This is a genomic window from Polyangium sp. 6x1, assembly GCF_029946515.1.
In the GTDB taxonomy this organism is placed as follows: domain Bacteria; phylum Myxococcota_A; class Polyangia; order Polyangiales; family Polyangiaceae; genus Polyangium.
The window spans coordinates 1-41,141 of the sequence record NZ_JARZHH010000088.1 but is presented as its reverse complement, the minus strand read 5'-3'; the positions used below and the strand labels follow the sequence as shown (position 1 = coordinate 41,141).

31 protein-coding genes and 1 pseudogene are annotated in these 41,141 nt (G+C 68.7%); 18 read left to right on the top strand and 14 right to left on the bottom strand.

Annotated elements, in window-relative coordinates; genetic code table 11:
• Nucleotides 1-213: pseudogene (locus QHF85_RS44090) on the bottom strand (RNA polymerase subunit sigma-24); the annotation flags it as partial.
• Between QHF85_RS44090 and QHF85_RS44085 the strand changes: the two are divergent.
• From QHF85_RS44085 to QHF85_RS44060, 6 genes are all read left to right on the top strand, one after another.
• Nucleotides 206-1,255 carry a hypothetical protein gene (locus tag QHF85_RS44085; protein WP_281333499.1) on the top strand — a complete coding sequence of 350 codons (1,050 nt, stop codon included), beginning with the start codon at nucleotides 206-208 and terminating at the stop codon, nucleotides 1,253-1,255. The pseudogene QHF85_RS44090 and the gene QHF85_RS44085 overlap by 8 nt on opposite strands.
• Nucleotides 1,256-1,354: 99 nt before the next feature.
• Entirely contained in the window at nucleotides 1,355-2,770 is a 1,416-nt protein-coding gene (locus QHF85_RS44080) for a hypothetical protein (protein WP_281333498.1), read from the top strand.
• A 27-nt stretch (nucleotides 2,771-2,797) separates the two neighbouring features.
• Nucleotides 2,798-5,359: a hypothetical protein gene (locus QHF85_RS44075; protein WP_281333497.1), complete on the top strand. Its 2,562-nt coding sequence runs from the start codon at nucleotides 2,798-2,800 to the stop codon at nucleotides 5,357-5,359.
• Nucleotides 5,360-5,443: 84 nt separating this feature from the next.
• Entirely contained in the window at nucleotides 5,444-8,653 is a 3,210-nt protein-coding gene (locus QHF85_RS44070) for a hypothetical protein (RefSeq protein WP_281333496.1), read from the top strand.
• Nucleotides 8,654-8,681: 28 nt separating this feature from the next.
• Nucleotides 8,682-9,845, top strand: a complete 1,164-nt coding sequence (locus QHF85_RS44065; RefSeq protein ID WP_281333495.1) for a hypothetical protein — start codon at nucleotides 8,682-8,684, stop codon at nucleotides 9,843-9,845.
• A gap of 117 nt (nucleotides 9,846-9,962) precedes the next feature.
• On the top strand, nucleotides 9,963-11,462 hold the full coding sequence (locus tag QHF85_RS44060; RefSeq protein ID WP_281333494.1) for a L,D-transpeptidase: 1,500 nt from the start codon (nucleotides 9,963-9,965) through the stop codon (nucleotides 11,460-11,462).
• A gap of 121 nt (nucleotides 11,463-11,583) precedes the next feature.
• On the opposite strand, the gene QHF85_RS44055 is transcribed toward QHF85_RS44060, so the two are convergent.
• Together QHF85_RS44055 and QHF85_RS44050 are read right to left on the bottom strand one after the other, a co-directional pair.
• The gene (locus QHF85_RS44055) at nucleotides 11,584-11,952 is read right to left on the bottom strand and encodes a hypothetical protein (protein WP_281333493.1); all 369 of its coding nucleotides are present in this window, start codon (nucleotides 11,950-11,952) and stop codon (nucleotides 11,584-11,586) included.
• A 65-nt stretch (nucleotides 11,953-12,017) separates the two neighbouring features.
• Nucleotides 12,018-12,452, bottom strand: coding sequence for an acyltransferase (locus tag QHF85_RS44050; protein WP_281333492.1), 435 nt, complete (start codon nucleotides 12,450-12,452; stop codon nucleotides 12,018-12,020).
• 332 nt (nucleotides 12,453-12,784) lie between these two features.
• On the opposite strand from QHF85_RS44050, the gene QHF85_RS44045 reads away from it, so the two are divergent.
• From QHF85_RS44045 to QHF85_RS44035, 3 genes are read left to right on the top strand one after another with little or no spacing between them, the layout of a single operon-like run.
• A complete protein-coding gene (locus tag QHF85_RS44045; RefSeq protein WP_281333491.1) occupies nucleotides 12,785-13,381 on the top strand; it encodes a hypothetical protein in 597 nt (198 codons plus the stop codon).
• 54 nt (nucleotides 13,382-13,435) lie between these two features.
• A complete protein-coding gene (locus QHF85_RS44040; protein WP_281333490.1) occupies nucleotides 13,436-13,900 on the top strand; it encodes a hypothetical protein in 465 nt (154 codons plus the stop codon).
• Nucleotides 13,876-14,451, top strand: coding sequence for a GNAT family N-acetyltransferase (locus tag QHF85_RS44035; protein WP_281333489.1), 576 nt, complete (start codon nucleotides 13,876-13,878; stop codon nucleotides 14,449-14,451). Before QHF85_RS44040 ends, QHF85_RS44035 begins: the two co-directional genes overlap by 25 nt.
• Before the next feature lie 100 nt (nucleotides 14,452-14,551).
• Here QHF85_RS44035 and QHF85_RS44030 read toward each other — a convergent pair whose 3' ends face one another.
• Nucleotides 14,552-16,405 (bottom strand): hypothetical protein, encoded by a 1,854-nt coding sequence (locus tag QHF85_RS44030; RefSeq protein WP_281333488.1) that lies wholly within the window; start codon nucleotides 16,403-16,405, stop codon nucleotides 14,552-14,554.
• A 291-nt stretch (nucleotides 16,406-16,696) separates the two neighbouring features.
• On the opposite strand from QHF85_RS44030, the gene QHF85_RS44025 reads away from it, so the two are divergent.
• Together QHF85_RS44025 and QHF85_RS44020 are read left to right on the top strand one after the other, a co-directional pair.
• Nucleotides 16,697-17,275, top strand: coding sequence for a hypothetical protein (locus QHF85_RS44025; RefSeq protein WP_281333487.1), 579 nt, complete (start codon nucleotides 16,697-16,699; stop codon nucleotides 17,273-17,275).
• A 473-nt stretch (nucleotides 17,276-17,748) separates the two neighbouring features.
• Nucleotides 17,749-18,537 (top strand): hypothetical protein, encoded by a 789-nt coding sequence (locus QHF85_RS44020; RefSeq protein WP_281333486.1) that lies wholly within the window; start codon nucleotides 17,749-17,751, stop codon nucleotides 18,535-18,537.
• A 180-nt stretch (nucleotides 18,538-18,717) separates the two neighbouring features.
• Here the strand turns inward: QHF85_RS44020 and QHF85_RS44015 are convergent, their stop codons facing one another.
• The 8 genes from QHF85_RS44015 to QHF85_RS43980 form a co-directional block, all read right to left on the bottom strand.
• Nucleotides 18,718-19,902 carry a serine hydrolase domain-containing protein gene (locus QHF85_RS44015; protein ID WP_281333485.1) on the bottom strand — a complete coding sequence of 395 codons (1,185 nt, stop codon included), beginning with the start codon at nucleotides 19,900-19,902 and terminating at the stop codon, nucleotides 18,718-18,720.
• A 254-nt stretch (nucleotides 19,903-20,156) separates the two neighbouring features.
• Complete coding sequence (locus tag QHF85_RS44010; RefSeq protein WP_281333484.1) at nucleotides 20,157-21,134, bottom strand: hypothetical protein; 978 nt, start codon at nucleotides 21,132-21,134, stop codon at nucleotides 20,157-20,159.
• 631 nt (nucleotides 21,135-21,765) lie between these two features.
• The gene (locus tag QHF85_RS44005; RefSeq protein ID WP_281333483.1) at nucleotides 21,766-22,971 is read right to left on the bottom strand and encodes a hypothetical protein; all 1,206 of its coding nucleotides are present in this window, start codon (nucleotides 22,969-22,971) and stop codon (nucleotides 21,766-21,768) included.
• A 103-nt stretch (nucleotides 22,972-23,074) separates the two neighbouring features.
• On the bottom strand, nucleotides 23,075-23,224 hold the full coding sequence (locus QHF85_RS44000; protein ID WP_281333482.1) for a hypothetical protein: 150 nt from the start codon (nucleotides 23,222-23,224) through the stop codon (nucleotides 23,075-23,077).
• Between the two features lie 126 nt (nucleotides 23,225-23,350).
• Complete coding sequence (locus tag QHF85_RS43995) at nucleotides 23,351-23,500, bottom strand: hypothetical protein (RefSeq protein ID WP_281333481.1); 150 nt, start codon at nucleotides 23,498-23,500, stop codon at nucleotides 23,351-23,353.
• 126 nt (nucleotides 23,501-23,626) lie between these two features.
• The gene (locus QHF85_RS43990; protein ID WP_281333480.1) at nucleotides 23,627-23,776 is read right to left on the bottom strand and encodes a hypothetical protein; all 150 of its coding nucleotides are present in this window, start codon (nucleotides 23,774-23,776) and stop codon (nucleotides 23,627-23,629) included.
• A gap of 85 nt (nucleotides 23,777-23,861) precedes the next feature.
• A complete protein-coding gene (locus tag QHF85_RS43985) occupies nucleotides 23,862-25,511 on the bottom strand; it encodes a radical SAM protein (RefSeq protein WP_281333479.1) in 1,650 nt (549 codons plus the stop codon).
• A gap of 666 nt (nucleotides 25,512-26,177) precedes the next feature.
• Nucleotides 26,178-28,541: a hypothetical protein gene (locus QHF85_RS43980; protein ID WP_281333478.1), complete on the bottom strand. Its 2,364-nt coding sequence runs from the start codon at nucleotides 28,539-28,541 to the stop codon at nucleotides 26,178-26,180.
• 529 nt (nucleotides 28,542-29,070) lie between these two features.
• Here QHF85_RS43980 and QHF85_RS43975 point away from each other — a divergent pair.
• The 5 genes from QHF85_RS43975 (at nucleotide 29,071) to QHF85_RS43955 (ending at nucleotide 34,993) form a co-directional block, all read left to right on the top strand.
• Complete coding sequence (locus QHF85_RS43975) at nucleotides 29,071-31,017, top strand: YgiQ family radical SAM protein (protein WP_281333477.1); 1,947 nt, start codon at nucleotides 29,071-29,073, stop codon at nucleotides 31,015-31,017.
• Nucleotides 31,018-31,049: 32 nt separating this feature from the next.
• The gene (locus tag QHF85_RS43970) at nucleotides 31,050-31,463 is read left to right on the top strand and encodes a hypothetical protein (protein WP_281333476.1); all 414 of its coding nucleotides are present in this window, start codon (nucleotides 31,050-31,052) and stop codon (nucleotides 31,461-31,463) included.
• Nucleotides 31,460-33,094, top strand: coding sequence for an adenylate/guanylate cyclase domain-containing protein (locus QHF85_RS43965; protein WP_281333475.1), 1,635 nt, complete (start codon nucleotides 31,460-31,462; stop codon nucleotides 33,092-33,094). The genes QHF85_RS43970 and QHF85_RS43965 overlap by 4 nt, the downstream gene beginning before the upstream one ends.
• 118 nt (nucleotides 33,095-33,212) lie before the next feature.
• A complete protein-coding gene (locus QHF85_RS43960) occupies nucleotides 33,213-34,298 on the top strand; it encodes an SPFH domain-containing protein (protein ID WP_281333474.1) in 1,086 nt (361 codons plus the stop codon).
• A 44-nt stretch (nucleotides 34,299-34,342) separates the two neighbouring features.
• Entirely contained in the window at nucleotides 34,343-34,993 is a 651-nt protein-coding gene (locus QHF85_RS43955) for a CoA pyrophosphatase (protein ID WP_281333473.1), read from the top strand.
• A 15-nt stretch (nucleotides 34,994-35,008) separates the two neighbouring features.
• Here the strand turns inward: QHF85_RS43955 and QHF85_RS43950 are convergent, their stop codons facing one another.
• Nucleotides 35,009-35,953 carry a tetratricopeptide repeat protein gene (locus tag QHF85_RS43950; RefSeq protein WP_281333472.1) on the bottom strand — a complete coding sequence of 315 codons (945 nt, stop codon included), beginning with the start codon at nucleotides 35,951-35,953 and terminating at the stop codon, nucleotides 35,009-35,011.
• A gap of 207 nt (nucleotides 35,954-36,160) precedes the next feature.
• Between QHF85_RS43950 and QHF85_RS43945 the strand changes: the two genes are divergently transcribed.
• Together QHF85_RS43945 and QHF85_RS43940 are read left to right on the top strand one after the other, a co-directional pair.
• Nucleotides 36,161-37,648: a sigma-54 dependent transcriptional regulator gene (locus QHF85_RS43945; protein ID WP_281333471.1), complete on the top strand. Its 1,488-nt coding sequence runs from the start codon at nucleotides 36,161-36,163 to the stop codon at nucleotides 37,646-37,648.
• Nucleotides 37,645-38,826 carry an SUMF1/EgtB/PvdO family nonheme iron enzyme gene (locus tag QHF85_RS43940; RefSeq protein ID WP_281333470.1) on the top strand — a complete coding sequence of 394 codons (1,182 nt, stop codon included), beginning with the start codon at nucleotides 37,645-37,647 and terminating at the stop codon, nucleotides 38,824-38,826. Before QHF85_RS43945 ends, QHF85_RS43940 begins: the two co-directional genes overlap by 4 nt.
• A gap of 3 nt (nucleotides 38,827-38,829) precedes the next feature.
• Here the strand turns inward: QHF85_RS43940 and QHF85_RS43935 are convergent, their stop codons facing one another.
• Nucleotides 38,830-40,998, bottom strand: a complete 2,169-nt coding sequence (locus QHF85_RS43935) for a hypothetical protein (RefSeq protein WP_281333469.1) — start codon at nucleotides 40,996-40,998, stop codon at nucleotides 38,830-38,832.
• Nucleotides 40,999-41,141 lie beyond the last annotated feature (143 nt).

The following is a 41,141-nucleotide window of genomic DNA, read 5'->3' as shown; positions in this document are numbered from 1 at the left end:
CATGCTCGCCGGCGGCGCGGCCGTCCTCGCCTCGCAAGGCCGCCTCGGCGGCCCGCGCGCCCCCGCCACGGTGCCTCCGCCTGCGCGCCCCGCCTCGGCCGCGGCGTTGCCCCCCACGACCTCCGCGAGCGCCGCGTCCTCGGCTTCGGCCGCCCCGGCCGCGGAGACGCCCCCGCCGTCGTCCGAGGCGCCCGCGGCGTTTGCCGTGGCCACCACGATTCGCCTCGACGCTCCGCCCGTCGACGTCGCCGTCGCGGACGACGAGGCGATGCTCTTCGTCCTCTGCGAGGACGGCACGCTCCGGGCGCACGCCCTCGATTCCGGCGCGGAGAAGGCCCGCGCGCGGCTCCCGGGCAAGGGCGCGGCCCTCCGGCGGCTCCCGTCGGGCCGGCTCGCCGTGCTCGGTGTCTCCACGGGCCTGCCGCTCGTGAACACGGCGTCGTGGCTCTCGGGCGCGGCGCCTGCGGCCTACCTGAAGAAGGTCGACGTGAAGGGCGCCCTCGACGTCGTGGCGAGCGGCGATCCGCCTGTCTTTCTCGTCGCGAGCTCCCAGGGAGGCCGGCTCGTCCGCCTCGCGGGGCCCGAGCTCGCGCCGGACGGCGAGATCCTCTTCCCGACCCCGATCCGCGGCATCTCGCCCCTGCCTTCTGCGGGCGGCGATCGCCTCCTCGTGCTGCTCGACGGGCGTGTGCCGACCGAGTCGGGATCCGTGGTCGTGCTCGATCCTGCGACGAAACCCCTTGGGGGCGCACGGGCTGCGTGGTCCTCGCTCCTCGAACCACGCGCCTCGACGGCGCCGCGGGCGGCTTCCTCCGAGCGTGCCTTGCTCTTCGATCGGGCGACGGCGAAGGTCGTGGGCTTTTCCATGGGGGCCGAGCCGCGCCTCGCGCCTGCAGGGCCGCAGCCCCTCGCGGCATTCCCCTGGCCCGGGGATCGCGCCGTGGTGATTGGCGCTGCGGGGGAGGGGACGCTCGTATCTCTCGAACATCGCGAAGTCCTCGCCACGGTCGCGCTCGGGGGTGTTCCTTCTTCGGCCGCGCTTTCGCCGGAGGGCCGGACGATCCTCGTCGCGCTCGGCGGCGGGCCGCGCGGCAAGGGCGCAACCACAGTCGTGCTCGGGGGCGAGCCGCTGCGTATCGTTTCGACGCTGCAAACGGGGGAGGGATCCCACGTGGTATCTGTCGCTCCCAGGGGTCGTCTCGCGTTCGTGGCGGCGACGTCGGCGCGTGTCGTGACGGTCTTGCGGCGTCCTTGAGCACAGGCCCAGGCCCGCCGATTTTTTGCGCCCATGCGGCTCGAAATCGGCGAAACTGGCGACGGCGTCCCGCCTCGGCGCCTTACCTTGGAGCTCTTCATGACGATGTCCGCGACTTCCCTCCGCAGGAGCAAGGTTCGCTCGTTCGGCTTGGCGTCGATCTTCGCGGTCGCGTCCGTGATGGTCGCGTCCGCGCCCGGTTGCCTCGACCAGCAAGGCTCGAGCCCTTCGAACGAGTGCACGGCGGGGCAAACCGACCCCACCACGCCGGACGATTGCGTTCGCAAGGAATGCCAGAGCGGGAAGTTCGTCTCCGTGGCGGCCGACATGGAGGTGCCGGACGACGCGAATCCCTGCACGCAGGACACCTGCTCGGACGGCGCGCCCCAGCATGCTGCGGTGAACGGGACGATGTGCAAGCTCGGCGACGGCATGGGCCAGTGTGTGTCCGGGCAATGCGAGATCCCGTGTACGGATTCGAAGGAATGCAACGACAAGAACGCGTGCACGAGTGACTCGTGCGTCGGCAAGGTCTGCATGTTCGCGACGAACAACGACACGACCCCCGACGACATGAATCCGTGCACGGTCGACGCCTGCGCGAACGGCAAGGAGAGCCACACGCCGGCGAACGGCGCGCCGTGCGGGTCGAACGGCACGTGCAACGACATGGGCGTCTGCATCGGCTGCGGGAGCGACACGGATTGCCCCGTCGACGATTTCTGCAGCGACTGGGCGTGCACGAACAAGCAATGCGTCTCGACGCCGCTCAATGAAGGGATGCCGCTGCCCCAGAGTGATCAGGCGAGCGGCGACTGCAAGGTCAAGGTCTGCCAGAACGGGCTCGTCACGACGATCGCGGACGCGACGGACCCCTTCGACGACGGCAAGGTTTGCACCGCCGATCAGTGCAACGACGTGTCGCCGATCAACCCGCCGCTCCCGGTGTCCACGGCCTGCGCGACGCAGGACAACCCGACGGGGATGGGCAAGTGCGACGGCGCCGACGTTTGCCTCGGATGCACGCAGACCGCCGATTGCGGCGGTGGGCCCAATTGGCACACGTGCGACACGAAGGTCAACGTCTGCTTCAGTTGCAGCGACGACACGCAGAACGGCAGCGAGACGGACGTGGACTGCGGCGGCGAATGCATCGATCGATGCGTGCGCGACCAGAAGTGCCTCGTCTCCGGCGACTGCGACGGGGAGTGCGACAACAACGTCTGCGTGGACTGCTTCGACAACGCCAAGAACGGCACCGAAGGCGACAAGGATTGCGGGGGTAATTGCGCGCAGAAGTGCGCGACGGACGCCACGTGCAACGTCGCGGCGGACTGTGCCAACGGCGTCTGCACCGGCGGCAAGTGCGCCGCGGCTTCCTGCAGCGACTCGGTCCAGAACGGCGGCGAGACCGACGTCGATTGCGGCGGACCTTGTAACGACTGCCCGGCGGGCAAGAAGTGCAACGGCAACAACGATTGCCTCAACGACTGCATCAACGGCATTTGTAACTGACGAAAGCTGTTCCGAGGGAAACGCGCCATGCCCCGCCCCCGCATTTTATCCGCCCTTCTCGCCACGGCCTTCGTGGCTTCCGCCCTCGTGCAGGCCTCGTCCTGCGCGCTCGACACCGAGGGCTCGAAGCCCACGCAGACCACGGAGCCCTGCGAGTCCGCCGCCAACTGCAACGACAATAGCTCCTGCACCATCGACACGTGCAGCGACGAGAAGATCTGCGTCTACACGCCGATCGCCGACGGTCCGAACCCGGCGCAGACCGTCGGCGATTGCCAGCGGATCGATTGCGCGGCAGGCCAGGAAGTCACCGTCACCGACAACGCGGACATCCCCGACGACAACGAGCCCTGCACCGCCGATGCGTGCACGAACGGCACGCCGAGCAACACGGACACGCCCGACGGCGGCAATTGCCAGCGCGGCGACGAGAGCGGCACGTGCCAGATGGGGGTCTGCCAGATCTCGTGCGACGCGCAGAACCCGTGCGACGACGGCAACTCCTGCACGGACGATTTCTGCAACTTCGCCACGAGCACCTGCGTCTTCACGAACCTCGACGGCCAGCCCACCCCGGGCGCCACGCAGAAGCCGGGGGATTGCAAGCAGAAGCTCTGCGTGAACGGCAAGGACACGGACGTCATCGACGACACGGACGTGCCCGTCGACGTGAATCCCTGCACGGACAACGTCTGCACGCTCGGCACCGCGTCGAACCCGAACACCAACGCCGGCACGTTCTGCGAGCCGGGTCAGCCCGAGGTCTGCGACGGCAACGGGGCGTGCGTCGAATGCACGCAGCCGGAGCACTGCACCGGCATCGTCGAGACGGATTGCACGAAGCGGGCCTGTGTCGAGAACAAGTGCGTCTCCGATTATCTCGGCAACGAGACCACCGCGGGCGCGGCCTCGCAGGCGCCGGGGGATTGCAAGCGGGTGGTGTGCAACGGGGTCGACGGCGGCGTCGAGCCCATCAACGACAACACCGACGTCCCGAACGACGGCAACCCCTGCACGATCGATTTCTGCACGGGCGGCGCTCCCGACTACGACAACGCCGCGGCGAACACGAACTGCGGCGGCTCGAACGTGTGCAACTCGATGGGGCAATGCGTCGGGTGCAACACCGCGAGCCAGTGCCCCGGCACGGACGATTTCTGCAAGACGCGCACGTGCAACAGCGGCGTCTGCGGGTTCTCGTACAAGGGCGACGGCACGGTGACGCCGAGCGGGCAGACCGCGATGGATTGCAAGGTCCAGGTCTGCGACGGCGCCGGCAATTTCGTGATCCGGCCCGATACGAACGACTTCGGCGACGACGGCAACCCGTGCACGAAGAACCAGTGCACCGCGCAGGGGAACAATTCGTACCCGAACGAGGCGTTCGGCTTCACCTGCAACGTGAACGGCGGCGACATCTGCAACGGCAACGGCCAGTGCAAGAAGTCGAACGGCAAGAACTGCGGCGCCAATGGCGAGTGCGCGGGGAACATCTGCGCCGACGCGATCTGCTGCAACAATGCCTGCACGAACGGGTGCCAAGCTTGCAACGTGGCGGGCAGCCTCGGGACGTGCACGAACGTGCCCACGGGGCAGGATGACTCGCCGTCGTGCACCGGCGTGAACAACAGCTGCGACGGCGGCGGCGTGTGCAAGAAGGAGCTCGGCGTAAGCTGCGGCAACAGTGGCGAGTGCCTGTCGGGGAACTGCGTCGACGGCGTGTGCTGCGTCAGCTCGTGCGGGACCGCGTGCAAGGCGTGCAACATCGCGGGCAACCTCGGCCAATGCGTGAACATCCCTGCCGGGCAGACGGACTCGGCCCCCGCGTGCACGGGCGCGAGCCAGTGCGACGGCATGGGCACCTGCAAGAAGGCCACGGGGCAGGGGTGCGGCGGCGCGAACGATTGCGTCAGCGGCTTCTGCGTCGATTCGATCTGCTGCAGCACGGATTGCACCGGCGGGTGCAAGGCGTGCAACGTCTCGGGGAGCCTCGGGACGTGCACGAACGTGCCCTCGGGGCAGGATGACGGCGCTTGCGCGGGGGATCAGTCCTGCGACGGCACGGGCGCCTGCAAGACGGACGGCGGCAAGGCGTGCATGAATGGCCCGCAATGCCTGACCGGCAACTGCGCTGACGGCGTCTGCTGCGACACGGCCTGCAACGAGACGTGCAAGGCGTGCAACGTGATGGGCAACGTCGGCACCTGCTCCTTCGTGCCTCCGGGGAACACCGACACCATGACGTGCGACGCCAGCATGCAGTCCTGCGACGGCATGGGCGCCTGCAAGAAGGACGACGGCGCCACGTGCGGCGCGGCCGGCGAGTGCACGAGCGGCTTCTGCGTGGACGGCGTCTGCTGCGAGAGCGCGTGCGGGGCGACGTGCTTCCAGTGCAACAAGGCCGGCGACCTCGGCAATTGCGTCGAAGTCGCGCAGCTCTCGGAGGACACCAACCCCGCGAATGCGTGCAACGGCAACAAGAGCTGCGACGGCATGGGCGCGTGCAAGCTCGACAATGGCGAGACCTGCTCGAGCAACAGCCAGTGCGCCAGCGGCGACTGCAACAACGGCCCGAACAAGTGCCAGTAGACGTCTCGTGAGAATCGTGCCGCCGCCACGCGGCGTGGCGGCGGCATTCTCGTTCGACGATTGATTCCGTAGATGTAAAAGAAGATGCCCAACCGTCCTCGTCGCTTTTCCGTCCTCCTCACCACGCTCCTCTCCGCCGCCGTCGTCTCCCAGCTCGCCTCGTGTGGCCTCGAGACCAACGGGTCCCTACCGCTCGAGGACACGAAGGCCTGCCTCGTCAACGAGAACTGCGACGACCAGAACCCGTGTACGGTCGACGTCTGCGGCAACGACGGGACGTGTGTCCTCGTGCCGGTCGAGGACGGGCCGATGCCGGGACAGACCGCCGGGGATTGCCAGCGGATCGATTGCGTGGCCGGCGTCTTCACCGCGACGAACGACGACGCCGACATCGAGGACGACGGCGAGAGCTGCACGAACGATTCGTGCGCGATGGGCGCACAGGTCCACGCCCCGGTGCAGAACGGGGCGAGCTGTACCTTCGGCACCGCGCAGGGGACGTGTCAGGGAGGGGCGTGCTCGGTCGAGTGCGGCCCAGAGAACCCGTGTGACGACGGCAATCCCTGCACCGAGGACGCCTGCAATGCGAGCGCGGGCATCTGCATGTTCACGAACCTCGACGGATTGCCGACGCCGGGGTACGTGCTCATGCCCGGCGATTGCTCGCAGCACATCTGCGTCGCGGGCGAGGACACGGCCGTCGCCGACGACACGGACATCCCCGTCGACATGAACGCGTGCACGCTCGACGTGTGCACGATGGGCGCGCCGACGAACCCGCCGGTGACCGCGGGCGAGCCGTGCGAGCCGGGCAAACCCGAGATCTGCGACGGCGCGTCGGGCTGCGTCGCGTGCAACGAGCCCGACGATTGCGTCCTCCTGCCGCCGGACGACGTCTGCCAGAAGCGCACGTGCGATAACCACGTCTGCGGGCAGTCGTTCGCGCCGGACGGCACCACGTTCTCCAGCCAGACGGCCGGCGATTGCATGCGGGTCGTGTGCGACGGCGCGGGCGCGACGAAGGAGATCGTCGACGACGCCGACCTGCCGAACGACGACAACGCCTGCACGCAGAACGTCTGCACGAACGGCACGCCGTCGTTCCCGAACGAGGCGGTCAACACGGTCTGCGGCGCCGGGCTCTACTGCGACGGGACCGGGACGTGCGTCGGCTGCAACGAGGCCGCGCAATGCGACGGCACCGACGATTTCTGCAAGGTCCGCACGTGCGTCGACCACCAGTGCGGGTGGAGCTACACGCCCGGGGGCACCGATCTCCCGAGCGGCCAGACGGCGCTCGATTGCAAGGTCGTCGAGTGCGACGGCCAGGGCACCATCGTCACGTCGCCCGACACGACCGACAAACCCGTCGACGGCAACGAGTGCACCGACGACGTGTGCAGCGCGGCCGGCGTGCCGTCGAACCCGAACCGGCCCGTCAACGCCGCGTGCGACCAGAACGGCGGCACGGTGTGCAACGGCGCGGGCGTGTGCAAGAAGGGCCCCGCGCAGGGGTGCGGCGGGGCCGTCGAGTGCTTGAGCGGCCATTGCGTGGACGGCGTCTGCTGCGACGCGGCCTGCAGCGACACCTGCAAGGCGTGCAACGTCGCAGGCAGCGTCGGCACGTGCACGAACGTGCCCGTCGCGACCGAGGACGCGCCGACCTGCACGGGCACGAACGCCTGCGACGGCGCGGGCACGTGCAAGAAAGACAGCGGCCAGGCGTGCGCGGGCGCAGGTGATTGCGTCAGCGGATTCTGCGTGGACGGCGTCTGCTGCAACAGCGCCTGCGATGCCGCGTGTTTCGCCTGCAACCTCATGGGAAGCGTCGGCGCGTGCGCGCCGCTCGTCTCCGCGGAGGACACGAATCCCGCGAACGCGTGCGCCGGGACGCGGTCCTGCGACGCGACCGGCGCCTGCAAGGCGAAGGACGGCGGCGTCTGCGGGGCCTCCGGCGATTGCCTGAGCGGGCATTGCGTCGACGGCGTCTGCTGCAACACGGATTGCGCGGACACGTGCAAGGCCTGCAACCTCGCGGGGTCGGTCGGCGTCTGCTCGTTCGTCGCGAATGGGCAGGACGACACGGGGACGTGCGCCGGGGCGAACCAGTCCTGTGACGGCGCGGGCATTTGCAAGAAGGTGGCGGGCGAGGCGTGCGCCGGGACTGCCGAATGTCTGAGCGGGTTCTGCGCGGACGGCGTTTGCTGCGACACGGTCTGCGTGGGCATGTGCGAGGCGTGCTCGGCGGCGAAGACGGGCGGCGTGAACGGCGTCTGCAGCCCGATCCCGCTGGGCGGCAACCCAGACGGGGAGTGCCCCTTTGAAAGCGCTTGTAATGGCGCGATGGCCTGTGCCAACGCCAACAGCGTGGGCTGCGTGAGCAATGGGTCCTGCTTGAGCGGCCATTGCGTGGACGGCGTTTGTTGCGCCACGGCGTGCGACGGCACGTGCCAGACGTGCAACCTCCCGGGCTCGCCGGGCGAGTGCACGAACGTGCCCGCGGGGCAGGACGACGCGGCCACGTGCGCGGGGGCAAGCCAATCCTGCGACGGCGCGGGCGCTTGCAAGAAGGAGAATGCGGCGGCCTGCGGCGGCGACGCGGAGTGCATGGGCGGGCATTGCGCGGACGGCGTCTGCTGCGACACGGCGTGCGCGGGCACGTGCATGGCGTGCGACCTCGCGGCCACGCCGGGCGTCTGCGCGTTCGTCGCGAATGGGCAGGACGATCCGGTCACGTGCGCCGGGGCGGACGAAACCTGCGACGGCGCGGGCGCTTGCAAGAAAGAGAACGCAGCGGCCTGCGGCGACGACACGGATTGCATGAGCGGGCATTGCGTGGACAGCCTTTGCTGCGACACGGCGTGCGCGGGCACCTGCGAGGCGTGCTCGGCGGCGAAGAAGGGCAGCGGATTCGACGGCGTCTGCGGGCCGATCGCGCTGGGCACCGATCCGGACATGGAGTGCACGATGCCGGGCACGTGCGACGGCGCGGGCATGTGCATCGGCGACATCGGCGATGCGTGCATGAACGGCGCGGACTGCGCGAGCGGTCATTGCGCGGACGGCTTCTGCTGCAACATGGCCTGCGCCGATGATTGCTTCTCGTGCGGTCTCGGCGGCATGGAGGGCGAATGCATGCCGGTCCCCAAGGGCACGACCGACGGGACGTGCGTCGCAGCGGACTTCGAGGTCTGCGACGGAGCTGGGGTATGCCTCGGCGACACGGGCCACGCGTGCAACGCCGACGAGGAGTGCCTGTCGAAGAGCTGCGCGCTCAACCTGTGTGTGCCATGAGCGAGGTCGATTCCGGGCGAGGTGCGTGATGGCAACGAGACGTCGTGTGGGGGGGCTGGTCTTGACGGCGCTGGTCGTTTGGGCCGGGGGATGTTTGGAGCTCGAGACGGGGAGCGAAACACCCAGCCCGGACGGCGGCACGGCGTGCCAGCCGGCAGACGAGACGGACGCGAGCAGCGGCGATTGCGTGAAGATCGCGTGTGTCGACGGCGCGCTCCGCGAGGTCGCGGACGACGACGACGTGCCCGACGACGGGAACGGTTGCACCACGGATACCTGCGAAAACGCCTTGCCGAAGCACGAGAACAAGGCGGCCGGGGAAGCGTGCGGGATGGGCTCGACCTGCGACGGCTCGGGCCATTGCTCGTGCACCGTCAAGGTTGATTGCGGCGCCGGTACCGCATGTCAGCAATGGCAATGCGAATCGGGGATCTGCAAGTCGATCAATGCGCCCAAGGGGACGAAGGTCGCGGACGAGGTAGCCGGTGACTGCAGGAGCGTGCAATGCAACGGGATGGGCGGCACGGAGGAGGTTCTCGACCCGACCGATCCGCAGAGCGATGGCAATGGGTGCACGGTGGACACCTGCGTGGGAGGGATGACCACGCATGCGGCCGCCCCCGCGCGGACCCTTTGTCCCACCGCGGACAACCCGACGGGGATGGGCAAGTGCGATGGCGCCGGCAGTTGCTTCGGATGCACGCAGACGGTCGATTGCGGGGGGGGGCCCCCGTGGCACACGTGCGACACGACGGCCAACGTTTGTTTCAGCTGCGAGGACGGCGCGCAGAACGGCGTCGAGACGGACGTGGACTGCGGCGGCGAATGCTTCAACCGGTGCGTGCGCGGCCAGAAATGCCTCGTGACCTACGACTGCGAGGGGGAGTGCGACAACGGCGTTTGCGTGGACTGCTTTGACAACGTCAAGAACGGCACCGAAGGGGACAAGGATTGCGGGGGCAAGTGCGCGCAGAAGTGTGCGACGGACGCCACGTGCAACGTTGCGGCGGATTGTACCAATGGCGTTTGCACCGGCGGCAAATGCGCCGCGGCTTCCTGCAGTGACACGGTCCAGAACGGCGGCGAGACCGACGTCGATTGCGGCGGACCTTGTCTCGACTGTCCGGCGGGCAAGAAGTGTAACGGCAACAACGACTGTATCAATGAGTGCATCAATGGCATCTGCAACTGAACGCACCCCCGTCCGGTCGTTCGTCTCTCCGTGATCTGACCCACCGTCCCAAGCAGTCCCCTCGCCAAGACGTTGCCCAAGGCGCGCGTTCGTCCTAAGCAGCGCCGAGCCTCCCCGATGTCCCCGCGCGCGCGTCCCTCCCGAAGGCCTGCGCTCCTCGCCCTGCTGCTCGTCCTCCCGGGCTGCGGCAACGTCGAGGATCCGCCGGGGCGCGTCCTCGATCGGGCCCCCGCAGGCGCGACGCTGAAGCGACCCGAGAAGCCCGCGGACACGCTCGCCGCCGACAAACGCGCCGAGGAGGAGAGCGAGCCGGGCCGCGGCGCCAAGATCGGCAGCATCGCGATGCGGACCTGGATCTACGTCGCGCCGAACGACCGCTCGACGAAGCTCGGCTACCTGCGCGCCGGCGCCGTCGTCGACCGCGCCGAGGCGTCCGCCGGCACCAAGAACTGCGAGGGCGGCTGGTACCGGATCGTGCCGCGCGGCTACGTCTGCGTCGGCAAGGGCGCGACGCTCGCGGTCGATCACCAGGTCGTGCAAGCCGCCCTGCGAGGGCCCGACCGCGCCGCCACGTTGCCCTACGCCTACGTGATGTCGCGCTCGCCCGCGCCCCATCTCTACTTCCGCCTGCCGACCGACAAGGACCAGCGCCGCGTCGAAGGGCCCACCGTGCGCGAGCACGTCCGCCTCGCGATCACGCCGAGCGTCCCGCTCGACACCGTGCCCACGTTCCTCGCCGAGGGCCGCGATCTGCCGAAGCCGTACGGCGCCGTCGAGCCGCTCCGCTACACGGTGCACGCCGGCCGCGCGAAGGAGGAGTCGGCCTTCGGGCTCATCACGGCCTTCGAATGGACAGAGCGCAAGTTCGGCCTCACGACCGAGCTCGACCTGATCCCGCTCGATCGCACGAAGCCCGCGAAGATCAGCGCGCACCATGGCGTGGTCGCGGACAAACCGGGCGTGCCCGCGATCGTCGTCAGCCACGGCGCGACGAAGCTCGTCCCCGGCGCGGACGGCCGGATGCGCGAGGGCGGGATCGCGCCGTGGCGCTCGGGCTGGATCCTGACGGGCAACACGAAGGGCGGCGAGCGCGGGCTCTGGGAGACGACCGAGGGCTTCTGGCTGCCCGCCGAGACGATGCTGATCGCGACGCCGCGCGAGGATCCGGTCGGGCACGCGCGCGCGGGCAAGAAGTGGATCGACGTGTCGATCAAGAAGCAGTTCCTCGTGGCGTACGAGGGGACGCGGCCGGTGTTCGCGACGCTCGTGTCCACGGGGCGCGGCGGGATGAGTGATCCCGAGAAGACGACGGCCACGATCCGCGGCGTGTTCTACGTGCACGCGAAGCACGTCTCCGGGACGATGGACGGCGAGGAAGGCTCGGACTCGTTCGATCTACGCGACGTGCCCTACATCCAGTACTTCCACGAGGGCTACGCGCTGCACGGCGCCTACTGGCATGACGAGTTCGGCAAGCCGCGCAGCCACGGCTGCGTGAACCTCGCGCCGGCCGACGCGAAATGGCTCTTCGACTGGACCGACCCCGTCGTCCCCCCCGAATGGCACGGCGCCGTCAACCTCGAAGGCGGCACCCTCGTATGGACCCACGGGGGTTGAGCAGGCGGTCGATAAACTTGCTGCGCGCCCTGGATCGTCGGTCGTCGTCCTCGGAATACTGAAGTATTCCTGCGTCCTCCTTCCTAGCTCCAGGGCGCTCGCTGCGTTTCTCGACCACCTGCTAGAACGTAAAACGCGCCGACGCGCCAAACGGGCCGAGGGAGACGACGGCCGCAGGCTCGCGGGAACGTTCGACCTGTCCGAGGACGAACACGGGGATGCCCGCGACGAACATGGCGCCGCCGATCCCCATGAGCACGGTCGGAAAGATCCACGACGACTTCGCGCAAGGGACACACGCAGCGCGATCAGCGTTTTCGTTCGCGACGTAGATGCCCGCGCCGAGGCCGGTGACGACCGCGCCGCTCACCATCAAGGCGATGCCGGAGGTGATCTTCGTGCGACCAGGGCTCGGCGGGGGCTCGAGCGCACCTGCATCCCGCGCGCCGAGCGAGGCGGCGGCGAACCCGAGCGCCGCGGCGAGGGCCACGCGACGTGCGCGCCCACTCGCCTCCGCCGAACGGCGGCCCGCAGCGCTCGGGACGCGAGGGAGTCTCACTTACAAGCAGCGGGGGCGCCGGCGCCCTTCAGCATGTTGCGGACCGCGGTGAGCGCCTGCCGACCCTCGGGCGAGTTGACGAGGCCGTCACACATGCCAGCGGCGGCCAGGTACGAGCCCTTCTGATCGAGCGGCGCCGAGTTCGCGTTCTGCCGGAGAGCCGCGCAGCAGGCGCGGATGCCCGTCGAGTCGCCCGTGCCCACGACCTTCTTGCCCGCGTCCGCGTCCTCGCCGGCGTCCGAGGCGTCCGAGCCCGCGTCCTCCTCGACGACGAGGGGCGTCGGCGTCGGGGCCGGCGTCGGCGCCGGGGCGGCCGACGGCACGGGCGGCGGGGTTTCTTCTTCCTTGTTGCCGCAGCCATTGGCCACGAGGACCAGAGCGAAGGGCAGCACGGCAGCGCAGAGGGCGGTGATGTAGCGCGTGTGGTTCATGTTGTACCTGGAAGTATCCCGGTCGCTCGGACCTGGCGAACTTTTTTGGCGTCCGTTCGCCGAACGATGTTTGGACGAAACACCAAGGGACCGCAAGAGGCAGGTGAGTCCCGAACGTGCCCGACGGATGTGTGCCAGGGACGATCTTTCGTCAGGGAGCGGAAGCGGAGCGGGAGCGGGTGCGCATGCGCACGTGCGGGGCAAAGTCAAGCGCACGTGCAAGGAGGGACGTAGGGGAGCCCGTTCGGGACCCGGGTCCCGGCGAACGGGTCGTCGGGCAGGAGGTCTCGTTTGATGCGGCTTACGGACGCGTGTAGGAGGCTCCCTTCCGGATGGCTATCGACTTCATGATCATGCCGCTGAGCCGCTACATCAGTGGCGACTTCATCACCCCTACCATGAGGCTCGCTTGGGACCAGGGCGTCCCCTACTCCATTTTCGGCCCCGATGGCCGCAAGGACTACCCCGCGGGAGAGCCGTTCGGCGGCGCCAGTGCACCTCAGCGCCGTGCTGCGATTCAGACCATCCTGCAGGAGGATCTAAGGGCGCTGCCCCCCAACGTCGCCTGCCAGCTGTGGGACGAGCAATCGAACGTCGAACCTCGATTTCATCGCGTGGACCCCACCTCGTATCAAGCGCTCGTCGAACAGGCAGCAAGCAAGAAGGTGCGGCCATCATTGTTCGGATTCTTGAAGCGTCAGCGACCCGCGACGCCTCATGTCACGGCGACCTTGTTCCTTCCTTGCGAGTTCGACGAGATCTTCGCGATGTCGAGCCCATTCGACCGGATCACGGGTTCGATGCAGCGCTCGCTCCAGGAATTGTCCTCGAACACTTGGGGGGCGGACGCGCAAAATGCAAGAGAAACGTTCTCCGAAGCGCTCCGTGATGCAATGGAGGCACGCCTTCCGATGATCGTCGACTGGTGAAGGCTCCGCAGCACGACCTCGCGCTAGAAAAACAGCCGGATCAAGGGACACCGAATGAACCCGGACGACCAGGGGCTGCGGGAATGGGCCTATGACCCTGTTGCCGTCGAGCCACAGCAAGACTTCGACCTCCTCTTGGCCACGATACCCCAGCGATCGTATGTCGAATTCGCTGGGGATGTCGCCTGCCCCAAGGCCGACTACTTTCTGAGGATTCTCTACCTGATCGTCGGCGATGCCGTTCGCACGGACTACAGCAGCGACTGTCGGAATACCATTGACGACCTGCTTCAGGCGGGGAGGGCTCAGGGCTCGGCGAGCGTACTGGCATGGGTGGCCCGATCGGAACGGCTGATGCTCCGCCCGGAAGAATTCGACTTTGATCTCTGGTGCGGTGGCGGTTTCGTTCGACCTGAACGGGACGAGCCGGCACATGGCAATCGCCCGCAGCAAACCCGCGCATTGGGCAGCTCCCGACCGTGTTACCATGCAGCATGGACCTGGACATCAGACCCCTGAAGGATACGGACCCGGGAGCGCTGCATGAGGCCTCTCGTGTTCTGCACGAGGCGTTCGGTTCGGGATACCCGGAGGAGCGCCTCGCGCGACTGATCCAGGAGCCCGCTCGGCTGATCCTCAGTGCCCGGCTCGACGCGCACATCGTGTGCGTAGGGATGGCCGTGCGGTTGGGCGACGACCTTCGACTCTTCGCGTCTTTTGGCGAGGAGGCGCTGGCACGACTCCGGCGCCACCGCGTAGGCCTCTTGGACTCCATGGCTGTGGCGTCTGGCCTCCGCGCGAAGGGCATCGGCCAACGCGTGGCCCATGAGCTCATGGCTTGGCTCATCGAGGGCGGATGCGATTTGGCCGTCGCTGCTTCGTGGGTCTCGGGCGGCCCGAACCCCAGCCAGCCGGGGCTGGAGAAGCTCGGCTTCCAGGCCATCGCCGAGCAACCGGGCGAAGACCACCGCATCCGCAACCTGGGCGGCCGCCCGTGCCCCGTCTGTGGTATCCCGTGCCGCTGCTCCGGTATCCTCTTCGTGAGGTCCCTCTCGAGCACTCGCGCTTGAATCTCTGTGCAAACAGGCAACCTAGAACATCGATCGGTTCAAGAACCGCTCGATGCTCTCGCCGAGCTTGCACATCGGTCAAACGGACCGGGCGCGCCCGTCATTTTCTCGCGCAGAAGTCGGCCCAGTTTGCCTGGTGAAGCGCGACCGGCCTCGGAACCGCTGTCTTCGTGGCGCGCGCCGGCGGAACGAGCACCTTGCCCGTCGGATCGAGGACGGCCACGTATACCTCGCTCACGCAATTGCCCGATGGAGCGCATTGGCGCTGATCGTCGTCGCGGGAATCGGTCCAGGTGGCGAGGATCCGGCTCTTGTCCGCTGTCGCCCAGAGTCCGTGCGTCCCGCCGGCCGCTTGGCTCAGGAGGACCTGCGGCGCCTGCGCTCCAGGCTCCGACGCAAAGACCAATCTTCGATTCTCGCTCCACACACGCGCGAGCCGGCTGTCCACCCACGCCGCGGCGCCAAAGCGCGCCGTCTGCTCGTCCCAAGGACTGGCCGGCGTGTCGGAGAGCAGGCGGAAGTCGGCTCCCGAAAGCTCGATCGCGTGCAGGCCCATGGTATCCCGCGGGATTGCATGATTCACGCCGTTATCGGCAACCACGATGCCCACCCGGTCGCCAAGCGTCCCGAGCGCGACGAGCGTCCCCGTGTCCGCGAGCTTGACCGTGCCGGCGCTCCCCAGAGGCGTACCCTCGGCAGAAAGGCGCTGGAGCCGAAGCTCGGAGCCACCTTGGTGCCAGGCCAGCAAGTAATCGCCGGAGGCGGGCTCGACGAACATCTCTCCGCCCGCGAGACCGGCGCTCGACGAAATCGATACCGCGCCCCCCGTGGGCTCGCCATTCAGCCCGAGCGGCCTGAACCTCAAGACCTCGTCCCCGCCCACACGGCTTTGCCAGACGATACCCGCGCGGGCTCCGGCGCGCGCCAGCGCGAGAAAAAAGGGCCGCCCGGGCTCCGTCGAAATCGTCTTGATCGACCCCGGCTTCGGCGCTCCGTGGCTCGTGTCCACGTAGACCAGACGAACGTCGCGGTCCTGCTCGCCGCGGGCCGTCGTGAAGGCCACGAGCAGCCCGCCCGGAACGTCGAGCGTCTCGACGAGCCCCAGCCAATCTTCATCGCTCCGCGCGATCTCGACGGGCGCCCCGACCGGCTCGCCGCGAGGCCCGAGCTGCTGGGCGAATACGGCCCCGATGGTGCTCGTCTTTTCAGGCCGCACGTGCGTCTCGCTCCGTCGATAGACGAGGACGTAGCCGTCGTCGCGTGCGACGAGCCGAGAGGGCGTGTTTTCCGCATACACGTGCTGCCTGGCCCGCTCGGCCTGCGCATTGCGGCAAGCCCAGAGCGCCTCATTGCCGCCGCGAATCGTGAGCTCGACAGGGTTCGAGACGAGCGCGAGCGGCGTGGCCCCGGGCAGGCCGTCCGCCCGGTAGCGCACGCGCAGCGACACCACGCCGGGCCGGGCGTGATCGAGGACGCGGAACGCAGGCGCCCAGGCATGCGCGTCCTCGATCTCGACCTTGCCATGCGCGCCGAGGGCGCGTCGATCCTTCGGCCCGATCGGATTCGTGAGGCCACACCGCGCGCCCGTCGCGAAGCCCAGCGCGTGCGGCAGCGGCTGGCCTTTGGCATCCGCGAAGACGAGCTCATAGGCAGGCTGCCGCATGCCGTCCCAGGAGCCGTCGAGGGGCGGGACGACCACAGCCGCGTCCCCCGAGGCGTTGCGGAACGCGAGGTGAAAGCGGAGCTCATCGCCGACGGCGAGGTCGGTATCGTCGACCGTCAAGACGAGCGAGACGCCCCGCTGCACCTCTTGCGCGGCAACGTTTGCACGGAAAGCAGGGGTGGACTCGGCGAGCGCGTGGCCCGTGCCGCAAGCGCCGAGCGCGAGCAGGGAGAGGAACACGAAGCGCCGGAGAGCGACGGGGCTTTTGCCTTGCACGAGCGCCGGAGTCATCCTGCGATGATGCTACATCCCCCACGGAGATCCCACACCTTCCTTCGTGTTGCCTCCCCTCGGGCGCGATCACGGAAGTGCCCGCAGCGCGCACCAGCCTGCTCGCGATAGCGCGACCGTGAAGCTCTCCGGCTTCGCTTCCTCGACCGCGGCACGAGGAGCGGTTCGGGCACTCCGGGACGCACCGGCGCAATGCGGGTGGCGACAGTCCACGGGTGCAAGGGAATCAAAACCGACCACGCGTCGGATGTTCTTGCATGACCTGTGGGCTTGGCGTAAGGGCGTGCGCCCATGTCGAAGCTCACTCTTTCAATCGACGATGCGCTCCGCGCCAGCATCCAGGACCAAAATGCCGCGCTGGTCGCGTCCATCGACAAGTATCTCGCCCCCCGCGCCTGGACAGACGACGAGGACACGCGGCTCGCCAAGGAGATCGCGGACCTGCTCGCGGATCTCGTTCATTCGAGCGACATTGATATCGGGTATTTCCCGTGCGTGCTCGAGGGTCCCGAGCCCGGTACGCCGGCGTTTTACGAGGCGATCGGGATCGCCCCCACGGCGCGCTTCAGGGTGGGTGGGTTCGACAACCCGAAGGTCGAGGTCCTCGGCGAGGGCGAAGGGCAGGGGAAGCTCCCTGGTTTCGCGCTGATCTCGGGCCTCGGAAAGCATCTCATCGACGAATGGCGCGAGTATGTCGTGGAGGAAGAGAAGGTGGTCCTTGATGAGGTGAGCAAGAAGCTCGCGAGCCTGGGGACCATGTACAGCATCAACCTTTGCGCGGACGACGGGGCGCATCGGATCTTGCTCACCGTGGCGTATCGCAACAAGGGCCCCGCTGTGGGGTTTTTCACGCTCCGTCAGGAGACTTGAGCGAGGCGAGCCAGGCATCCTGGCCGCATGCGACCCGTCGAGCGAATCCGCGCGCCCACGCCCACGTCGTGACGACGAGGGGAACCCCCCTGATTCCGGTCGCGCACCGGTAGGTCCGCTTTGGGGCCCCCCCATGACGCCCTCCGACCGGCGGGACCTGGCTATGGGGCCTCCCCATGACGCACTCCGACGGCCGGGACCTGGCTTTGGGGCCTCCCCATGACGCACTCCGACGGCCGGGACCTGGCTTTGGGGCCTCCCCATGACGCACTCCGACGGCCCGGACCTGGCTTTGGGGCCTCGCCGCTCCGTTTTGGAGCACCCAGCGCTCCGTTTTGGAGCACCTCGCCGCTCCGTTTCGGAGCACTGACCCGCATGTCCGTGGATTCCGGATAGGCACGCCCCTTGCCATGGAAGCTCCCGAACCCGCCGCGCGACATCCCGTCGCGCTCGAAACCAGCGAGGTGTTTCCCATGGCCAATCATCCTTCTCCCGCCAAGCTCTCCCGCGTCGAAAAGGCCACCATCAGCCGCAAGCTTCATCAGAAGCTCCTCGAGCGCGCGCAGCTCGGCCCCGCCGAGCCGGCCCTCGATGTCTTCATTCCCCAGCTCGATGCCATCGCCCTCCGGCTCGATGCCCACGTGTCCGGAAAAAACGCCGCCCATGCCGCCCGCGCCGCGCACGCGGACAAGGCCGAAATCGTCGACGAGGAGGTCGATACCTGGGGGCGGCACATCGAATCGTTCCTCGATATTGCGGGGCGTCGCCGCCACAGCGCCTTCGCCTCCGCCGCCCGCGTGCTCTCCGCCGCCGCTTTCCCCGAGGGGCTCGGCTTCCTCGACGACCGCATCCCGGACGAAAACGCGAGAATGCGCGAGACGCTGACCGTTCTGCGCGCCCCCGAGCACGCGCCCACGCTCGTCGGCATCAAGCTGCCGCCAGAATGGATCGATTCGCTGCAAGCTGCGCTCGACGCGAGCGACGAGGCATATGCCGAGCGCGTCGCGGCCCGTGGGACGCAGGGCGAGCACGTATACAAGGGCCGGAGCGCGGAAGCCGAGTGGGTGCACCTCGTCCACCGATTGAGGAACTATGTGGAGAGCCGCGCTGTCCCGGGTGACGTGGAGCGCGAGGTGGAGAATCGGGCATTGCTCGCGCCGCTGAAGGACGCAATTGCCCATGCAAAGGCCGTCGCCGCGGGGCGCGCGACGCGACGGACGAAGAAGGCTGCGGAGCCGGCAGCCGAGCCGCCGACGGTCTAGCCGCTTCCGCGTCTGTCATCGCGCCCGTTTCTGGTTTCGCCCCGACTCCCGCCTCCGCTTTGCCGTTCTCGCTTGGCCACGCCAGGCCAGAAGGCGCCGACGACCTGAACGCACGCGGAAGCGGGAGCGGGGGCGGGAGCGGGAGCGGGAGCGGAAGCGGGAGCGGCAAGCGAAATGTATTCAAGTACCGCTTGGGGAGAAGGGGGCGTACTCGGCGCGACGTGAATTGCCTCCGTCGAGCGTCGCAATCGCGCGATACATGGCGTCGCGGAGCGCCTTTTCCCGCGGATCGTCGAACAGGTAGAAGTCCGTCTTGTTCATCACGTAGGCGTAGCCGAGCCGTGCGTCCGGATCCGCGAATCCGAACGAGCCGCCTGCGCCCGGTGCGCCGAACGCGCGCGGGCTCGAGCCGAAGATTGCGTCCGGTCCCGGCCGGAGGAAGCCGAGCGAATAGGAGCTCGGCACGCCCAGCACCACGTCTTTCGCGCGGTGCAAGGTCGGCTCCGCCGTGATGTTCGCCATGGTCTCTCGGCCGACGCCGAGCTCGGCTCCCCCCTCGGCGAATACCGAGTAGAGCCGCGCGATCGCGCGTGCGGTCCCGACACCGTTGCCTGCGGGCGCCTCCACCTCGAGGCAGCGTCGGTCGTTCCAGTCGACATCGTTGAAGACCATCGACTTGTGCATCAGGGACCACGGCCAGAGCATCCGAACGAGCAGCGGGCGCGGCACGGTCGGCAGGGCGCGAAGCGCGCGGCCCAGGGAGAGAGGCATGGTGGTTGCGAGCCGTCGCGTCGGGATTTCGGGCGAAAGCCCGATGAAGAGATCGAGGCCGAGCGGCGCGGCGACCTCTTCACGGAAGAAGCGGCCCAGCGTCCGGTGCGCGGGGTCGACGCGCCGAATGAGCTCCTGCATGTAGAGCCCGAGCGTCATCGCGTGATAACCGTGCCGCGTGCCGGGTGCCCATGCCGGCTTTTGCCGGGCGAGCACGCGCGCCATCCCATCGAGGTCGTGCAGCCGGTGGATCGACATTTCCTCGTCCAGCCGCACGAGCCCAGCCTCATGGCCGAGGAGCTGCCGGACCGTGATCCCTTCCTTGCCGTGCTGCGCGAACTCGGGCCAATAGCGGGCGATCGGCGCGTCATAATCGACGAGCCCGCGCGCGTTCGCGACCGCGAGGGTCATCGCGGAGATGCCCTTCGTGGTGGAGTACACGACGACCATTGTGTCCTCCTCCCACGGTGCATCGCCGTCCCACGTGCGGCGGCCGCCCCACAGATCGACCACCTTCTTGCCGCGCCAGTATGCCGACACAGCCGCGCCGATCTCACCACGCTCCGCGAAGTTGCGCTCGAATTCAACGCGCACTTGCTCGAAACCCTTCGCGACCTCTCCACGCGCACGCGCAAACGCCCCGCCAGCACTTGCTCCTACCTGCACCATGGCTGCTCCTCCAGCAACACGCGCGCCAATTCGAGACGAACCGGAATGCAGCCCCTCGTCATGAGCTTCGGCGATACCGACAGACGAACGTGACGGCTCGGGCGCGGAGTTTGCGCCGAAGCGCGCAGGTCTTGCGCGACGTCGCTCGGCCCGATGGAACGGCCTCGCGCGATTGCATGTCAGTCCGGTAGCAATGCCAAGAGGTCGTTGATGCCGGCGAGGATCGTCCGGGGGCTGAGCGTCCCGGCGACCCGCTCTCCGAGGCCGTCGCGGTCGCTGTCGACGCCGAGAATGGTTTGCCCCACTCCCGGGTCGACGCCGAGGTACCCCTCGACGACCAGATCGGCCCCGAGGAAGACCTGCACGGGATGCGATTTACAGTAGGGCGACGGCTTCGTGAGATCGTGCTGCCAGAGGCGCCCGCGAAGGTCCCATCGAAGGCGGGGGAGAGACACGGACACATTTTTCTCATGGTCCGCCCGGACGGCCAGCGTCGTGATGATCGAATCGGCGCGGGCGTCACCTTCGGCCCGCTCGAGAGAGCCGTCCTCGTGCACCCGTAACCAGAGCCCCGGTCGTTTCTGCAATCGCAAGGTGAGCGGTTTCCCTTGGCGAGAGCGCGTGGCGATGTGCGGCGTCGCCATGCTCGGTTCGATCAAGGAATCGCCGAGGTCGTGGACGACCAGGTCACCATTCGAAGCCCCTACCGCGAGGAGGCCATCGTCCGGTGACACACGCAGGCAAGAGAGGGTCGCCCCTGGCGCCTCGAATGGCAGCATCCCGAGCGCTCGCCCGCTGCGAAGCGAATGAAACATCACGCCACCTTTGCCGACGCTCGCAATCCAGCGCTGGCTCCGGGCCATCGTCAGCAGCGGTTGGTTGCCATAGGGATGTCCCAAGATCTCCGTGCCCCATACATGCGTGTCGGAATCGAGGTTCCACTTGTAGATGCGCGGCCGGATCGGATCGTCATCACGGTTGAGCATGGATTGCACGACCACGGCGCATCGCTCGGGAGAGAGCATGAGGCCCTCCCCGAGGGCCACGTCCCTGTCGCCGTGAAACCGCGCGATCTCCGTGCCCGTCCGCGTGTCGAAGCCCACGAGATCCCACTCGAAAAAGCACCACAGCTCCTGGCCATCACGGGCGAGCGACAAGCTGCATTCGGGCTCGAAGCAATGAATGTCGCGGAGGAGCGGCTTCGGGGACTCACCGGGGAGCCACGACCCCGTCTCGGGAAAAGTCCGCGGCGAGAATACTCGTGGAATGGCTGATGAGCTTCGTGCCCGGCCTGTGAAGGTGCTTCTTCATCGAAATCGCGAGGGATTGGGGATGCACCCGTCCCTCGCGTCAAGGCCAAACTGCGGATCCGACGTTAAGAGATCTCTCGCTCCATCTGCAGCCGCTCGACCTCACGCCGCAGCCGCACGATCCGGGGGAGGATCACGCCGCGACCGCGCCGCCGCGAGACACCCGCCGCGAGCATCAGCCCAACCAAAAGGCCCATCGGCCCGCGCTCGGAATCCTCGTCAGCGCCCGCCGCCCGGCAATTGCAGCCGTCGGCCTGATCGGGCGCATGACCGCTCGAGCTCGTGCTCGACCCGCCGGTGCCGCCGCTCCCGCCGGTGCCGCCGAAGACCCCCAGGGCAGGAAGCGGGTCTCCGCATTGTGTACAAGGATATCGTTGGCCGCCGCATGGGAAGCATGCCGAGGAGGCAGAAATCCTGGTTTGTTCGTCCTGAGCGCCGCGAGGTCTCAATCTCTCCGACAGGGAGAGGGGCGCCTTCCCTAGGCGGGGCGATCATTTTTTTTGCCGACGGCCCAACGGCCGATGCGGACATACGCCGCGCGGAGCAACCGCCAAGACAGGAGCAGGGGGAAGAGCAACGCATAAAGTGAGGCCAGCGCCGGAAGGAGCGCGTGCGGGTCGAACCGGAGAGGCGCCTCGCGCAGTTGCCGGACCGTTGCCATGATCGTCTCCGCAAGCGCGAGCGCGTGGTGCACGATCCGCGGTCCGAGCTCGACCAGGAACCAGACCCAGAAGCCGAGCGCCACGGCCGTGTAGAGGGCGAGCACCACGAGCACCACCGGTGGCCAGGGGAGAGGCGGCGACGCACGGCCGCAAAGGCAACGGATCGCGTGGCGGACGATGCGCCGCGGCTGCTGCCCGAGGTTCGTCACCCCGAGCGCGTCGGCCACGACCCAGTAGCCGTCGAACTTCAGGATGGGGTTGAGCGTCAGCACGACGCTCCCCGCAATGAGCAAGAGCGCGATGCGGAGCGGCGCCCAGCCGGTGAGGGCGAGCGCGAAGGCGTAAACCGCGCCCACGATGGCCTGGAAGTAGACCCCGCCCAGATCGACGATCACGCGCTGCCTCCGCCCGAGCGTCCAGGCAGCGCTGACGTTGCTGTAGAATGCGGGATAGATGAGGTAGAAAAGAAACCCGATCTCGCTGGGCCTCGCCCCGTGGCGCGCGCAGGCGCTCGCGTGGCCTATCTCGTGGGCCACCAGGGAGATCAGGAACAGCGCAAAGCCGGTCCAGAAACCGCCGCCGTGCGCGGCCTGCCCGTGCTCGTACGCGAGCACGGAGCCGGCGGCGATGAGGGCCCCGAAGACGACCACGGCCGCGGGGTGGAAGGCCGCCGCGCAGCGGGTGGCAATGCGGGCGACGACCGGCGCGGGCAGCAGCCGCCGCCGGAACCAGAATGCGCCGCTCAGCCCGTCCCCGCGCGCCTCGATGGCCTCGATGCGCCCGATCACGCGCCGGTAACCCGCCTCGACGTCGGCCGCCGTGATGGCATTGTCCCCCTGCCGGCCGAGGTGCGCCGCGATGCGCTCGAAGGAAACGCCCTTCTCGACCATCCGCAGCAAATGATAGGCGCTGGGCGAGAGCCGGATATGGGCGTCGTTCCGGCCGATGAGCAGGAAAACCGGCTGTCGCTCCGAGACGTCCACCACGAGGTGCCGCTCGCTCTGCTGCTCGTCTCGCTCCATGGCGCCTCGGGTAGAAAGCCGGCCTCCGTGCCGGCCGCTCGGGGAGATCGGGTTTGTAGATCCCACCGAGAGGCCAGCACGGAGAGCCGGGGTCTTCACTGCATCACCAGTCGATGATGCAGCCCGCAGCATCCGCCGTCTGCGCCAGCGCCGCCATCTCTACACGGTGCTCCAGCGCCTCCACGGCCAGGTCCTGCATGTTCAGGCTCTCGATCTCGACATCCACAGCATCCAGCTCTTTTTGCTCGTTCATGACATTTTCCTATCGGTTCTCGATGACTATCCTCGAAACGCGCCGCCCCAACCACGGGGCGGCACCCACCCGGATCACGCGCCATTCACATGTCGCAGACCCGTCTGGTCGGTTCTTCGCACGACATCAAAAGTCGATGATACAGATCGCAGCATCCGCCGTCTGCGCCAGCGCCGCCATCTCCACACGGTGCTCCAGCGCCTCCACGGCCAGGTCCTGCATGTTCAGGCTCTCGATCTCGACATCCACAGCATCGAGCTCTTTTTGCTCGTTCATGACATTTTCCTATCGGTTCTCGATGACTATCCTCGAAACGCGCCGCCCCGACCACGGGGCGGCACCCACCCGGATCACGCGCCATTCACATGTCGCAGACCCGTCTGGTCGGTCCTTCGCACGGCATCACCAGTTGATGATGCAGCCCCAAGCCTCCGTCGTCTGCGCCAGCGTGGCCATTTCCACGCGTTGCTCCAGCGCCTCCACGGCGAGGTCTTGCATGTTCAGGCTCTCCAGCTCGACCTCCACATCATCGGGCTTCTTGTCGTCGTTCATCGCGTCTCCTTTGCTCTTCCGATTCCTGTTCTCCGAGGCGCGTCTCCCCAACCGCGGGGCGGCGCCCATCCGGGCCATACGCCATTCACATGTTGCAGACCCGGTTGGTCTTGTTCTCCCTCTTCACGCCGGACACGTGCGCGACATAGGCCTCGGCCACCTGCGCGCGAAAGCGTTTGCCGAAGCCGTCGCAGTGGTTGGCGTATATGGTCCCGTGCTGCCCTTCGGCCAGCACCGCGCACCCACCCCCGCAATGCATGGCATAGCGACACTTGCGGCAGACCGGGTTCGACGTCACGTTCCGCCGCCTCCAGGCCGCGAAGACCGCGCTGTTCATGGCCACCTCGCCGTCCTCGCGGATGGCGCCGATGCGGATGCTGGGGTCGCCGGTCCGCTCCCAGCACGCATAGATGTCGCCGAACGGGTCGATCACGTACATCGTGGTGTGCGCGCCGCAGAAGCTCGTGCGGAAGCTCGGCAGCGGGTCCACGCGCTTTTCGAAGATGCGGCTCGCCCCCTCCATGAGGCCGCCATCGACGGGCTCGAGCGAGGCCATGATGGGGTTTTGCGCCGTCAGCTCCTCCATGGCCAGGCGCAGCTTCCACGAATCGAACGTGGTCTTGCGGTCCACGTTCTCGCCGCTCGCGTGAATGGGCGCCACGTGGGCCGAGAACCCAGGGTGCCCCGCCCAGCCCCGCGCCGCGAACTCCGCGGCCAGCGCGGGCAGGTGCACGATGTTGCCGCGATCGACGTTCATCCGCAAGCTCACCGCCACGCCCAGCTCGAGCGCCATGGTGACGTTGGCCGCGATGCGCTCGAACGATCCCGAACCGTCGGCGTAGATCCGGCGCTTGTCGTGCTCGCGGGGCGGACCGTCGATGGTGATCTGCACGAAGCTGATCCCCTCGGGCCCCAGGAGGTCGCGATAGGCGTCGAGCTCGGTCGCATTGGAGACGGCCGAGAAGCTCGCCTTGCCCAGCGCGAATGCCTTCTGCACGATGTACTCGACGATGGGGCGGCTCTCCCGGAGCAGCGGCTCCCCGCCGAACAGGATGATGTTGCGGCTCGCATCCGCGCCCCCCGGGACGCCGTGCGCCGCCTCGATGTTGCGCATTCCCTTGAAGATCCGGTCCACCATCGCCCGATCCATGAACCGCAGCAGGTGCCGGTATTCCGGGTTCGTGCGCATGTGGTCCTGGAAGCAGTAGGCACAGCGCAGGTTGCACTGGTACGTGGGCATCAGGATGTAGCCCGGTTGGCCGTGCAGGTCGCGGAAATGCAGCTTCGCCGCGATATCGCTGAAGAGCGCCTCTTCCTCCTCGACCGATAGCATCGTCAGATACCCGCGCCGGTGCAGCGTGGCGATGGTCTGCACGGAGGGCGGAAGCACCACCCCCTCGATTGCCTCCTCGGGGCTCCAGCTCCCGTAAAGGGGCTTCGGCGCTGGACGCGCTTCGAGCGAACGAACATAGGTCGCCACCCGCCGGGACACCTTGTCGTAGGCGCCGGTGTATCCGTGCACGAGCAGCATCTCCCCTTTTCTGCTCTCCGGCAGGTCCACATAAATGTTGTAGCTGCTGGCGCGCAGGGCTCGCCCCTCGACGCGGATCTTCGTGGGATCGAAGGCCGGGACATCCTCGCTCCGCGCCGGGGCCGAGAGCAGGGTGAGCGGCCCATCCAGCTTGGCGGGGCCGTCGTGCAGGACCTTGAGCTTTACCTTTTCCTTCACTGCCATGGGCAACCTCGGGCCGACGCTTCGCACGCCCCGTGCCAGCAGGGGCCATCGCCGAATTGCCGCGGAAAACATCGCGTGCAGCACGCCGCGCGGGCCTCCCCGCTCCTCGCGATCGCGCATGCCGTTGCGCGCTCACGCTTGCGCGATCACGCTTGCGCGATCACGCACACGCATACCCCGCGGCCGCGGATCCGTGCACGGTCGAGCGCACACGGAGAGGCTTTCCCCTCGAAGGGCAGGCGGTTGGCATGACGTTCAGGCGAGGGGGACGCCACGCGGCCCCCTCCCTGCATTCGCGTGGCCTATCTCGTGGGCCACCGAGGGAGATCAGGAACAGCGCGAAGCCGGTCCAGAAGCCGCTGCCGTCGCTCCGAGACGTTCACCACGAGCTGCCGCTCGCTCCGCTGCCGCTCGCCTCGCTCCATGGGGCCTCGGGGAAAGAGCGGGCCTCCGTGCCAGCCGCTCAGGAGATCGGTCCGCCCCCTCGATGGCCTCACCCGCCCCCCACGTCGAGCCCGCGGATCTACGGAAACCCCGAGCGGCAGGCCCAGCCGGGGTCGGCAATAGCAGCCGCCCCGCCGCGCCCGTGGGTAGGTGCCGTCACCGTTGGGCTCGCCCTTCACGTCGTGGAAGTCTGGGTCGACCCAATCGCGACACCACTCATCATCAGGTCGCCCGCCGCCCGCCGCGACCGCGCCGCCGCGAGATACCCGCCGCGAGCATCAGCCCAACCAAAAGGCCCATCGGCCCGCGCTCGGAACCCTCGTCAGCGCCCGCCGTCCGGCAATTGCAGCCGTCGGCCTGATCGGGCGCATGACCGCTCGAGCTCGTGCTCGACCCGCCGGTGCCGCCGCTCCCGCCGATTCCGCCGCTCCCGCCGATTCCGCCGCTCCCGCCGATTCCGCCGCTCCCGCCGATTCCGCCATCCGGTGCTGCCGTGCACACGCCACCTTGGCAGGTGCCGATCGAGCACGCCTCACCATCGGCCTTGGCAAGCACCGAGCAATCCCCATTTGCCTTGTCGCACGTGCCATCCACGTGGCACTCGTCGATCGCCGGGCAGCTCTTCGCATTTCCGCCCACGCAAACGCCGCTCACGCACGAATCGGTCTGGCTGCAGGCGTCGCCGTCATCGCAGGTCGCACCATCGGCCTTGGCAGGATGGGAACACTGCCCCGTGGCCGAATCGCAGGTTCCCACGTCGTGGCACGCATCCGAGGCTGCGCAGATCACCGGATTGCCACTCATGCACACCCCGGCCTGACAGGTGTCCGTCTGCGTGCACGCGTCACCATCGTCGCAGCTCGTCCCATCGGCCTGGTGGGACCACGCCGAGATCGAGGTCGCAGGCGCGCACCGCTCGCACGCGTTCGCCGGATTGATCGTCCCAGCGGCGTAGAACTGACCGCCGATCTGGCACTTCGGGCCGCATGAGCCATCCTCGCAGAGCTGCCCGGCGCCGCAGCTCGTGCCGTCGGAAAGCGTCGCGTGCGCGCACGTCCCCGCGCCGTCGCACGTGTCGCTGGAGCATGCGTTGCCGTCGTCGGGGCACGCCGCACCGCTCGGCTTGTTCACGATCGTGCAGCCCCCATTGCCGTCACACGTCGAGCTCGTCTGGCAGCTCGTCGGCGTGCACGCGTAAGCCGTGCCGCCGCAGGTCCCCGCGGTGCAAATGTCGCTGTTCGTGCACGCGTTGCCGTCATCGCAGCTCGTCCCGTTCGGCTGCGGCGCGGTGACGCAGGCTCCTGTCCCCACGTCGCACGCTGCCAGGGTACCGCACGTCGAGAAGAGGCTCAGTCCGCTCGTTTGCACGGGCGCATGTTTCTCGAGTGTGTTGGAGTTCCCGAGCTGGCCGTCGCTGTTATATCCCCAGGCCCAGACCGAGCCGTCCGACTTCAGCGCAGCGGTGTGTGCCCCGCCCGTTGCTATGGCTGTGACACCGCGGAGCCCGCCCACTTGCACCGGCGTGTGTCGTTCGTAGGTCGTGGTGTCCCCGAGCTGGCCGTGGCTGTTGTCTCCCCAGGCCCAGACCGAGCCGTCCGACTTCAGCGCAACGCTGTGCGAGTTCGCCGCCACGGCGGTGACACCACTCAGCCCGAGCACTTGCACCGGCGTCCATTGGTTGAAGGTCGTGTTGTTCCCGAGCTGGCCGTAGCTGTTGTTTCCCCAGGCCCAGAGCGACCCGTCCGACTTCAGCGCCATGCTGTGCACCTGGCCCGCGGCCACGGTGGTAATGCCGATCAGCCCGTCCGTTTGGATGGGCGTGAGTCGATCGGTATTCGTGCCGTCCCCGAGCTGGCCGTAGCCGTTGAATCCCCAGGCCCAGACATAGCCGTCCGACTTCAGCGCCACGGTGTGTCCGTAACCCGCCGCCACGGCGGTGACGCCGCTCAGGCCGTTCACTTGCACCGGCGTGAGTCGGTCGGTGCTCGTGCCGTCCCCGAGCTGGCCATTGAAGTTGTACCCCCAGGCCCAGACCGTGCCGTCCGACTTCAGCGCCACGGTGTGGCTGCTGCCCGCCGCCACCGCGGTGACACCGCGGAGCCCATTCACTTGCACCGGCGCGTGTCGGTCGGTGGTCGTGCCGTCCCCGAGCTGGCCCTTTTTGTTGTACCCCCAGGCCCAGACCGTGCCGTCCGACTTCAGCGCCACGGTGTGCAGCTCGCCCGCCACCACCGCGGTGACACCGCTCAGCCCGATTACTTGCACCGCCGAGGTTCGGGTCGTGGTCGTGCCGTCTCCCAGCTCGCCGTCGAAGTTGTACCCCCAGGCCCAGACCGTACCGTCCGACTTCAACGCCACGGTGTGGCCGCTGCCCGCGGCGAGGTTCACCATCGCGCAGCGCGCCGGGTTCCCGTTGCAGTTCCCGACGCTGCCCGCGCCCGCCGTCAACGCCGCTCGCGCCTCGGCCGTCGCCTCCGATGCCTGCCCGCCCCCGTCGCCTGTCCCCGAGGAATCGACGCCACAGGCTCCCGCTAGCAAAACGAGCGGCACGAGCGACAGCCGTACATGGAATCGATGATTCATCATTTGAGTTCCTTCTTGGGTGGAGACGGCGTGCGAACGCGCAGACGGCGCGTTGCATCGCGAGGGCAAAGAAGCGTGCGACGAAGGCGCGCGCCGGCTTTCCCTTTGCCGCGGGCAAGCAACGAGTCAATCGCTCGAATCGGACGGTGTCCGGTACGCCGTCGAGGCAGCATTGAACCTCGTCCACGAGGCGCACCGGTTCCCAATCAGCCGTGTGCTCGAGTCGTGCCCGGGTGAAGCAGACGCACGGGACCGCGGCATGCCCTGAGCGGCGCTGGAGGAGCACGCTCGCGGGGCAAGGGAGTGTGCGGGAGCGGAGACGGGAGCGGGAGCGGAGACGGGAACGGGAGCGGGAGCGGGAGCGGAAGCGGAAGCGGCAGCGGGAGCGGAAGCGGGAGCGGAAGCGGAAGCGGCAACGGGAGCGGGAGCGGAAGCGGCAGCGGCAGCGGAAGCGGCCGCGGGCTCGGAAAAACGCGAATACGTCGCCGTCGGCGCTGACGCGCGGCTCCGGGCACGCTAGGGTCACGGCGCCGTGACCATCGTCCAGATTCGCAAGAGCGCCCATGCGTCGGGTCGTGATCTCCGCCGTTTCCTGCCCACGACCCGCGCCGAGATGGAGGCGCGCGGCTGGGACGAGCTCGACGTCCTGCTCGTGAACGGCGACGCCTACGTCGACCACCCCGCGTTCGGCGCCGCCCTGATCGGCCGCTTCCTCGAAGCGCGCGGCTTCCGCGTCGGGATCGTCTCGCAGCCGGACTGGCGCACGACGGACGACCTTTTGCGCATGGGGCCGCCGCGGCTCTTCGTGGGCATCACGGCCGGCAACATGGACAGCATGTTGAACAAGCTCACGGCGCAGAAGAAGATCCGGAGCGAGGACCAGTACTCCCCGGGCGGGCGCACCGGGCTCCGGCCGAACCGCGCGGCGATCGTCTACGGCAACCTCTGCCGCCGCGCGTTCCCGGGCGTACCGCTCGTGCTCGGCGGGATCGAGGCGTCGCTCCGGCGGATCGCCCACTACGATTACTGGTCGGACCAGGTGCGCCGCAGCGTGCTGCTCGATGCAAAGGCGGACCTCCTGATCTTCGGCATGGGCGAGCGGCCGGTCTGGGAGGTCGCCGACCGGCTCCGGCGGGGCCAGACCCTGCGCGACCTCCGCGACGTGCGGGGCACGGCGCACGTCCGGCGAAAAGGCGAATGGGAGGACGTCGAGCCGAGCCGGTTCGTCGGCGACGGCAAGGCGGTGATCCTGCCGAGCTACGAGGACGTGGCGCGGGACAAGGAGGCGTTCGCCGACATGAGCCGGCGCTTCCAGTACGAGACGAACCCGGGCAACGGGCGGCCGCTCGTGCAGCCGCACGGCGAGGAGGCGGTCTATTTCAATCCGCCCGCCATCCCGCTCGAGACGAAGGACATGGACGAGCTCTACGACCTGCCCTTCGCGCGCGCGGCCCATTACAGCTACAGCGAGCCGATCCCCGCGTTCGAGACGGTCAAGCATTCGATCGTGACGATGCGCGGCTGCTTCGGGGGCTGCACGTTCTGCTCGATCACGGAGCACGAGGGCCGGGTCATCCAGTCGCGCTCGGCCGAGAGCATCCTGAAGGAGATCCGCGCGCTCCGCCGCATGGACGATTTCCGTGGATCCATCTCGGACCTCGGCGGCCCGACGGCGAACATGTACATGATGAAATGCAAAGACCCGGCGATCGAGAGCAAATGCCGCAGGCTCTCGTGCGTGCACCCCGGGGTCTGCGAGAACCTCGAGACGGATCACGAGCCGCTGCTCGATCTGATGCGGGCCGTGCGCGAGAGCGAGGGCGTGAAGAAGGTCTTCATCGCCTCGGGCATCCGCTACGACCTCGCCGAGCGCTCCCCGGAGTTCATCGAGGAGCTCGCGAAATGGCACGTGGGCGGCCAGCTCTCGGTCGCGCCCGAGCACTCGAAGAAGGACGTGCTCGACAAGATGAAGAAGCCCGGCATCGAGAGCTACGAGCGCTTCGCCGAGCAATTCCAGTGCGCGAGCGAGGAGGCGGGGAAGAACCAGTTCCTCGTGCCGTACTTCATCTCGGGCCACCCGGGCTCGGCGCTGAAGGACATGGTGGACCTCGCGCTCTGGCTCAAGAAAAAGGGAATGCGTCCGCGGCAGGTGCAGGATTTCATTCCGACGCCGATGTCCATGGCGACGTGCATGTATTACACGGGCATCGATCCCTTCACGAAGGCGCCGGTGTACACGGCCAAGGAGATGCACGAAAAGCGCCTCCAGAAGGCGCTCTTGCTCTACTGGGATCCGGCCCACCACGACGAGGCGCGCGAGGCCCTGATCAAGGCCGGGCGCGGGGATCTCATCGGATCGAAGCCGCATTGCCTCGTGCCGCCCGCCTCCGGGAAGGGCGCGATGCCCATCGCGATGCGGCGCGCCCGGGCCGAACGTGGCAAGCCGAAGGGGCGGAAGCCAAACGAGGTGCGGCGGTAGCAGCCTGCTAGCCTGACGTTCGCGAGGGCCCCTTGCAGATCCGTTCCTTCAAGCTGCGCGTCGCGGATCGCCACGTGCGCGTGGTGCCGAAGACGGATGCCGAGGGGTGCCCGTTCTCGGGGCCCGGGGTCGATCTCCGCGGCGAGCGCGCCGCCGAGGCCCTCGCCGCCGCCGCGCCGCTGTTCGAAGCCCTCGCGTCGTTCGAGCCCGGCGTCGTGATCCGCTCCCTCTCCTTCGACTTCGAGCGGGAGCGGCTCCTCGCGACGCTCGACCCCACGACCCCCGGCGCGGATCCGCGGCCCCGCGTGGTGCGGATCGACGGGCCCCCGCTCCGGAGCCTCTTGCCCCTCGCGGTCGCGCTCGCCGGGTCCCTCGCCGATCTCGCGAAGCCGGTGCTGGCCGCGCGCTCGAAGGCGGATGACGTCGAGGAGACGGAACCGCGATGACGGAGGCGCTGGCCACGCCGCCCGGGGAGCCGGCCGCGACGCGCGCCTGGGACGATCTCGGCCGGCTGCTCCATCGGCGCCTGATCCTGATCTACCTCACGGCCTCGCTCGCCGCGACGGGCACCGGCGCGCTCTTCTTCCTGTTCGGCCTCGACTTCAGCGCCTACCAGAAGCAGCTCGTTCTCGGCCTGCTCGCGCCGCTGGCCGCGCTGCCCCAGATGATCGCCGACATCTCGGTGATCGGGCGGCACGTCGCGCCGATCCGCGCGTTCTTCGCGGCGCTGCCGGGGCCTTCGGCCGCGTCGCTCGCGGCGCCGGCGCTCGCGCGGGCCTTGAACCTGCCGCTCTACACGGCCGCGCGCGTGCTCTTCTTGCACGCGCCGATCCTCGCCGTGTCCCTCACGGTGCTGTGCCTGCTCGCGAACGCGTGGCTCGGGCTCGGCCTCGCGCCGTGGCAGTTCGCCCTCGTCTACGCGACGATCGTGGTCTTCGCCTCGGGCCACGCGATCTACGAGTACCTCGCGGTGAAGTCGGCCGTGAAGCCGGTGCTCTCGCACATTCGCGCGTACGTGGACGAGGCGGCGCGCGACGCGGTGCCGCTCGTCGTGCCGCTCAAGATGCGCTCGCAGCTCCTCTTCGTGTTCGCGTTCGTCGCGTGCGTGCCGCTCGCGGCGCTCGGGTTCACGGCGCTGCTCAAGCTCGATCGTCTGCTCGAACAGGTCGGGATGCAGGAGGCCGCGCGGATCGAGGGGCCACTCGAGGTGTGGGTGCTCCTGCTCGTGGTCGGCGGTTCGGGCTTGGCGCTCTTCCTCGCGACGATGCTCTCGCGCGACATCGCGTCGACGGCCGGGGGGCTCGTCGAGGCCATGCGGCGCGTCGAGCGAGGCGAGGTCTCGGCGGAGCTCGTGGTGGGCTCGACGGACGAGTTTGCCGAGGCGTACCGCGGCTTCAACCGGATGACGCGCGGGCTCGTGGAGCGCGAGCGGCTGCGCGACGCCTTCGGTCGGTACGTCGCGCCCGAGCTCGCCGAGGAGGTGATGAAGCACGGTGTGTCGATGGGCGGGAGCCTCGTGCGCGCGACCGTGATCTTCGCCGACATCCGCGGGTTCACGTCGCTCTCGGAAGAGATGTCGCCCGTGGAGGTCGTGAGCCTGCTCAACCGGTACTTCGCCGCGGTGAGCCCGCCGATCCGCGCCGAGGGAGGGTTCATCAACAAGTTCGGCGGGGACAGCTTGCTCGCGGTGTTCGGCGCGCCGGTGCCGGCGTCCGATCACGCCGAACGCGCGGCCCGCGCGGCGCTCGGGGTGCGCGCGGCGCTCGCCCGTTTCAACGAGGGCGAGCTCGCCGAGGGCCGCCCGGCGCTGCGCATCGGGATCGGCGTGCACACGGGCGAGATGGTGGCCGGCAGCGTCGGGAGCCCCGATCGGATGGAGTACACGGTGATCGGCGACGTCGTGAACGTGGCGGCGCGGATCCAGGGGCTCACGAAGGAGCTCGGGACGGACATCCTCCTCAGCGAGGCCGCCCACGAGCGGGTGAAGGACGTCGTGACGGCGCGGTTGATGCCGCCGGTGACGGTGCGCGGCAAGGCCGAGCCGATCGTGGTGTACGCGGTCGTCGATCCGGCCTGAGCTTCGAAACGGATCGACGCGCTCCGGAATGGAGCGCGCGGCGCGACGAGGGGCCTCGGAAACGACCGAGAAGCACGTGATCTCGGCGCTGGCGCGGCGGTTGCTCCTTCGCGGCGGCATGCGAACGATCCCGAACTTCGGCCGTGTCACCGCAGAGCCCCACGAGTTTCTCATCCTGATCCGCGACGGGAAGGTGAAGCGCTCGGGGCAAGGCGCGAGCGTCTTCAAGTGGCCGTCGGACAGCGTCACGCTCGTCCCCACGACGATCCAAAAGCTCCAGTTCCGCGCCGATCAGGTGACGCTGGAGAAGGCCGGCGTGGAGGTGACGGGCCTCGCGGTCTACCGCATCGTCGAGCCGCTGCTCGCCTACCGGATGATCGATCGTGATCACCACGCGCTCACCGACATCCTGCGCGAGATGTTCGTCGGCGCCACGCGGCGCATCGTCGCGGGCCTGCGTCTCGAAGAGTGCCTCACGCACCGCAAGGAGCGCGTCGCGGCCGCGCTGATGGACGAGATCACGCCGGTGCTCGCGGGCGAGGGGAGCCCAGAAGATGGGACGAGCACGGGCTGGGGCGTGGTGATCGACACGATCGAGATCCAGGACGTGAAGGTGCTCTCGCAGGAAGTCTTCACGCGGCTGCAGGCGCCTTACCGCGAAAAACTCGCGCTCGAAGCGCTGCGCGCGAAGGAGGAGGTCGCGGTGGAGGAGAACCGGCTCGCGTTCGAGCGCAAGCGCGCGGCCGAGGACGCGCGGCGCGCGATCATGGCCGAGGAGGAGGCGCGCATCGCAGCCGAGCGCAAGCGCGAGATGGAAGCGCTCGAGCACAAGCAGGCGCTCGCGCGGAGGGCCCACGAGGAGGAGATCGCGCGCGCCCGCGAGCGCGCGGAGGCCGAGCAAGCCGAGGCGCGGATCACGCTGGAAACGCGCCGGGCAGCGGCCGAGCTCGAAGCGGAGATCGAGGCGAAGAAGCGGAGCGTGCCGGAGCTCGGTGAGGCGCGCTTGCAGGAGATCATGCTGACCGAGACGTTGCCCTCGATCGCGAACGCGTTCCGCGCCTCGTTCGATCGCGTCAACGTGACGACGACCGACGGGAGCCTGCTCTCGTTCCTGTCGGCGGGCCTCGATCAGGTGATGGACGTGGCCCGCGCGCGTGGCGCGTCGCTGCCCGGCCTCGTGAAGAACGAGGCCAAGAACGATTGACCGCCGCGGGCGTGTTCTGCTCCTTTGAGGTACCCCCTCGAAGCATGCGGATCTCCCCCGACGACGTTCGCCGCGCCCTCGCAGGTTTGCCCGCGAAGGACAGCCCCTGGACCTCGATGCTGCAGGCAGACGCGCGCCCCGCGGCCGTCGCCGTCCCGATCCGCTTCACGCCCGATCCGGTGGTGATCGCGATCCTGCGATCGGCCGAGCTGCGCGAGCACGCGAGCCAGGTGGCGTTCCCCGGCGGCAAGCGAGAGCCGGGCGACGTGGATCTCTACGCGACCGCGCTGCGCGAGATGGACGAGGAGGTCGGGCTCGCGGGGGAGGGGATCGAGCGGCTCGGTGAGCTCACGCCGACGCCGACGTACAACGGTCGATACTTGATCCACCCGTACGCCGTCGCCCTCGACGAGGCGCACGCGCCGGTGGCGCGCTCGGGCGAGATCGCGCGCGTGCTCGAGCTGCCGCTCGGCGCGTACCTGCGCGGGGAGGCGCCGCGGGGCGGGGTGATGGTGACGTGGAACGGCGCGGAGATTTTCATGCCGCACTTCCGGCTCGACGCGTGCGTGCTCTACGGCGCGAGCGCGGTCATCTTCCACGAGCTCGTCGTGCAGATCGCGGACGGGATCGGGGCGACGTTGCCGCCGCCGATCCTGGAGCGAGAGATGCCGTGGGGGGATCGAGCGCCCGTTTGAGGGCAAAACGGTTCGTCAGAACGAGCCGTGGACGAGGACGCCGCTCATGCCGGGGCCGACGCTCGGCGTGACGTGCACGCGGCCCGACTTCTGCTCGTCCTGCGGGACGGGCTTGTTGAAGAGCAGCTCCCACACGAGGCCACCCGCGACCGCCGCGCCGCCGACGCCGAGCGCGATCTTGCCGACGAGGGTCTGCGTTTGTCCGAGGACGGCCTGGTCGTACGACGCCTTGTCGTAACAGAACCACTGGCCGCCCGAGGTCGCGAGCTGCTCCTGCGTGAGCGGGTACGACGCGGTGGCGTTGTTCTTGACCCGGAAGCAGCCCTTGTCGCCGTTGATGTCGTTCGCGCCCTTCTGCACGCCCGACACGTTGCCGAGGCCGATGGGCAAGAGGATCGCGCCGGCGATGAGCGCCGCGCCGCCGACGCCGACCGTGATCCACGGCGCGACGCCGAAGGGTTTCACCGGGGGAGGCGGCGGGATCTCGGGGCGCGCCGACGAGCTCGTGGGAGGCGTCGAGGCCGTCGCAGAGGCCGACGCCGTCGGCGCTTGGCTCTGCTGCAGGTCCTTCAGGTTCTTCACGCGCGTCTGGATCTTCGCCGCGTCCGGGGCGTCCGGCGCGCGCTCGAGGTACGCCTCCAGCGCGAAGATCGCGTTCTGCCGATCGCCGAGTTTTTCGTACGCGTTGGCGATGTTCAGCAGCGTGCCGACCGCGTTGCAGTCGAGGTTGAAGACATCCCGCCAGTACTGGATCGCGCGGGCGTACTCGCCACGCTCGTAAAACTGCCTTGCTGCCTTGTGAGCGCCCTTGGCGCCTTCGACGTCCTCTTCCGTCGCCGTCCGGTTGCACTTACCGGCAAACGGATTCTGCGGGCCATCGGCCATGGCCATGCCCGTCGCCAGGGTCACCCCGACGACGAGCCCGACCAGAGATACCCCCTGCGCGCGCGTTCCCCACATGCGGTATTCGTCCTTCGTACCGAGCATAATGGCATGTGCCGTCGTCCGCGAAAAAAAGCGCGTACACGGTGAGCAGGATGCCGGCGATCCCGGCTCTTTCCGGTCCGACCCCCCCGCCCTCCGGCCCCCCGGCGGGCCCCGTCCGGCCCGATCCCGGGGCCTCGCCGCCGGCCCCCCGCGCCCCCCGGGCTCTGGTAACCTCGCCGCGTGCTACCTGAAAAGAAGCAGATCCTGGTCGTAGACGACGAGGCCAACCTGCGCCGCGTGCTCAGCGCGCAGCTCGGGCGGGACGGCTACGAGGTGCACACCGCCGAGGACGGCGAGGAGGCCCTCGCCTTCCTCAAGGAACACCACATCGACCTCGTGATCACCGACCTCCGGATGCCCAAGGTGGACGGGATGGATCTGCTCCGCGCCGCCATGCGCGACGATCCGACGCGGCCCGTGGTCATGTTGACGGCGCACGGCACGGTCGACAACGCCGTCGAGGCCCTGAAGACGGGCGCCTTCGACTACATCACAAAGCCGTTCGATCAGCACGAGGTGCGCCTCGTGGTCCGCAAGGCGCTCCGGACGCGCGACCTCGCGAGCGCCGACGCGTCGCGTGACGTCGCCGTCTCCGCGTCCCCGCGCGAGGGCTCCGCGCGCTTCGGCATCATCGGCGAGAGCCAGCCGATCCACGATCTCTACGCGATCATCGAGCGCGTCGCGGATACGCCCACGACGGTGCTCATCACGGGCGAGAGCGGGACGGGCAAGGAGCTCGTGGCGCGGGCGCTGCACGAGAACTCGGGCCGCCGCGACAGGCCCTTCATCAAGGTGAACTGCGCCGCCATCCCGAAGGACCTGATGGAGTCGGAGCTCTTCGGCTACGAGCGAGGCGCGTTCACGGGCGCGGTCGCGTCGAAGCCGGGCCGCTTCGAGCTCGCGTCGGGCGGCACGCTCTTCCTCGACGAGATCGGCGAGATCCCGAACGAGATGCAGGTGAAGCTCTTGCGCGTGCTCCAGGAGAGCGAGTTCGAGCGCGTGGGCGGCATCAAGACGATCCGCGTCGACGTGCGGCTCGTGGCCGCGACGAACCGCGATCTGAAGCGCGAGATCGGCGTGGGGGCGTTCCGGGAGGATCTGTTCTATCGCCTCAACGTGGTGTCGATCGGGCTGCCCGCGCTGCGCGAGCGGAGGAGCGACATCCCGCCGCTCGTGTCGTACTTCATTGCGAAGTTCAACGCGCGCCTGCGCAAGAGCATCGAGGGCGTCGAGCCGGACGCGCTCGAGCGCCTCGCGGCCTACGGCTGGCCCGGCAACATCCGCGAGCTCGAGAACGTGATCGAGCGCGCGGTGCTGTTCGCCGACGGCGCCCGCATCCGGCTCGAGGATCTCTCGGAGGAGGTGCGTTCGAACGCGGCGCCGGCCACCGCGGCCGCGAGCGCGCCCTCTCCCATGGAAGGCGCGCGCGCGCCGTCGCCGTCGTCGCCCGATCCGCAGCAAGGCGAGTCGGCGTCGATCGCCGACGGCCTGAAGGAGCAGGTGAAGGCCGCGATGAGCAGGCTCGAACGAGACCTGATCGTGCGCGCGCTCAAGCAGACGCAGGGCAACGTGACGCACGCGGCGCGGCTGCTCAAGATCTCGCGCAAGGGCTTGCAGCTCAAGATGAAGGAGCTCGGGCTCCGGGAGCGCGAGCACGAGCCGACGTGAAGAGGGCGCTCGTCGCCGCGGCCCTGCTCGCGCTCGGCTGCGAAGGCAAGAGGCTCGCGCCCGAGCCGACGGACGCGGGTGACGAGGCCGAGCCGCCGTGGGTGACGGCGGATCGCGAGCCCGAGCCGCGGCCGGGGATGGCGTGGATCCCGCCCGGCGCGCTCATCGCGGGCACGCCGCCCGAGAAGCTGCCGCGCGTCTCCGACGAGGAGATGGCGGGCGAGCAGGTCGTGATGACCGGCTTCTACATCGACCTGTTCCCGTACCCGAACGAGCCCGGCGCGATCCCGACGACGAACGTGACGCAGGCCGAGGCGGCCGAGCTCTGCGCGGCCCAGCAGAAGCGGCTCTGCACCGAGCTCGAGTGGGAGCGCGCGTGCAAGGGCCCGCAGAACGCGACGTACCCGTACGGCGACACGTACAAGCCCACGACGTGCATGACGGGCTCGATGCGGACGCTCGTGCCGAACGGCGTGAACGCGGCGTGCAAGAGCGGGTTCGGCGTCCACGATCTGCACGGCGGCGTGTGGCAGTGGACGTCGAGCCAGTGGCGGCGCGACGCGAGCAAGGCGAACCTCGGGACGACGCGCGGCGGGAACGCGCCGCAAGGCGAGCTCGTGGGCCGGTGCGCGAACGGCCGCGGCGTGCGGTCCGACGCGCGCCGCGCCGACGTGGGCTTCCGCTGCTGCGCGGGCGAGCCGAACAGCTTCGAGGTGGTGCTCAACGTGAGCCGAGGCACGCCGCTCACGTTCCACCCCGCGGACACGAAGGCCGACCTCGCGCTCGCGCTCGAGCCGCTCGTGCCGGAGGAGATCCGCGACGCGAAGAAGCGGAGGCCCGACGATCACTTTGTGGTCGAACGGATCTGGACGTGGCACCCGCTCGGCAACGAGGAGCTCGTGCTCGGCGGCGGCTGCGTGAAGGCCGTGGATCACGCGCGGTGCGGGGTCGTGGTGGCGCGCATGCGTTTCGACGCGCCCGTCTCGATGGCGTTCGTCCCGACCGAGCTCTGGCAGCCGACGGTGGGCGAGACGGAGACGGCGCGTGAGCTCTTCGTCTACGGGGGCGACGACAACGGGGCGTTCCGCCGGCGCGTGTCGTACGAGTGGGGGAAGATCGGGATCGGGAACAAGGAGCGCAAGAAGAAGCGCAAGGGCAAGAAGGAGCCCACCTGGTGAGGGTCACTGCGGCGCGGGCGGCACGAGGAAGAGGATCTCCTTGGGCGCGCCGAGCAAGAGCTCCGAGGGCGAGATGCCGTTCTGCGCCTTCACCGTGAGCGTGGCCTTGAAGATCTGCGCCGTGGCGTTCTGCGGGATCGTGGTGTTCGGCGTGGGCACGATCTTGAAGCAGATCTTTTGACCAGGAACGATCCCGAGGGCGGTCTCGTTCACGCCGTCCTGGGCCTTCACGAGGCCCTTCGCGCCCGACCAGGCGTCCTTGAGCTGCTGGACGGCGTTCAGCGAGAAGCACGGGACGCCAGGCTGGGCCGCGTCGTCGCCGCCCGACGCGTTCACCGAGATCTGCGTGATGAACGTGTCCACCGCGTCGATGGGATCGGCGATGTTCGCGGTGGCGAGGGCGCGGATGTCGAAGCGGATCGACTTGAGGAGGGCCTTGATCCCGTTGTCGAGCGTGAGGTCGTTGAGCCCGCTGCCATCGGTGCTGATGTCGAAGATGAGGCGGCAGGTGCCGCCGGGGTTGTCCGGGTTCGCGGGGCCGTCGGGGACGATGAACGCGCCGTTCGGGCCCGTGCCGCACTGCATGCCGCCGAACGCGGAGGGCGGGACGAGCGAGCTCGTCTGATCGGCGATGTACGCGAGGTCTTCGTACGGATCGCCGCCCATGCGGACTCCGTTCGACGAGGAGATGCCGATGAGCCGCGCGCCGCGTTGCTTCATCGTGGTGATGAGCGTGTCGACCGTGGGCGTGGGGAAGGGGGGCAAGCCGTTGAAGTCGTAGGCGTCGTGGAGGTTACTCGCGTCGATGCTGCGGCGGCCGTTGTGGAACGGGGCGTCGGTGATCGGCACGAGGATCGGCAGCGCGCCGTCGCGGAAGCGCAGCGTTCCATACCGGCCGCTCGGCGCGCCCGCGGGCGTGAGCTGACCGCCGGGCCAGAGGAGGTAGGCGTCCGTGAGCGCGCGGTACATCGCGGCGATGTGCGACTCGGGGTTGTCGCCGCCGTCGTGCACGTTGAGCGAGAGGACCGCGGCGAGGTTGTCCGCGAGCGTCGTGCTCACGTAGCCCGTGCTGCCCGCGACGTAGAACGGTTGATCGACGCCCGCGGTGCCGTACGTGCCCGTCGGGAAGTCGTCGAAGCCCGCGATGCCGACGGCGAGATCGGGGATCGACGCCTTCAGCTTGGCGATGATCGCGCCGAGGTTGCTCTTGAGGTTCTGGATCTCGCCGCCCATCGTCGCCGTCGTGTCGACGAGGAAGGCCACGTCGCCCTGGTTCAAGTTCGTACGAAGCGGAACGATGTTCTCGGCCGGCGAAGGCGCGCCGAGGTAGGGCAACACGAAGTAGAACTTGCCGAGCGTGCCGGGCGTGACGAACGGATCACGCGGGTCCGAGCCGAGCTCGCGCTCGATCAGATCGGAGGTGCCGTCGCCGTCCGTGTCGGCCTTCGTTCGATCGGTCTCGAACGGGTCGAGCATGCAATTGAGGTTGATGTCCTCGTCTTTGTCGAGGATGCCGTCGGCGTCGGCGTCGAGATCGAGGAAGTCGTACTTGCCGTCGCTGTCGGCGTCGGGCGGCGGATCCGCGACCATGTGCAGCGGGCCGGCCTCGCACATGTCGGAGAGCCCGTCGTTGTCGCTGTCGCTGTCGCGGAACGCGGGCACGCCGTCGCCGTCGGGATCGGCGAGCCCTTCGAAGGCGTCGCCGATCGTGTCGTTGTCGCTGTCGGCGTCGGAGAGATCGGGCAGCACGTCGCCGTCGGTGTTGACGGCGACGCCCATCGAGAGCTCGACGGTGTCCGGCAGCGAGTCGTCGTCGTTGTCCGGATCGGCGTAGTCGGGGACGCCGTCGCCGTCGGTGTCCGCGGGGTTCGGCGCGGGCTTTTGCGGATCGTAGGGCGTCTGGTCGGGGTAGATCTCGAGCGCGTCGGGCAGGCCGTTGTCGTCGCTGTCCGTGTCGCGGAAGTCGGGCGGGGCGGTGCCGTCCGAGTTCTGCGGGTGCGCGCAGCCGACCGAGGCCGTCTGGCCTTCGAGCGCGTCGGGGAGCGAGTCGTTGTCGCTGTCCGTGTCGAGGTAGTCGGGCGTGCCGTCCCCGTCCGTGTCGACGCCTTGCTCCTTGCCCTCGACGTCGTCGGAGATGCCGTCGAAATCCGCATCGGGCGGGCAGTTGCTCATGGGGGCGCCGCCCGCGCCGCCTGCGCCGCCTGCGCCGCCCGCGCCGCTGCCGCCTGCGCCGCCCGCGCCGCCGGCACCACCGGCGCCGCCGCTGCCGCTGGACGAGGACGACGACGAGCTGCTCGACGAGCTCACGCTGGACG

Bases quoted from the DNA above. Each gene is read 5' to 3' on its own strand.
- QHF85_RS44030 (WP_281333488.1), bottom strand. From the start codon at position 16,405: ATGACTCCGGCGCTCGTGCAAGGCAAAAGCCCCGTCGCTCTCCGGCGC.
- QHF85_RS44045 (WP_281333491.1), top strand. From the start codon at position 12,785: ATGGCTATCGACTTCATGATCATGCCGCTGAGCCGCTACATCAGTGGC.
- QHF85_RS44065 (WP_281333495.1), top strand. From the start codon at position 8,682: ATGGCAACGAGACGTCGTGTGGGGGGGCTGGTCTTGACGGCGCTGGTC.
- QHF85_RS43960 (WP_281333474.1), top strand. From the start codon at position 33,213: ATGCGAACGATCCCGAACTTCGGCCGTGTCACCGCAGAGCCCCACGAG.
- QHF85_RS44005 (WP_281333483.1), bottom strand. From the start codon at position 22,971: ATGGAGCGAGACGAGCAGCAGAGCGAGCGGCACCTCGTGGTGGACGTC.
- QHF85_RS43950 (WP_281333472.1), bottom strand. From the start codon at position 35,953: ATGTGGGGAACGCGCGCGCAGGGGGTATCTCTGGTCGGGCTCGTCGTC.
- QHF85_RS43965 (WP_281333475.1), top strand. From the start codon at position 31,460: ATGACGGAGGCGCTGGCCACGCCGCCCGGGGAGCCGGCCGCGACGCGC.
- QHF85_RS44050 (WP_281333492.1), bottom strand. From the start codon at position 12,452: ATGAACCACACGCGCTACATCACCGCCCTCTGCGCTGCCGTGCTGCCC.
- QHF85_RS43995 (WP_281333481.1), bottom strand. From the start codon at position 23,500: ATGAACGAGCAAAAAGAGCTCGATGCTGTGGATGTCGAGATCGAGAGC.
- QHF85_RS44035 (WP_281333489.1), top strand. From the start codon at position 13,876: ATGGACCTGGACATCAGACCCCTGAAGGATACGGACCCGGGAGCGCTG.
- QHF85_RS43955 (WP_281333473.1), top strand. From the start codon at position 34,343: ATGCGGATCTCCCCCGACGACGTTCGCCGCGCCCTCGCAGGTTTGCCC.
- QHF85_RS43990 (WP_281333480.1), bottom strand. From the start codon at position 23,776: ATGAACGACGACAAGAAGCCCGATGATGTGGAGGTCGAGCTGGAGAGC.
- QHF85_RS43935 (WP_281333469.1), bottom strand. From the start codon at position 40,998: ATGAGCAACTGCCCGCCCGATGCGGATTTCGACGGCATCTCCGACGAC.
- QHF85_RS44025 (WP_281333487.1), top strand. From the start codon at position 16,697: ATGTCGAAGCTCACTCTTTCAATCGACGATGCGCTCCGCGCCAGCATC.
- QHF85_RS44075 (WP_281333497.1), top strand. From the start codon at position 2,798: ATGCCCCGCCCCCGCATTTTATCCGCCCTTCTCGCCACGGCCTTCGTG.
- QHF85_RS44000 (WP_281333482.1), bottom strand. From the start codon at position 23,224: ATGAACGAGCAAAAAGAGCTGGATGCTGTGGATGTCGAGATCGAGAGC.
- QHF85_RS43980 (WP_281333478.1), bottom strand. From the start codon at position 28,541: ATGATGAATCATCGATTCCATGTACGGCTGTCGCTCGTGCCGCTCGTT.
- QHF85_RS44040 (WP_281333490.1), top strand. From the start codon at position 13,436: ATGAACCCGGACGACCAGGGGCTGCGGGAATGGGCCTATGACCCTGTT.
- QHF85_RS44060 (WP_281333494.1), top strand. From the start codon at position 9,963: ATGTCCCCGCGCGCGCGTCCCTCCCGAAGGCCTGCGCTCCTCGCCCTG.
- QHF85_RS44020 (WP_281333486.1), top strand. From the start codon at position 17,749: ATGGCCAATCATCCTTCTCCCGCCAAGCTCTCCCGCGTCGAAAAGGCC.
- QHF85_RS44070 (WP_281333496.1), top strand. From the start codon at position 5,444: ATGCCCAACCGTCCTCGTCGCTTTTCCGTCCTCCTCACCACGCTCCTC.
- QHF85_RS44080 (WP_281333498.1), top strand. From the start codon at position 1,355: ATGACGATGTCCGCGACTTCCCTCCGCAGGAGCAAGGTTCGCTCGTTC.
- QHF85_RS43985 (WP_281333479.1), bottom strand. From the start codon at position 25,511: ATGGCAGTGAAGGAAAAGGTAAAGCTCAAGGTCCTGCACGACGGCCCC.